The 57,671-nt window shown below is 69.1% G+C and carries 48 protein-coding genes and 3 tRNA genes (2 of these 51 cut by a window edge); 25 read left to right on the forward strand and 26 right to left on the reverse strand.

What is annotated here, in order from left to right; translation table 11 throughout:
* The 4 genes in view from B7K26_RS12095 to B7K26_RS12110 are tightly spaced (at most 48 nt apart) and all read left to right on the forward strand, a layout consistent with a single transcriptional unit that may run on beyond the window.
* Nucleotides 1–965, forward strand: partial view of a low specificity L-threonine aldolase gene (locus B7K26_RS12095; protein WP_084079457.1) — the 3' portion only. The gene continues 115 nt to the left of window position 1, outside the view; 965 of the gene's 1,080 nt are visible here — the last part of the coding sequence; its start codon lies off the left edge, out of view; its stop codon occupies nt 963–965.
* Nucleotides 965–1,360 carry a YchJ family protein gene (locus tag B7K26_RS12100; protein WP_084079458.1) on the forward strand — a complete coding sequence of 132 codons (396 nt, stop codon included), beginning with the start codon at nt 965–967 and terminating at the stop codon, nt 1,358–1,360. Before B7K26_RS12095 ends, B7K26_RS12100 begins: the two co-directional genes overlap by 1 nt.
* A 48-nt stretch (nt 1,361–1,408) precedes the next feature.
* Complete coding sequence (locus B7K26_RS12105) at nt 1,409–2,734, forward strand: inorganic phosphate transporter (RefSeq protein WP_234998807.1); 1,326 nt, start codon at nt 1,409–1,411, stop codon at nt 2,732–2,734.
* A complete protein-coding gene (locus B7K26_RS12110) occupies nt 2,734–2,970 on the forward strand; it encodes a hypothetical protein (RefSeq protein WP_084079460.1) in 237 nt (78 codons plus the stop codon). Before B7K26_RS12105 ends, B7K26_RS12110 begins: the two co-directional genes overlap by 1 nt.
* A gap of 134 nt (nt 2,971–3,104) precedes the next feature.
* On the opposite strand, the gene B7K26_RS12115 is transcribed toward B7K26_RS12110, so the two are convergent.
* From B7K26_RS12115 to B7K26_RS12125, 3 genes are all read right to left on the reverse strand, one after another.
* Nucleotides 3,105–4,472, reverse strand: a complete 1,368-nt coding sequence (locus tag B7K26_RS12115; RefSeq protein WP_084079461.1) for an ABC transporter substrate-binding protein — start codon at nt 4,470–4,472, stop codon at nt 3,105–3,107.
* Between the two features lie 70 nt (nt 4,473–4,542).
* A complete protein-coding gene (locus B7K26_RS12120; RefSeq protein WP_084079462.1) occupies nt 4,543–5,469 on the reverse strand; it encodes a carbohydrate ABC transporter permease in 927 nt (308 codons plus the stop codon).
* The gene (locus tag B7K26_RS12125) at nt 5,462–6,400 is read right to left on the reverse strand and encodes a carbohydrate ABC transporter permease (protein ID WP_200811106.1); all 939 of its coding nucleotides are present in this window, start codon (nt 6,398–6,400) and stop codon (nt 5,462–5,464) included. The genes B7K26_RS12120 and B7K26_RS12125 overlap by 8 nt, the downstream gene beginning before the upstream one ends.
* A 254-nt stretch (nt 6,401–6,654) precedes the next feature.
* On the opposite strand from B7K26_RS12125, the gene B7K26_RS12130 reads away from it, so the two are divergent.
* From B7K26_RS12130 to B7K26_RS12140, 3 genes are read left to right on the forward strand one after another with little or no spacing between them, the layout of a single operon-like run.
* Nucleotides 6,655–8,655, forward strand: coding sequence for a DUF6807 family protein (locus B7K26_RS12130; RefSeq protein WP_084079463.1), 2,001 nt, complete (start codon nt 6,655–6,657; stop codon nt 8,653–8,655).
* Nucleotides 8,652–9,848 carry a Gfo/Idh/MocA family protein gene (locus tag B7K26_RS12135; protein ID WP_084079464.1) on the forward strand — a complete coding sequence of 399 codons (1,197 nt, stop codon included), beginning with the start codon at nt 8,652–8,654 and terminating at the stop codon, nt 9,846–9,848. The genes B7K26_RS12130 and B7K26_RS12135 overlap by 4 nt, the downstream gene beginning before the upstream one ends.
* Nucleotides 9,845–10,819 (forward strand): AEC family transporter, encoded by a 975-nt coding sequence (locus tag B7K26_RS12140; protein ID WP_084079465.1) that lies wholly within the window; start codon nt 9,845–9,847, stop codon nt 10,817–10,819. Before B7K26_RS12135 ends, B7K26_RS12140 begins: the two co-directional genes overlap by 4 nt.
* Nucleotides 10,820–10,872: 53 nt before the next feature.
* Here B7K26_RS12140 and B7K26_RS12145 read toward each other — a convergent pair.
* Nucleotides 10,873–10,956, reverse strand: a tRNA-Leu gene (locus tag B7K26_RS12145).
* A 48-nt stretch (nt 10,957–11,004) separates the two neighbouring features.
* On the opposite strand from B7K26_RS12145, the gene B7K26_RS12150 reads away from it, so the two are divergent.
* The 13 genes from B7K26_RS12150 to B7K26_RS12210 all read left to right on the forward strand — a co-directional run bounded on the left by B7K26_RS12150 (nt 11,005) and on the right by B7K26_RS12210 (nt 24,769).
* Entirely contained in the window at nt 11,005–11,712 is a 708-nt protein-coding gene (locus B7K26_RS12150) for a DUF3662 and FHA domain-containing protein (protein WP_084079466.1), read from the forward strand.
* Between the two features lie 4 nt (nt 11,713–11,716).
* A complete protein-coding gene (locus B7K26_RS12155; RefSeq protein WP_084079467.1) occupies nt 11,717–12,238 on the forward strand; it encodes an FHA domain-containing protein in 522 nt (173 codons plus the stop codon).
* Nucleotides 12,239–12,240: 2 nt separating this feature from the next.
* Nucleotides 12,241–13,572: a PP2C family serine/threonine-protein phosphatase gene (locus B7K26_RS12160; protein ID WP_084079468.1), complete on the forward strand. Its 1,332-nt coding sequence runs from the start codon at nt 12,241–12,243 to the stop codon at nt 13,570–13,572.
* On the forward strand, nt 13,573–14,904 hold the full coding sequence (locus tag B7K26_RS12165; RefSeq protein WP_084079469.1) for an FtsW/RodA/SpoVE family cell cycle protein: 1,332 nt from the start codon (nt 13,573–13,575) through the stop codon (nt 14,902–14,904).
* Nucleotides 14,901–16,370, forward strand: a complete 1,470-nt coding sequence (locus B7K26_RS12170) for a penicillin-binding protein 2 (protein ID WP_084079470.1) — start codon at nt 14,901–14,903, stop codon at nt 16,368–16,370. Before B7K26_RS12165 ends, B7K26_RS12170 begins: the two co-directional genes overlap by 4 nt.
* Nucleotides 16,367–17,338, forward strand: a complete 972-nt coding sequence (locus B7K26_RS12175) for a serine/threonine-protein kinase (protein ID WP_084079471.1) — start codon at nt 16,367–16,369, stop codon at nt 17,336–17,338. The genes B7K26_RS12170 and B7K26_RS12175 overlap by 4 nt, the downstream gene beginning before the upstream one ends.
* 78 nt (nt 17,339–17,416) lie before the next feature.
* A complete protein-coding gene (gene pknB, locus B7K26_RS12180) occupies nt 17,417–19,618 on the forward strand; it encodes a Stk1 family PASTA domain-containing Ser/Thr kinase (protein ID WP_084079472.1) in 2,202 nt (733 codons plus the stop codon).
* A 65-nt stretch (nt 19,619–19,683) separates the two neighbouring features.
* Nucleotides 19,684–20,766 (forward strand): polyprenyl synthetase family protein, encoded by a 1,083-nt coding sequence (locus B7K26_RS12185; protein WP_084079473.1) that lies wholly within the window; start codon nt 19,684–19,686, stop codon nt 20,764–20,766.
* Nucleotides 20,763–21,656, forward strand: coding sequence for a squalene/phytoene synthase family protein (locus tag B7K26_RS12190; protein WP_084079474.1), 894 nt, complete (start codon nt 20,763–20,765; stop codon nt 21,654–21,656). The genes B7K26_RS12185 and B7K26_RS12190 overlap by 4 nt, the downstream gene beginning before the upstream one ends.
* Nucleotides 21,653–23,272 carry a phytoene desaturase family protein gene (gene crtI / locus B7K26_RS12195; protein WP_084079475.1) on the forward strand — a complete coding sequence of 540 codons (1,620 nt, stop codon included), beginning with the start codon at nt 21,653–21,655 and terminating at the stop codon, nt 23,270–23,272. The genes B7K26_RS12190 and crtI overlap by 4 nt, the downstream gene beginning before the upstream one ends.
* On the forward strand, nt 23,269–23,586 hold the full coding sequence (locus B7K26_RS12200; protein WP_084079476.1) for a lycopene cyclase domain-containing protein: 318 nt from the start codon (nt 23,269–23,271) through the stop codon (nt 23,584–23,586). Before crtI ends, B7K26_RS12200 begins: the two co-directional genes overlap by 4 nt.
* Nucleotides 23,583–23,894, forward strand: coding sequence for a lycopene cyclase domain-containing protein (locus B7K26_RS12205; RefSeq protein ID WP_159449691.1), 312 nt, complete (start codon nt 23,583–23,585; stop codon nt 23,892–23,894). Before B7K26_RS12200 ends, B7K26_RS12205 begins: the two co-directional genes overlap by 4 nt.
* Nucleotides 23,891–24,769, forward strand: coding sequence for a prenyltransferase (locus tag B7K26_RS12210; protein WP_375537584.1), 879 nt, complete (start codon nt 23,891–23,893; stop codon nt 24,767–24,769). Before B7K26_RS12205 ends, B7K26_RS12210 begins: the two co-directional genes overlap by 4 nt.
* On the opposite strand, the gene B7K26_RS12215 is transcribed toward B7K26_RS12210, so the two are convergent.
* The 4 genes from B7K26_RS12215 to B7K26_RS12225 all read right to left on the reverse strand — a co-directional run bounded on the left by B7K26_RS12215 (nt 24,766) and on the right by B7K26_RS12225 (nt 26,659).
* Entirely contained in the window at nt 24,766–24,975 is a 210-nt protein-coding gene (locus tag B7K26_RS12215; protein ID WP_234998808.1) for an AsnC family protein, read from the reverse strand. The genes B7K26_RS12210 and B7K26_RS12215 overlap by 4 nt on opposite strands.
* Before the next feature lie 105 nt (nt 24,976–25,080).
* Entirely contained in the window at nt 25,081–25,707 is a 627-nt protein-coding gene (locus B7K26_RS12220; RefSeq protein WP_084079479.1) for an aminodeoxychorismate/anthranilate synthase component II, read from the reverse strand.
* Nucleotides 25,704–25,871, reverse strand: coding sequence for a hypothetical protein (locus B7K26_RS12985; protein WP_159449692.1), 168 nt, complete (start codon nt 25,869–25,871; stop codon nt 25,704–25,706). The genes B7K26_RS12220 and B7K26_RS12985 overlap by 4 nt, the downstream gene beginning before the upstream one ends.
* Complete coding sequence (locus tag B7K26_RS12225) at nt 25,868–26,659, reverse strand: class E sortase (protein ID WP_084079480.1); 792 nt, start codon at nt 26,657–26,659, stop codon at nt 25,868–25,870. Before B7K26_RS12225 ends, B7K26_RS12985 begins: the two co-directional genes overlap by 4 nt.
* A gap of 125 nt (nt 26,660–26,784) precedes the next feature.
* Between B7K26_RS12225 and B7K26_RS12230 the strand changes: the two genes are divergently transcribed.
* A complete protein-coding gene (locus B7K26_RS12230) occupies nt 26,785–27,030 on the forward strand; it encodes a cell division protein CrgA (protein ID WP_234998809.1) in 246 nt (81 codons plus the stop codon).
* Nucleotides 27,031–27,734: 704 nt separating this feature from the next.
* Here B7K26_RS12230 and B7K26_RS12235 read toward each other — a convergent pair.
* Nucleotides 27,735–28,322 carry a rhomboid family intramembrane serine protease gene (locus B7K26_RS12235; protein WP_084079482.1) on the reverse strand — a complete coding sequence of 196 codons (588 nt, stop codon included), beginning with the start codon at nt 28,320–28,322 and terminating at the stop codon, nt 27,735–27,737.
* A 178-nt stretch (nt 28,323–28,500) separates the two neighbouring features.
* Nucleotides 28,501–29,040, reverse strand: coding sequence for a peptidylprolyl isomerase (locus tag B7K26_RS12240; RefSeq protein ID WP_084079588.1), 540 nt, complete (start codon nt 29,038–29,040; stop codon nt 28,501–28,503).
* A gap of 91 nt (nt 29,041–29,131) precedes the next feature.
* Here B7K26_RS12240 and B7K26_RS12245 point away from each other — a divergent pair, with 91 nt between their 5' ends.
* On the forward strand, nt 29,132–30,028 hold the full coding sequence (locus tag B7K26_RS12245; protein WP_084079483.1) for a hypothetical protein: 897 nt from the start codon (nt 29,132–29,134) through the stop codon (nt 30,026–30,028).
* 13 nt (nt 30,029–30,041) lie between these two features.
* On the opposite strand, the gene B7K26_RS12250 is transcribed toward B7K26_RS12245, so the two are convergent.
* The 3 genes from B7K26_RS12250 to B7K26_RS12260 all read right to left on the reverse strand — a co-directional run bounded on the left by B7K26_RS12250 (nt 30,042) and on the right by B7K26_RS12260 (nt 38,294).
* Nucleotides 30,042–30,638: a DUF5317 domain-containing protein gene (locus B7K26_RS12250; RefSeq protein ID WP_084079484.1), complete on the reverse strand. Its 597-nt coding sequence runs from the start codon at nt 30,636–30,638 to the stop codon at nt 30,042–30,044.
* 4 nt (nt 30,639–30,642) lie between these two features.
* Complete coding sequence (locus tag B7K26_RS12255) at nt 30,643–32,592, reverse strand: bifunctional diguanylate cyclase/phosphodiesterase (RefSeq protein ID WP_084079485.1); 1,950 nt, start codon at nt 32,590–32,592, stop codon at nt 30,643–30,645.
* 458 nt (nt 32,593–33,050) lie between these two features.
* Nucleotides 33,051–38,294: a lamin tail domain-containing protein gene (locus B7K26_RS12260; protein ID WP_084079486.1), complete on the reverse strand. Its 5,244-nt coding sequence runs from the start codon at nt 38,292–38,294 to the stop codon at nt 33,051–33,053.
* Between the two features lie 271 nt (nt 38,295–38,565).
* On the opposite strand from B7K26_RS12260, the gene B7K26_RS12265 reads away from it, so the two are divergent.
* Nucleotides 38,566–39,225: a hypothetical protein gene (locus B7K26_RS12265; RefSeq protein ID WP_084079487.1), complete on the forward strand. Its 660-nt coding sequence runs from the start codon at nt 38,566–38,568 to the stop codon at nt 39,223–39,225.
* A 16-nt stretch (nt 39,226–39,241) separates the two neighbouring features.
* On the opposite strand, the gene B7K26_RS12270 is transcribed toward B7K26_RS12265, so the two are convergent.
* The 3 genes from B7K26_RS12270 to B7K26_RS12280 form a co-directional block, all read right to left on the reverse strand.
* Nucleotides 39,242–39,317, reverse strand: a tRNA-Ala gene (locus tag B7K26_RS12270).
* A 54-nt stretch (nt 39,318–39,371) separates the two neighbouring features.
* Nucleotides 39,372–39,445 (reverse strand) — tRNA-Ile (locus B7K26_RS12275).
* 88 nt (nt 39,446–39,533) lie between these two features.
* Nucleotides 39,534–40,355, reverse strand: coding sequence for a DUF3566 domain-containing protein (locus tag B7K26_RS12280; RefSeq protein WP_084079488.1), 822 nt, complete (start codon nt 40,353–40,355; stop codon nt 39,534–39,536).
* Nucleotides 40,356–40,539: 184 nt separating this feature from the next.
* Here B7K26_RS12280 and B7K26_RS12285 point away from each other — a divergent pair, with 184 nt between their 5' ends.
* The gene (locus tag B7K26_RS12285; RefSeq protein ID WP_200811108.1) at nt 40,540–42,828 is read left to right on the forward strand and encodes a phosphatidylglycerol lysyltransferase domain-containing protein; all 2,289 of its coding nucleotides are present in this window, start codon (nt 40,540–40,542) and stop codon (nt 42,826–42,828) included.
* 127 nt (nt 42,829–42,955) lie between these two features.
* Here B7K26_RS12285 and B7K26_RS12290 read toward each other — a convergent pair whose 3' ends face one another.
* The 4 genes from B7K26_RS12290 to B7K26_RS12305 all read right to left on the reverse strand — a co-directional run bounded on the left by B7K26_RS12290 (nt 42,956) and on the right by B7K26_RS12305 (nt 46,749).
* Nucleotides 42,956–44,500: a catalase gene (locus tag B7K26_RS12290; RefSeq protein ID WP_084079490.1), complete on the reverse strand. Its 1,545-nt coding sequence runs from the start codon at nt 44,498–44,500 to the stop codon at nt 42,956–42,958.
* A gap of 1 nt (nt 44,501) precedes the next feature.
* Nucleotides 44,502–44,957, reverse strand: a complete 456-nt coding sequence (locus B7K26_RS12295) for a Fur family transcriptional regulator (RefSeq protein WP_084079491.1) — start codon at nt 44,955–44,957, stop codon at nt 44,502–44,504.
* Between the two features lie 62 nt (nt 44,958–45,019).
* Nucleotides 45,020–45,784, reverse strand: coding sequence for a glycerophosphodiester phosphodiesterase family protein (locus B7K26_RS12300; protein ID WP_084079492.1), 765 nt, complete (start codon nt 45,782–45,784; stop codon nt 45,020–45,022).
* Nucleotides 45,781–46,749: an alpha/beta hydrolase gene (locus tag B7K26_RS12305; protein ID WP_084079493.1), complete on the reverse strand. Its 969-nt coding sequence runs from the start codon at nt 46,747–46,749 to the stop codon at nt 45,781–45,783. The genes B7K26_RS12300 and B7K26_RS12305 overlap by 4 nt, the downstream gene beginning before the upstream one ends.
* A 73-nt stretch (nt 46,750–46,822) precedes the next feature.
* Here B7K26_RS12305 and B7K26_RS12310 point away from each other — a divergent pair, with 73 nt between their 5' ends.
* Nucleotides 46,823–48,196 carry an MFS transporter gene (locus B7K26_RS12310; RefSeq protein WP_084079494.1) on the forward strand — a complete coding sequence of 458 codons (1,374 nt, stop codon included), beginning with the start codon at nt 46,823–46,825 and terminating at the stop codon, nt 48,194–48,196.
* Nucleotides 48,197–48,344: 148 nt separating this feature from the next.
* Here the strand turns inward: B7K26_RS12310 and gyrA are convergent, their stop codons facing one another.
* The 6 genes from gyrA to dnaA all read right to left on the reverse strand — a co-directional run.
* Nucleotides 48,345–50,933: a DNA gyrase subunit A gene (gyrA, locus tag B7K26_RS12315; RefSeq protein WP_084079589.1), complete on the reverse strand. Its 2,589-nt coding sequence runs from the start codon at nt 50,931–50,933 to the stop codon at nt 48,345–48,347.
* A 46-nt stretch (nt 50,934–50,979) separates the two neighbouring features.
* Nucleotides 50,980–52,992 carry a DNA topoisomerase (ATP-hydrolyzing) subunit B gene (gene gyrB / locus B7K26_RS12320; RefSeq protein WP_143340705.1) on the reverse strand — a complete coding sequence of 671 codons (2,013 nt, stop codon included), beginning with the start codon at nt 52,990–52,992 and terminating at the stop codon, nt 50,980–50,982.
* Between the two features lie 203 nt (nt 52,993–53,195).
* Nucleotides 53,196–53,762, reverse strand: a complete 567-nt coding sequence (locus B7K26_RS12325) for a DUF721 domain-containing protein (protein WP_084079496.1) — start codon at nt 53,760–53,762, stop codon at nt 53,196–53,198.
* On the reverse strand, nt 53,755–54,894 hold the full coding sequence (gene recF, locus B7K26_RS12330) for a DNA replication/repair protein RecF (RefSeq protein ID WP_084079497.1): 1,140 nt from the start codon (nt 54,892–54,894) through the stop codon (nt 53,755–53,757). Before recF ends, B7K26_RS12325 begins: the two co-directional genes overlap by 8 nt.
* 7 nt (nt 54,895–54,901) lie before the next feature.
* Nucleotides 54,902–56,029, reverse strand: a complete 1,128-nt coding sequence (dnaN, locus tag B7K26_RS12335) for a DNA polymerase III subunit beta (protein WP_084079498.1) — start codon at nt 56,027–56,029, stop codon at nt 54,902–54,904.
* 578 nt (nt 56,030–56,607) lie between these two features.
* Nucleotides 56,608–57,671: the 3' portion of a chromosomal replication initiator protein DnaA gene (gene dnaA, locus B7K26_RS12340; protein ID WP_084079499.1), read on the reverse strand. The gene runs 346 nt beyond the window's last position; the window shows 1,064 of its 1,410 coding nt (coding positions 347–1,410); its start codon lies beyond the right edge, outside the window; the stop codon is at nt 56,608–56,610.

Consider the following 57,671-nt stretch of genomic DNA (forward strand, 5'->3'; position numbering starts at 1 on the left):
CCACCGCGGCCCTCGACGAGGCGATCGCCGCGACGTTCGGTGAGCACGCGCTGGGCTTCCCCGTCTTCAACGGCACGGGCGCGAACGTGGTCTCCCTCATGGCACTCAGCCCGCGCTGGGGCGGGGTCGTCGCCTCCGAGCACGCCCACATCCACAACGACGAGAACGGCGCCCCGGAGCGCGTGGGCGGCCTCAAGATCCTCGAGCTTCCCGCCGCGGACGGCCGCATCGACGTCGCCACGCTCGACCGTTACGCGGGCGACCTCGGCGACGAGCACCGCGCGCAGCCGCTGGTGCTGTCGCTCACGCAGTCGACCGAGGTGGGCACCGTGTACAGCCCCGAGGACCTGCGCGTGCTCGTCGAGCGCGCGCACGAGCTCGGCATGCGCGTCCACGTGGATGGCGCCCGTCTCGCCAACGCGGCCGCGGCCCTGGGCGTGAGCCTCGCGGAGGCCACCGGGGGAGCGGACGTGCTGTCCTTCGGCGGCACCAAGAACGGCGCGATGCTGGGGGAGGCGGTGGTGGTGCTCGCCCCCGACCTGCGCGAGTCGCTGGGCCACGACCTTCCGTACCTGCGCAAGCAGACCATGCAGTTGGGTTCCAAGATGCGGTACGTCTCCGCGCAGCTGAGCGCGCTGCTCACGTCCACCGACGCTCACGGCGACCCGCTGTGGAAGCGCAACGCTGCCCACGCCAACGGCATGGCGACGTACCTTCGCGAGGAGCTCGAGACCCTCGCCGCCGGCACCGGTCTCGCGTTCACCCAGCCCACCGAGGCGAACGCCGTCTTCGTCGAGATGCCGCGCACCCTGGCGGCGCGCCTGCGAGAGACGTATCGCTTCTACGACTGGAAGCCGGGCTCGACCCCCGAGACCACCGAGGTCCGCCTCATGTGCTCGTGGGACACCCCCGTCGAGGCAGTCGACGGCCTGGTCGCCCTGATCGACGAGTCCACGGGCTCCTGATGGCGGCCGCCTGCCCCTGCGGCTCGGGCGACGCGTTCGCGGCATGCTGCCGCCCCCTCCTGCGCGGGGAGCGGGACGCCGCCACGGCGGGGGAGTTGATGCGTTCGCGCTACACGGCGTTCGTGCGCCGCGACGAGGCCTACCTGCTGCACACATGGTCCGCCTCGACGCGGCCCGCCACGGTCGACACTGACGGGGTCACCTGGCTGGGGCTCGACGTCCTTGCCACCACCGGCGGGCAGGCGGCCGATGCGGTGGGCACCGTCACGTTCGCCGCACACTTCCGCGCGGAGGACCCCGGTAGGCCCGACGCCTCGCAGACGCTCAGGGAACACAGCTCCTTCGCCCGCGAGGAGGGGCGCTGGGTCTACGTCGACGGTGTTCACGATTCCTAGGACCCTCTCGGTTCACTTTCCGTTCACCGATCCGTCACAATGGTGGGCGTGACTGAGCCGCTTCTCCTGGCCGTCGTTGTCGCGACCGCTCTGGCCTTCGACTTCACCAATGGATTCCACGACACCGGTAATGCGATGGCTACCTCCATCGCCACCCGCGCCCTTAAGCCCAAGGCCGCGGTGATCCTGTCGGCGTCCCTCAACATGGTGGGCGCGTTCCTGTCGCTGACCGTGGCCGCCACGATCGCCACCGGAATCGTCGATTCCGGTGTGGTAACGCTGGCGGTGGTGCTTGCGGGCCTCGCGGGCGGCATCGTGTGGAACCTCATTACCTGGCTGTTCGGGTTGCCGTCATCGTCCTCGCACGCCCTCATCGGCGGCGTGGTCGGCGCGGTGCTCGCGGCCGCCGGCACCGAGGGGGTGCTCTGGTCCGGCCTCACCGCCAAGGTCCTCATCCCCGCGCTCGTTGCCCCCATCGTCGCCATCCTTGTCGGCACCATCGCCACCTGGCTGGTCGCACGCATCACGCGTGACGTCGAGCAGGAGACCAACGACAAGATGTTCCGCTGGGGCCAGATCGGCTCCGCATCCCTCGTCTCCCTCGCGCACGGCACCAACGACGCCCAGAAGTCGATGGGCATCATCCTGCTCGCGCTCATCGCGGGCGGCGCCGTCCCCGCCGACTCCGGCGTCCCGTTCTGGGTCATCGTGTCCTGTGCGCTCGCCATGGCACTCGGCACCTACATGGGCGGATGGCGCGTCATCCGCACCCTCGGCAAGGGCCTTGTGGAGCTCGAGTCGCGCCAGGGCATGGCGGCCGAGACCTCGTCCGCCGCGGTCATCCTGCTGTCCAGCCACTTCGGCTACTCGCTGTCGACGACACACGTTGCCACCGGCTCGATCCTCGGCTCCGGCGTCGGCATGAAGGGCGCCTCGGTGCGCTGGTCGGTCGCGGGCCGCATGTTCGCGGCCTGGCTCATCACGGTGCCCTCGGCCGCGATCGTCGGCGCGGTGTTCTACTGGATCGACACGGCGATCGGCGGCGTGGCCGGCTCGTACACGGTGTTCGGCCTGCTGATCGTCATCGCTTTCGTCATCTACCTGTGGTCGCGCCGCAAGCCCATCAACTCGAAGAACGTCAACGATAGCTGGGACCCCGCGCAGGACTCGGAGGCGTACATCGCCGAGTCAGTGTCCGTGCACCGTCCCGAGGTCATGAAGGTCAAGCGCAAGCGACTGCGCAAGGCTCAAAAGCGCCTGCGCAAGCAGCAACAGGCCGAGGAGGACCGCCTCGCGAGCGAGGCGCTAGCCGCCGAGGACCCGGCGCAGGTGAGCGTCCGTGACCTCAGCCGCGATCAGCAGGAGGAGCGCTGATGAACCAGTTCGTCGAGTGGGATGCACTCGCCAACATCCTGATCTTCGGCATCCTCGTGGGTGCCGGCCTCCCCACCCTCTTCGCCTTCGGCGTGCGCCTGCTCGCCGGCCCCGGTGCGGCCGATGCCCAGGGCCATGTCTCGCGCGGGCGCACCGTGGGCGCCTTCGTGTGCTTCGGACTCGTCGTCCTCGCCATTGCGGGCGCGGTCGCCTACATCGCGGCGGGCGGGCACTGAGTTTCGCCGCCTCCAAGCGGCAAAGGTTCGACCCCGCAGCCACCACCGGTCTGCGGGGTCGAACCGTATCTCAAGGAGGGGGCCGGTGAGCCACCCCCGGGGGAATCCACAAGACCCGGGGGCGACCCTCCGTCCTACTGTCCGATGGCCGCGTTCGCCTCGGACGTGAACTGAGCCGCGGCATCGGCCGCGCTCAGGGTGTCGAAGAGCACCTGCTCGTTGATACGACCGGTGATCTCCGGCACATCTGCGGCACCGTTCGGCGGCGCCGGCGGGCCGTCGACGATCTCGTCAGCGACGTCGGCGAGGAACTCCGCCGCCTGCTGCTCGAGCGGGTCGAGCTGCGCCGATACCGACTCGCGGACCTCGGTGTTGGCGTTGAGGCCACGATCCGACAGGATGAGCGCTCCCGCCTCGGGGTCGTTGATGAGGAAGTCAACGAACTTCGCCGACTCCTCCGGGTGTTCCGTCGTCGCGGAGACGGAGTAGAACATGGCCGGCTTGTAATAGAGACCGGTGCGGTCGAACTCGCTCTCACCCGGGGGACGCAGCAGCACCAGGTCGCGGCCGGCGGCCGACGAGATGGCGCTCAGCTGGTTGGTCCACCAGAAGCCCATGGCGCCGGAGTTGGTGCCCAGGAGGGACTGCTCGGGCCCACCCTCGGCGATCTCGACCGAACGCGAGCCGTCGGGCATAGCCCCCGACTCACGCAGGTCGACCAGGTCCTGCCACCACGACTCAAGGGTCGCGTCGCTGTAGCCGAGCGTGCCGTCCTCCGCGTAGAGGGACTCCCCGTGCTGACGCGCGTAGATGTTGAAGCCTGCCTCATTGCCGCCGTAGTCCTGGACGCCGTACATGCCGTCACCCAGGGCATCGGAGATCTCCTGGCTGATCTGCTTGAAGTCGTCCCAGGTCCAGGTCTCGTCATCGGGCATCTCGACGCCCGCATCCTCGAACATCTGGGGGTCCGCGACGATGGTGTAGGCGTTGATGCCCGTGGCGACGCCGGCGAGCTTGCCGTCGATGGTGCCGGAGGTCAGCACACTCTCGTCGACCATCGAGGTGTCGAGGCCAAGCTCGGCGAGGTCTGCGACCACCCCACGGTTGGCGTAGTCGGTGAGGTAGCGCTCCTCCTGCGTCATGACGTCGGGGGTGTCGCCACCGGCCACCGTGGTGGCGAGCTTGTCCCAGTAGCCGCCCCAATCGGTGTAGTCGGGCACCACGGTGATGCCGGGGTTCTTCTCCTCGAAGAGGTCGATGACCTCCTGGGTGAGGGTGTGACGGTCGTCAGAGCCCCACCACGAGAAGCGGATCTCGACGTTGCCCGTGTCGCCGTTGTCGGCCGCCGCCGAGGAGGACCCTTCGGAGGTGGGCTCGTCGTCTGCCGGCGCCGCCCCGCTGTCGCCGTTGCACGCGGCAAGCGCGAGCACTCCTGCGCCGAGCACCGCGCTCGTGCGCCACGCGAGGCCAGCACGGCCCGCAAACCTGATGGAACTGGTCATCGTTCTTTCTCCTTCGCTTCGAACGTCGTTGTTCTGAGGTCGGGCAGCCCCGGCCGGTGGGAGTCCTGTGCTACTTGATTCCCGTCGTGGCGATGCCCTTGACGAGGTACTTCTGGCCGAACAGGAAGACCAGGAAGATGGGGATGAGCGACACGATCGACATCGCGAACAGGGAGCCCCACGAGCTCTCCGAGGTGGCGTCGATGAAGGTGCGCAGCGCGACCGGCACGGTGTACATGTCGGGCCGGGTGAGGAAGATGAGCTGGCTAAAGAAGTCGTTCCACGTCCAGATGAACGTGAAGATCGCGGTCGTCGCGAGGGCCGGCAGCGACAGCGGCAGCATGATCCTGAAGTAGATGCGGAAGTGGCCGCAGCCGTCCAGCCGCGCCGCCTCGTCCAGCTCGCGGGGGATGCCGCGGAAGAACTGCACCATCAGGAAGATGAAGAACGCGTCGGTCGCGAGCAGCTTGGGGACGATCAGCGGCAGGAACGTGTTGATCCAGTTCAGCTCGGAGAACAGGATGTACTGCGGGACGATGATGACGTGGATCGGCAGCATGATCGACATCAGCATGATCGCGAACCACAGGTTGCGGCCTCTGAACTCGAGCCGCGCGAACGCGTAGGCGGCCATCGAGCAAGACACCAGGTTTCCCACCAGCGACCCGAACACGATGATCGACGAGTTGATGAGGTAGTGGCTGAAGGGATGCAGCAGCGCGTTCCAGCCGTCCGAGTAGTTGGACCACGTGAACTCGGTGGGAATGAGGCCCGTGTCGCGGAAGATCAGCGCGTCGGGCTTGAACGAGCTGGCCACCATCCACAGCAGCGGATAGAGCATCACGAGGCCAAAGGCGATCAGCGCGACGTGCTTCAGGATCGACCGCGTCCGCGACCGCCAGTACGAGGGCTTCGCCTCGGGCTCCGGATACCGCTCGGAGAGCTCCACGACGGTGGGGGTGGGGGAGGGCGCGTGGTCGCGCACGGTGTCAGTCATTGTAGAAGACCCAATACTTCGAGACGAGGAAGTTGACGGCCGTCATGCCCGCCACGATCGCGAGCAGCAGCCAGGCCATGGCGGAGGCGTAACCCATGTCGAGCGACGCGAAGCCCTTTTGATAGAGGTAGAGCGTGTAAAACATCGTCGAGTCGGCGGGCCCGCCAGTGCCGCCGCTGACCACGTAGGCCTGCGTGAAGGTCTGGAACGCGTTGATGAGCTGCAGCACCAGGTTGAAGAAGATAATGGGCGTCAGCAGCGGGATGGTGACCGAGCGGAACTGGCGCCACTTGCTGGCGCCGTCGATCGAGGCCGCCTCGTAATACATCTGCGGGATCTGACGCAGGCCGGCGAGGAAGATGATCATCGGGGCGCCAAACGTCCAGATGTTGAGGATCATCAGCGTGCCGAGCGCGTAGTCGGGGTGCGACACCCAGCCCTGGCCCTCGACGCCGAACCAGGCGAGCACGGCGTTCACGAGGCCGTCGGCTCCGAACACCTGGCGCCACAGCAGCGCGATCGCGACCGAGCCGCCCAGGAGCGACGGCAGGTAGTACACGGAGCGGTAGATCGCGAGGCCCCTCAGCCCCCGGTCCAGCACGAGCGCCAGGGCGAGCGCCGCGGCAAGCTGCAGCGGCACCGAGATCAGCACGTACATGAACGTCACCTTGAGCGCGTTGATGAGGCGCGGGTCCTCGAACATGCGGGTGTAGTTCTCGAGGCCGATCCAGTTCGGTGCCTCCAGCAGGCTGTAGTCCGTAAAGGACAGGTAGGCCGAAGCCACCATGGGGCCGGCGGTGATGAGCACGAGCCCGATGAACCACGGCCCCAGGAAGAAGATGGCGGCCTTGCCGTCGCCCTTGTGCAGGGCCGAGGGCTTGCGCTTGCCGCCCTTCTTGCGGACCTGGCTTAGTTCGGAGACGACGGACACGCGTCACCTCCAGCTGCTGAGACGCCCCCCTGGCGTCGGCTCTGGTGCATCACCATGGAACCCTCCGGATCATCGTTGATCTCGCCGGACTCACTACGACTCACGTCATCGTGAAACCGCTTTCCGATTGCGAACCTACCACATGAGAAACCGGTTGCACATGGTGTACGGTCACGATAGTGAAACGAAGGCTCCCGCCGCGGGGGACGCTCAACGAGGAGCGTGCCGACAGCCGGGAGGACGATGGAGGGGCGATGCCCAAGGTCACCAGCCGGCCCGCGGCCGCGACGATTGCCGACGTCGCGGAGGCCGCCGGCGTGTCGCGCGCCACCGTGTCGCGCGTGATGAATGGCCGTGCCAGCGTCCGCGAGGACATCTCGGCGCGGGTCAAGGCCGTCGCGGAGGAACTCCACTACCGCCCGTCCAACGTGGCGCGCTCGCTGTCGCTGGGACGCACGGAGACCGTCGCGCTCGTGGTGCCCGACCTCACCAACCCGATGTTCCAGCACGTCCTCAGCGGCATCACCGACTCCGCGGCGGCCCACGGCTACCGCGTGCTTGTCGCCGATACCGCGGAGAAGCCGGCTGACGAGGCACAGATCGCGCTTGAGGCCCGTCTGCGCTGCGACGCCCTCGTGATGGTGTCGCCTCGCATGCCCGAGGACGCACTCGCGTCGCTCGTGGCCCAGGCGAGCCCGATGGTGCTCGTCAACCGCGAGAGCCCCGACCCCACCGTGCCGAGCGTGACCGTCAATTACCGGGCGGGAACGTCCGCCGTCCTCACGCACCTCGTTGAGCTCGGCCACCACCGCATCGCGTACCTCTCCGGACCGCCCGCCAGCTACTCGGACGCGCGTCGCCGCGAGGGCCTGGCCGATGTGCTCGAGGCCCACACCGGCCTCGACCTGGTGTGCGTGCCGGCGGGCGCGACCGTCGCCGCCGGCTACGGCGCCCTCGACGCCGTCCTCGCCGCCCGCGTCACGGCCGTGGTGGCGTTCAACGACCTTGTCGCGTTCGGCCTGCTCGCCGCGCTCAACCAGGCGGGGGTCGCCGTGCCCAAGGACATCTCCGTCACCGGCTTCGACGACATCGAACTCGCCCAATACTCGACCCCTTCCCTCACCACCGCCGCCGTGCCCCAGCACGAGCTCGGCAGGCACGCATGGCAGGAGCTTCACGCAGTGATCGAGAACCAGTCCGGCCGCACCTCCCCCCACACCCGCTTCGAGCCACGGCTCGAGGTGCGTGCCAGCTCCGGCCCCGTGCCCCGCACCGTCGCCGAGGGCGGGCTCGCCCCCGCACCCGCCGTCACCGCCGCCCGCGAGGAGGGCACGGCCGATGCCGCCGCCCCGGCATCGGCCGTCGTCACCGAGGCGCCCACCGCCCCGCCCACCTGGCGCCGCGACGGCGACGCAGTGGTCCTCGAGTACGCGGGCGAACGCCTAGCGAGGTACGAGGACGGCTCGCGGCTGCCCGAGGTGCACGCCCCGCGCGCCTACCTCCACCCCGTGCACACGCTCGCGGGGACGGTCCTCACGGACGCCGCCCCCGTGGATCACCGCCACCACTACGGCGTCTCGCTCGCGGTCCCCGACGTCAACGGCACCAGCCACTGGGGAGGGCGCACCTATGTGCGCGACGTGGGCCCCACGCTGCTGAAGAACCACGGCCGCCAGGCGTCGACCGGCCTGCTGGTCGGCGACGCCGACCCGCACGTGCTCCACGACGCAGTGCGCTGGTTCGACCACCACGACGCCCCCCAGCTCGAGGAGTCGCGGCGCCTCGCCGCGCACGTGCTGCCGGGCGCAGACTCGTGGGCCCTCGCGTGGCGCAGCGTCCTGCGTGCCGACCACGGCCCCGCCACCATCGGCTCGCCCGCCACCAACGGGCGCGCGGGGGCCGGTTACGGGGGTTGGTTCTGGAGGCTGCCGCTGACGGCATCGGCCCTGGTCCTCAGCGCCGCGGGCGAGGGCGAGGAGGCGGCTCACGGGTCGCGGTCGCCGTGGCTCGCGTTCGTGCAGGAGCACGAGGGAGCCGCCACCACGTGGCTTGCCGTCCAGCACGGACAGCCGCGTCCCTGGTTTGTGCGCGCCGCCGAGTATCCGGGCGCGGGCCCGGCGCTCGCGTGGGACGCGCCGCTGGAGATTCCTGCTGGCGGGACCATCGAGATCGGCCTCACCACTGTGCTGCTGGACCGCGCCCTCGACGCGGGGGAGGCCGCGGCCGTCGCCGCCGAGACGGCGGACCTCCGATGACTGCCGATGCCCCCGTCGCCGTGGCGCTCGTGGGCATCCACGGTCACGGCGGCTCGCACCTGAGGCGGATCCGCGACCTGGAGGCGGCGGGCGGGGTGCGGCTGTGCGCTCTCGTGGACCCGCGTCCGCTCGAGGACGCCGGCGCCCCCGCGACGGGAGGCCCCGGCGGGCCGCGCCACGGCTCCGATGCCGCGGGGACGGGCGTCCCCTGGTTCCCGACCCTCGGCGACCTCCTCTCGGCCCCCGAGCCCGAGGTGCGCCCCGACATCGTGGTGCTGTCCACCCCCATCCCGACCCACCTGCCACTCGCGTCGACCGCGATGCGCGCCGGGGTCGACGTGCTGCTGGAAAAGCCGACGGCGGCGTCTCTCGCCGAGCACACCGCCCTCGTGGCCGTCGCCGAGGAGACAGGAAGGCGCTGCCAGGTGGGCTTCCAGACGTTCGGCTCGCACGCGCTCGAGGCGGTGGCCCGCATGATCGCCGCAGGGGACATCGGCGAGGTCACGGGGGTGGGCGCCGTGGGCACCTGGGTGCGCACGGCTGGCTACTGGGCGCGCGCACCGTGGGCGGGACGGCGCACCCTCGACGGCCGCGACGTGGTCGACGGAGTGGTAACGAATCCCCTGGCACATGCCGTCGCGACGGGCCTGAGGATCGCGGGTGCGACGCGCAGCGCGGACGTCGCCGACGTCACCGTCGACCTCTACCGCGCCAACGCGATCGAGGCCGACGACACGTCCGCGGTGGCGGTCGTCACGGCCGAGGGCACGCGCTGCGGCTTCGGCCTGACCCTGTGCGCCCCCGAACGCACCCCCGCCACCATCACCGTGTACGGCTCCCGCGGCCGCATCGAACTCGCCTACGAGCACGACCGCGTCCGCCTCATCGCCGGCGGCGTCGACGTCGAGAAGCAGTACGGGCGCGACGACCTCCTCGCCGACCTCATCGCGGCTCGCCACGACCCGGGCCGCGCACTGGCCTGCGACGTGCGCGACACCGGCGCCTTCATGCGCGTGATGGAGGCCGTTCGCACCGCCGACGACCCGCGACCCATCGCCGAGGCCCACCTGACCTGGGAGGGCGAGGGCGACGACCGCCGGCCCGTGGTCGACGACATTGCCGCCTGGTGCGGGCGCGTCTCGGCGCACCAGCGCACCTTCGCCGAGCTCGGGGCTCCCTGGACTCACGCGTGAGCGACGTCCTGCTCGCCATCGCCACGATGGCGGTGGTGGTGGCGGGCGGCTGGTTCATCCAGGCCCGCGGCATCCTCCCGGCAGGCAGCCGCGAGATGCTCGCGACCGTCTCCTTCTCCATTGCCGGACCCTGCCTGCTGCTCGCGACGGTCGCCAAGGCGGACATCGGAACTCTCGCCTCCGCGGGGGCCGCCGTCACCTGGGGCACCACCCTCGCCCTGGCCGCCGTCCTCGCCATCGTCGCGCGCTGGGAACTGCGCCTGCCCGCCGGCCGCGCCACCATCACGACGCTGTCCGGCTCCTATATCAATGCGGGAAACCTGGGACTGCCGCTCGCGGTGTACCTGTTCGGCGACGCGCTCGCCGTCGTCCCGACCATGCTTCTCCAGCTGCTTGTGATGGCGCCGATCGCATTCGGCGTGCTCGGCCGCGCCGCCGACGCGAACCCCGTGGCCGCCGCCCGCGCCGTCCCCCAGGACGGCGACGCGCCGGTACGGCGCAGCGCCCTCGCATCGGCCGTCCTCAATCCCCTCACGCTCGCCACCCTCGCCGGGCTGGTGCTCGCGCTGCTGCCGTGGAGCGTGCCGGAGGCCGCCCTTGCGCCCTTCGACCTGGTGGGCGCCGCGGCGCCACCCCTCGCGCTCATCACCCTCGGAATGTCGCTGTCCTCCGACGTGCGGATGGCTGATGCGCAGGCCGGCACCCGTACGTCGCTCGCCGGGCCGATGCTCGTGACGGTCGCGGCGCGGGCCGTCCTTCACCCGCTGCTGACGTGGGGGGTCGGGCTGGCGGTGGGCCTGGACGACACGGCGCTTGCCGTGGTGGTGTCGATGGCCGCGCTTCCCACGGCGCAGAACGTGGTGGTCTACGCGAATCGCTACCGCTGCGCGGTCGACGTCGCCTCGCGGGCCTGCGTCCTGACGACCGCGCTGAGTGGTCCGGTGCTCATTGCGGTCGCCGCGCTCGTATGACACGCCCGGACAAAGCGAAAGGCCCCCGGGGATCCCGGGGGCCTTTCTTCACGTGCGCGAGGGGGGAGTTGAACCCCCACGCCCTTTCGGGCACACGGACCTGAACCGTGCGCGTCTGCCTATTCCGCCACTCGCGCGTGCCGGGCAACTTTAGCACGACTCTGACGCACTATACGATTCCCCATATGGGAGTCCTGGATCGCTTCGAAAAGCGCGTCGAGAACGCCGTGCAGGGAGCCTTCGCGCGGACCTTCAAGTCCGGCGTCAAGCCCGTCGAGATTGCCTCGGCTGTGCGGCGCGAATGCGATGCGCGTGCCGCCGCCGTCGACCGTAACCGCACTGTCGCGCCCAATGAGTACGCGATCGCGCTGAGCGCGACCGATCACGAGGCCATCGCCCAGTGGGGCGACGAGGCCCTCGCGCACGAGATCGAGGAGGCGCTGCGCGACCACGCTCGCCACCAGCGCTACTCATTCGTGGGTGCGGTGAAGGTCGAGTTTGAGGAGGACGAGTCGCTTGCGACCGGCCGCCTCGCCGTGACGAGCCGCTCGACGCGCGGGCCCGTGGCGCCCGCCACCGAGCGCGACGACCGCTCGCGCTATCCGCTCATCGACATCGACGGTCAGCGTTACCACCTGACGGGGGAGATGACGGTCATCGGCCGCGGCTCCGAGTCAGACATCGTGCTGGACGACACGGGTGTGTCCCGCCAGCACTGCCGGTTCGAGATCACGGAGCACGGCACGATCCTCACGGATCTGGGCTCGACCAATGGCACGATGGTCGAGGACCAGCGCGTCAGCGAGGTCACGTTGCTCGACGGCAACGCGATCACCGTGGGCCGCACCACGATCATGTACTGGGACGCCGTCCCGGCCGAAGAGGACCGTTGATTCGATGAGCGAAATCTCGATCACCCTCCTGCGCTTCGGGTTCCTCATCCTGTTGTGGGCCCTGGTGTTGGCGGCGATCGGAGTGCTGCGCGCCGACCTCTACGGCACCCGCGTCACCTCGAGGGGCCGTGGCCGCAACGCCCGGCCCAAGCCCGATGCCAGGGCCAATAAGGTCCCCGCCCCCTCGCGCTCGGGCACGGGAGTGCGCGCGGGAACGGTGTCGACCGGCAAGAGCGCGGCGGCGCACCTCGCGGTGACCTCCGGCCCCCTCAAGGGCACTGTCATCCCGCTGGGCTCGGCCCCGATCCTCATCGGCCGCTCGCCCACCTGCACGCTCGTGATCGACGACGATTACTGCTCGGCTAAGCACTGCCGCGTGTTCCCCGAGGGCGACCAGTGGCGCGTCGAGGACCTCGGCTCCACCAACGGCACCTACCTGGACAACCAGCGCGTGGGTGACCCGATGCCGTTCAAGCGAGGCGACCACCTGCGCCTGGGCGCCACGACTCTCGAACTGAGGAGCTAACCGTGTTCCTCTCTCTCCACTTTGCCGCGCGCTCCGACGTGGGCCTCGTCCGCGCCAACAACCAGGACTCCGCGTTCGCCGGCCCCCACCTGCTGGTGGTCGCGGACGGCATGGGAGGCGCCGCCGGCGGCGACATCGCCTCCTCGATCGCGGTGGGCCGCCTCGCGGCGCTCGACGGCGAGTCCCACGGCCCCGACGAGGCGCTCGACGAACTCAAGGGCGCGATCGCCGAGGCGCACGCCGAGATCGTCCAGCGCGCCGCCAACGATCCCGAGCTCTCGGGGCTCGGCACCACGGTGACCGCCCTGCTGCGCGCCGGCTCCACGCTGTCGATGGCACACATCGGCGACTCGCGCGCGTACCTGCTGCGCGACGGAGCCCTGGACCAGGTCACGACCGACCACAGCTTTGTCCAGCACCTCGTGGACACGGGCCGCCTCAGCGCGGCCGATGCGGAGAATCACCCCAAGCGCTCGATGTTGCTGCGCGTCCTGGGCGATGTGGACGCCGACGTCCCCGTTGACATTTCTGTGCGCGAGACGCGCCCCGGCGACCGATGGATGCTGTGCTCCGACGGGCTGTCCGGAGTCGTCAGCCGCGACACCATCGCCCAGACGCTGTCCGATGTCGAGGACCCGGGTGACTGCGCGGACGCCCTGGTGGGCCTCGCGCTCTCGGCGGGCGCGCCGGACAACGTCACGTGCATCGTGGCCGACGTCGTAGACATCGACGCGCAACCCGATGGCGTGGGCCCGTCGTCGTCGACTCAAATCGTCGGCGCCGCGGCGACCGACCGTCACCGCCCCACCGCCGGCGGCACCTCCGCCGCGGGCCGCGCGGCGCGCCTGCGCCAATCAGCCGCCCCCGTCGACGAGGACGACGAGCCGCAGCGCGGCTCGCGCACCTGGGCCAAGGTACGTCCGTGGGTGCTGCCCCTCATCGCGCTGCTGGTGGTCGCCGGTGGCGCCTGGGGCGCCTACGCCTGGACGCAGTCGCAGTACTACGTCGGTTCCGACGGCCTCAACGTGGCGATTTACCAGGGAATCCCCCAGGACTTGCCCATCGTCAACCTCGAGACGCTCGTCGAGGACACGGGTATCCCCGTCGCGACCCTCGAGCCGTACCAGCAGCAGCGCATCGAAGACACGATCCGCGCGGGAAGCCTCGACGAGGCTCGCGAGATCGTCGATTCGCTCGCCCTCGAGGCGACCGAAGAGCCCGAAACGGAGCCGTCACCGACCGCGTCGGCCACCCCGTCGGAGCCCGCCACGACGGCGACAGCGTCGCCATCGCCCTCCGCCGCATCGGCCGCCTCCACTGGAGAGGACGGCTAGGTGGCGACCGTCGCCGAGGTCACGGTTCGCGCTGGTCGGAGGGGCGAACTGGCCCTGCTGGGCGTCGCGTGGGTCGTCATCGTGCTCGCGATCGCGCTGGTCGACTACCACGCCGCCTTCCTCGACATCCCGACGATCGCCGCCTACGGCGCGGGGATCGCGGCACTCATGCTGGCCGCGCACGTCACGCTGCGCCGGGTGGCACCCAACGCCGATCCGGTACTGCTGCCGGCGGTGTTCGCGCTCAACGGCGTCGGAATCGCGGAGATTCGCCGCATCGACTACGCCGAGGGCACCTCATTCGGCATCCAGCAGATGATCTGGGCCGTCCTCGGCGTCGCCGTGATGATCGGCGTTCTGCTGATCCTGCGCGACCACCGCAAGCTGCGGCGCTACACCTACACGGCCGGCATCGTGGGCCTCATCCTGTACCTGCTGCCGCTCGTGCCGGGCCTCGGAGTACAGATCAACGGAGCCCGCATCTGGATCTCCGTGGGCGGCAACTCGCTGCAGCCCGGCGAGTTCGCCAAGATCGCGCTGGTCATTTTCTTCGCGGGCTACCTCGTTACTAACCGCGACACCCTCGCCCTCGCGGGACCCAAGGTGCTCGGCATGCGTTTCCCGCGCGTGAGGGACATGGGACCACTCCTCATCGTGTGGGCCGCGGCGATGCTGATCATGGTCTACGAGCGTGACCTCGGCGCCTCGCTGTTGTTCTTCTCGATCTTCCTCGGGATGCTCTACGTCGCGACTCAACGCTTCAGTTGGGTTGCCATCGGCATGAGCCTGTTCTTCGTCGGCGGTGCCTTCGCGGCCCTGACCGTCCCTCACGTCACCAGCCGCTTCGAGGCTTGGCTGCACGCCCTCGATGCCGACGTCTACTCATCGGGCACGTCGGAGCAGCTGGTCCGCGGACTGTTCGGAATGGCCTCCGGCGGGCTCTTCGGCACGGGCCTCGGCCAGGGCCGCCCCGACCTCGTGCCCTACGCCGAGTCGGACTTCATCATCGCGTCGCTGGGCGAGGAACTGGGCCTCACCGGCCTCATGGCAATCCTGACGCTCTACATCATCGTGGTGCAGCGTGCCTTCCGCATGTCGATCGGCGTGCGCGACGGCTTCGGCAAGCTCCTGTCCGCCGGGCTCGGTGTGACCATCGCCGTGCAGGTGTTTATCGTGGTCGGCGGCGTCACGCGCGTCATCCCGCTCACGGGACTCACCGCCCCCTTCCTCGCCTACGGAGGCTCCTCCCTGCTCGCCAACTGGCTCGTCATTGCCCTGCTGCTGCGCGTCTCTGATCAGGCGCGTCGACCGTCTGAGGCGGTGGCCGCATGAACGAGCCCGCGCGTCGCGTCTCCGTGGTGGTCCTCATCCTCTTCCTCGCGCTCATGGCTGCGGCGTCGTGGATCCAGGTGGTGAACGAGGAGACCCTGAGTCAGGACCCGCGCAACGTGCGCACGCTGTACCGCGAGTACGGCAACTTCCGCGGGCCCCTCGTCGTGGACGGCGAGTCCGTCGTGTGGTCCGCCCCGTCCGACGACTCCTTCAACTACCAGCGCACCTACTCCGACGGCGCCCTGTACGCCGCCGCCACCGGCTTCTACTCGATCGTCTATGGGCGCTCGGGGCTCGAGCAGACCGAGAACGAGCTGCTGGGTGGCTCGGCGGACGAGCTTTTCTGGACGCGCCTCGGGAACCTCTTCTCGGGCGAGCAGCAGCAGGGAGCGTCAGTGGAGCTGACCCTCAACGCCAGCCTCCAGCGGGTCGCGGCCGATGCCCTCGGCGACCAGGTGGGTGCCGTCGTGGCGCTCGATCCATCCACCGGCGCCATCCTCGCGATGGTGACAAGCCCCACCTACGACCCCGCCGACCTCGCCGGACACGACTCCACCGTCGTCAACGCGAACTACCAGTCACTCCTGGCCCAGGACAACGGCCCCCTCATTAACCGCGCGATCGCCGGAGACACCTACCCCCCCGGCTCCACCTTCAAGCTGATCGACGCCGCGGCAGCGCTCGAGGCCGGGTACACCCCTGAAACCGAGTTGTACTCGCCCGACGAGCTGGCGCTTCCCGACACCTCCACCACCATCGGTAACTACGGCGGCGAGTCCTGCGGCGACGGCCAGTCCACCACGCTCGCCGACGCCCTGCGCACCAGCTGCAACACCGCCTTCGCGGACCTCGGCATGGACCTCCAGTGGTCGGTCATCGAGCGTAAGGCGGAGGAGTTCGGCTTTACCGACAAGATCGAGATTCCCCTGTCCGTCACGGCGTCCCGTCTGCCGGAGGACCCGGACGACGCGCAGACCGCCATGAGCGCCATCGGCCAGTACGACGTGCGCGCCACCCCGCTCCAGATGGCGATGGTGGCCGCGGCCATCGCCAACGACGGCACCCTCATGTCGCCGTACCTTGTCGACACCGTGCGCGCGCCCGACCTCAAGGTCATCGACGTGACCGAACCCGAGGTCTACAAGGAGCCGATGACGACCGAGGACGCCAACACGCTGACCGACATGATGGTGGACGTCGTCGACAACGGCACCGGCTCCGCCGCGCAGATCAGCGGCGTCGAGGTCGCCGGCAAGACCGGCACCGCGGAGACGGGCCAAAACACCCCGCCGCACGCATGGTTCGTGTCCTTCGCGCCTGCCGACGACCCTGCTGTCGCCGTCGCGGTCGTCGTGGAGAACGGCGGTTCCGTGGGCTCCGAGGCCACGGGCGGCAAGGTCGCGGCCCCCATCGCGAAGGCGATCATGCAGGAGGCCATCCGCCTCGACCAGGAGGGCGACCTATGAGCCTTCACGCGGGAACCACCCTGGGCGGACGCTATGTGCTGCGGTCGCTCCTCGCCGTCGGAGGTATGGGCGAGGTGTGGCGTGGCACCGACACCGAGCTGGACCGCCCGGTGGCCGTCAAGGTGCTCAAGGAGCACGCCGCCGCCAACGAGACCTTCCTCAAGCGCTTTCGCAACGAGGCACGCAACGCCGCGGGGCTACTGCACGACAACATCGCGCAGGTCTACGACTACGGCGACCACGACGACACGGCGTACCTGGTGATGGAGCTCGTCGAGGGGGAGTCGCTCGCGACCATCCTTGAGCGAGAGCGCACCCTTCCAGAGGCGCGGCTGACGCGCATCATGGTGGAGACCTGCCGTGGCCTCGCGGTGGCACACGCCGCCGGCGTCATGCACCGCGACATCAAGCCGGGCAACCTGCTGGTGCGCGAGGGCGACAGGGTGAAGATCACCGACTTCGGGGTGTCGAGGTCCATGGACCAGACTACCCTCACGCAGACCGGCATGGTCATGGGCACCGCCCAGTACCTGGCGCCCGAGATGGCGCTCGGCAAGCCCGCGACCGCGCAGTCCGACCTCTACGCGCTGGGGATCATCGCCTACGAGGCGGTCAACGGGAAGCGCCCGTTTACGGCGCCCGCCGCCGTCGACATCGCGATCGCCCACGTCAACGAGGCAGTGCCACCACTCCCTGACTCGGTCTCGCCCAGCCTCAAGGCCCTGATCATGGACCTGCTCGAGAAGAACCCCCGCAAGCGGCCGAAGGACGCGAAGGCACTCATCGAGCGCATCGGCCGCCTGGAGCTGGCCAACACGCCGGGTGCGTCACCGGCGGCCGCCACCCCGGCCACGGCCGACGCGGACGAGTCGACGCGCAGCCGCTCGGGGGCGACCCGGCGCACCATGCCGCCGTCGATCGCCCCGCGCTCGTACCGCCCCCGACCCGATTCCCCCAGGCGGAGGTAGCGCCGTGAGCCCGCGTACCGACCGACCTGGAACAATGACCCACGACACGACGCACGACGTGGAAGACTGAAGGACACCATGAACGACGACGCGAAGATCCTCGGCGGACGCTATGAGATCGGCGACCTCATTGGTCGCGGAGGCATGGCCGAGGTCCACATCGGCTACGACACCCGCCTGGGCCGTACCGTCGCCATCAAGATCCTGCGCGCGGACCTCGCGCGCGATCCCTCCTTCCAGACGCGCTTCCGTCGCGAGGCGCAGGCCGCCGCGGGCCTCAACCACCCGTCGATCGTCGCCGTGTACGACACTGGCGAGGATCACACCACCGGCATGGACGGCAACCCTCAGGCGGTGCCGTACATCGTCATGGAGTACGTCGAGGGCCACACCGTGCGCGACATCCTCAAGGGAGACGTCGCCGCCCCCATCGACGAGGCCGTGGAAATCGCGACAGGCGTGCTCACCGCGCTGGACTACGCGCACCACGCGGGCCTGGTGCACCGCGACATCAAGCCGGCCAACGTCATGCTGACCCCCACCGGCGCCGTCAAGGTCATGGACTTCGGCATCGCGAGGGCGCTGGCCGATGCGGGCAACACCATGACGCAGACGCAGGCAGTGGTCGGCACTGCCCAGTACCTGTCTCCCGAGCAGGCGCGTGGCGAGACCGTCGACGCGCGCTCAGACCTCTACTCCGTCGGCTGCCTCCTCTTCGAGCTGCTCACCGGACGACCGCCGTTCATCGGCGACTCGCCAGTATCCGTCGCGTACCAGCACGTGCGCGAGGAGGCCCCCGCGCCGTCGGCCTTCGCCTCCGACGTCCCCGCCGCGCTCGACCAGGTCGTCTTGCGCGCGCTTACCAAGAACCGTGACCAGCGCTACGCGACCGCCCAGGAGTTCCTGGGCGACCTGCGCGCCGTCATGGGTGGCGGCACCGTCAGCCCTGCCACGGGCGCCGTCGCGCTTGGCTCTGCCGCCTTCGGCGCCGGCGCGGCCGGCGTCGCTGCCGCCGCCATGAACGCGGGCTCGGCCGAGGACATCTCGGACCAGCCCACGCAGGCCATGCCCGCGACCCCTGCAGGGCCCGAGACGGGCGCCACCGAGGTCATGACTCAGCCCTCCAACCAGTGGGACGCCGTGATGGCGGATTCCGCCGCGCCGGGTTCGGTTCCGCCGCCGCAGTCCGGCGGGGTCGCCACCGTCACCGGCGAGACCGATGTCGTGGACGAGGACGAGGCACGCCGCAAGAAGATCCTGTGGTGGTCTCTCGGCGGCGCCGCGCTGCTCGCCGTCATCCTGGTGCTGTGGATGGTCCTCAGCGGTGGCAACGACGACGAACCGACCACCACGATGGTCGAGATCCCCGACGTCTCCGGGATGGAGGCCGCGGCTGCACAGTCCCAGTTGGAGGAACTTGGCTTCGAGGTCACCGTCCAGCAGGAGGCGAGCACCGACGTCGATGAGGGCCTCGTCACCCGCACCGATCCCGAGGCGGGCACAGAACTCGCTGTTCCCATCGAGGGCGAGGCGCTCGCCCTGTCCGCCGGAGCCGCCACCGAGGCCACGACCTCGCCCGAGCCCGCCGTGGTGACGCTCTACGTCTCCTCCGGGCCCGATGCTGTCGAGGTCCCCTCCGTGCGCGCCAAGTCGCAGGAGGACGCCCGCCTCGCGATCGAGGCTGCCGGCCTGAAGGTGGGCTCCGTCGAGACCGAGGACAACGCAGAACTCGCCAAGGACCGCGTCATCGGCACGGATCCCGGCGAGGGCGAGCAGGTGCCCGCAGGCACCGAGATCACGCTCATCGTGTCCTCCGGCCAGGTGGAACTCGTGGACCTCACCGGCATGACCGAGGACGAGGCGCGTGCCGCGCTCCAGGAGGTGGGCCTGATCCCGTCCATCACCGAGGTCGAGGACGAGGACGCCGAGGAGGGTACGGTCGTCGGCCAGAGCCCGACCGCCGGCACCGTGGAGCAGGGATCGACCGTGACCGTCGAGATCGCGACCGCGCCGTCGACGGTGGCAGTACCCGACGTCACCGGCAAGTCGCAGTCTGACGCCGAGCGCGAGCTGGGAACGGCGGGGCTCGGGTTCACCTACGACGCCCCGCAGTACTCGGATGACATCCCGAACGGGGCCGTCATCTCGCAGAACCCGAACCCCGGCACCGAGGTCGCTCCCGACACGACGGTGACGCTGGTCCTGTCGCAGGGCCCGGAGCCGGAGCCGGAGCCGACCGACACCTCCGAGCCCGAGGTCTCCGCGAGCCCGGGCACGTAATCCCCATGAATGCGGCGGCATCGAGCAGGAATAACCGTTCCTTGACCGAGGTTTGACCTCGCATCATGCCCGATGTCGCCGCCCCAAGGACGCTGCAGTCGTCCATCGACGCCCTGTTGCCTCGCGTCCACGACCACCTCGACGCCTATGTGGAACAGGCGCGTGACGCCATGCCAGTGGCCGCCCCGGATTACGCGCGGCTCTGGGACCACCTCGGCGCGCAGTTCGCCGGCGGCAAGGACCTGCGCCCGGCCCTCACCCTCGCCGGGTACCTCGGGCTCGGGGGCGACGATCCCGACGCCGTGATCCCCGTCGCCGCGGCCATGGAGATGCTTCACACCGCGATGCTGGTGCACGACGACATCCTCGACCAGGACGAGGTGCGCCGCGGCCGGCCCAACATCGCCGGACTGAGGCGCGCCGAGCTCAGCGGGCTCGACCTGCCGCCGGCCACCGTTGACTCGCAGGTGCGCGCGGCGGCGCTGTTGGGCGGCGACCTTGCCCTCTCGAGCGCCTACGACCTCATCGCCCGCTCCACGCTTCCCGCCCACCACAGGATCGCGTGCCTGGACCTGGTGACGAGGGCCATCCGCTCCACCATCGCTGGCGAGCTGCTCGACGTCTACGGCGACATCGACCCGATGGAGCAGGCAGACCCTCTTCTCGTGTCCGCGCTGAAGACCGCCTGGTACTCGTGTGTGGTGCCGCTGCTCGCTGGCGCCCGTCTGGCCGGCGGAGACCCGACGATGCTGGCGCATCTCGAGCGCCTAGGCCTCGCCCTGGGTGTCTCGTTCCAGCTCATCGACGACGACCTCGGGGTGTTCGGCGACACCGCCGTCACCGGCAAGTCCCGCCTGAGCGACCTCAGGGCGGGCAAGCGCACCGAGATGATGCGCCTGGCCTGGGAGAGGGCCGATGCCTCCCAGCGGGCCACGCTCGAGGCTCACCTGGGCGACCCCGACCTCGACGAGGATGGCGCCGCCGCGGTGCGCGAGGTGCTGATCGCGACCGGGGCGCGCGAGGCCGCCCTGCGCACGGCGCGCATGCGCACCCGGGAGGCGTCGCGCATCGCCGCTGAGCGCATCCCCGCACCCCTGAGTGGCCACCTGGTGGCGCTGATCGACGGCCTGCAGAGCAGGGCATCGTGAGGGCGCGCGGGCCCGCGGGCCACCACGACGACGACACGTCCCTCGCGCTGTTCGACCGTGCCGCGGCTGCGGCCTCGGCGCAGGTCATCGCCCACTACTCGACGAGCTTCGGGCTGGGGGCGCGGCTGCTGCCGCGCGACATGCGCGGTCCCATCGCGAGCATCTACGCGATGGTGAGGGTCGCCGACGAGATCGTCGACACCTACCGGGGAGAGGACGCCGGGGATGTCCTCGACCGCTTCGAGGCCGAGGTTCACCGCGCCATGTCGGGTCGGTTCTCGGCCGATGTCGTGGCCCACGCGTTCGGCGCGACGGCCACCGCCGTGGGCATCGGGCGCGAGCTGGTGGACCCGTTCTTTGCGTCCATGAGGATGGACCTCACGCTCTCGGAGCACGACGAAGCGTCGTTTGCCGCGTACGTGCACGGCTCCGCCGAGGTCATCGGCGAGATGTGCCTCGCCGTGTTCATGAACGCGGGCAAGGGCCCCGCGCCCGTCGACCCCGGCCTGCGCGCGGGGGCGCGACGGCTGGGCGCCGCGTATCAAAAGGTCAACTTCCTGCGCGACCTCGGGGCTGACGCCGCCACGCGTGGCCGCACCTACTTCCCCGGCATCGACCCCGACCGCCTGACCGATGCGCAGGTCGCGGCGCTGGTCAACGACTGCCGTGAGGACATCGCGGCCGCGCGGTCCACGCTTGACGGCCTGCCGCGGCGCGCGCGCACGTCGGTGGCCACCACCGCCGACATCTACGAGGACCTGCTCGACCGCATCGCGTCCACCCCGGCATCGGCCCTCGCCGGCACGCGCGTGCGGGTGCCGGGGCTGACCAAGGCACGGCACGCGCTGCGCAACCTTGCCGGGCGGACCGCGACCCCGGTGGCTCCGTGAGCGACCGCGTCGTCGTCATCGGCGGCGGCGTCGCCGGCCTCGCTACCTCGGCGCTCCTCGCGCGCGGCGGCGCCCGCGTGACCCTCCTTGAGCGTCACGACACCGTGGGCGGCCGTGCGGGGCGCCTCGAGGTCGACGGCTTCACCTTCGATACTGGTCCCTCCTGGTATCTCATGGAGGAGGCGTTCGCCCACTACTTCGCGCTGCTCGGGCGCGACGTCGACGCCGAGCTGGACCTCATCGACCTCGACCCGCGCTACCGCGTGTACTTCGAGGACGGACCGGGCGCCGCATCCAGGCTCGACGTCACCGCCGATCCTGCCGCCAACTGGGCGGCCTTCGAGGCGCTCAGCGCCGGCGACGGGGCGGCGATCCGCCTCTACGCGGAGGCCGCCGGTGACCGCTATCGCCTGGCGCTCGAGAGGTTCCTCTACACCACCTTCGAGAGGCCCGACCGCTCGCTCGACGCCGCCACCGTGCGCCGCCTTCCCGAGCTCGCGGGCCTGCTCACACGCTCGCTCGGGTCGTCGATCTCTTCTCAGGTGCGCGACCCGCGGCTGCGCCAACTGCTGGGCTTCCACGCCGTCTTCCTGGGCTCCGCGCCCGACCGGCTGCCGAGCCTGTTCTCCCTCATGAGCCACCTCGACCTTGTCGAGGGGGTGCGGTACCCCCGCGGCGGGCTCTACGCGGTGGTCGACGCGCTGCGCAGTGCCGCCGAGGCCGAGGGGGTCGAGATCCGCACCGGTGCCCGCGTGGCCCGCATCGAGGTGGAACGCGGCAGGGCCACGGGAGTGGCACTCGAGACCGGAGAGGTGGTGCCGGCCGATGCCGTGGTGTCGGGAGCCGACATGCACCACACGGAGACCGCGCTCCTGGATCCGGAGCACCAGTCGCGGCCCGAGCGCTCGTGGCGACGCAAGCGCCCGGGCGTGAGCGCCCTTATGGTGCTCGCGGGCGTGGAGGGCAACCTTCCCGAGCTCGCGCACCATACCCTCGCCTTCACCCGCGACTGGGACGCGAACTTCCGCGCCATCATGGACGACCTCACGGTCCCTCACCCCGCCTCGATCTACCTCTCACGCACCTCCGCCACGGACCCGAGCACCGCTCCCGCGGGGCACGAAAACCTGGCCATGCTGGTGCCGTTCCCCGCCGACCCGGCCCTCGGGGCCACCGCCGCCTCGCGCACGGCGCTCGACCAGCACATCGGCCGCTACCTCGACCAGGTGGGCCGCTGGGCCGGCATCGACCGCCTGCGCGAGCGCACCTCCGTCAAGAAGGTCCTGACCCCGCACCACTTCGCGACGCAGCTCGGCGCGTGGCGGGGCGGGGCGCTGGGGCTCGAGCACTCGCTCGCGCAATCGGCGATGTTCCGGCCGTCGAACGTCTCCGCGAAGGTCCCCAACCTGCTGTTCGCCGGCTCGTCCACCGCGCCCGGCATCGGCGTGCCCATTTGCCTCATCTCCGCCGAACTCGTCGCTAAGCGACTCCTGGGCGACACCGGCGCGGCGCCGCTTCCCGCGCCGTTGCCGGACGGCTTCCTGGGGCGCTCTCGCAGGTCCGATGCGCTCGGCAGCCTCGCACGCTCCCTCGCCTCGGGTGGGGAGGCGCCGTGACGCAGTGGCTCTACCTGGCCGCTCTCCTGATCAGCATCGCCGGCCTCGCCACGCTCGACTGGCGCTACCGCGTGGCGCTGTTCGCAGAGCCCCGGCGCACACTCGCCACCGTGGGGATCGCCGTCGCGTTCTTCCTGCTGTGGGACCTGGTCGGCACCGGGCTGGGGATCTTCTTCATCGGCGACGGGCCGTACCAGTCGGGAATCGTCATCGCGCCCGAGGTGCCGCTTGAGGAGGTCTTCTTCCTGATCCTCCTCACGTACCAGACGCTGCTGCTGTGGCGGGCTTTCGCCCGGCGACGGGAGGCGGCGTGACCTACGTGCTCCTGTCCGTCGTCGTCCTCGCCGTCCTCGCGGTGGCCTGCCTGCCGGTGCTCAGGCGACTGCCGCATCGGCCCCTCGCGCTCACGGCGCTCGTGCTCCTCACCCTGACCGTCGTCTTCGACAACGTCATCGTCGGACTCGACATCGTCGCGTACGACCAGGACCTCATCTCCGGGCTCAGGATGCCCATCGCCCCCGTCGAGGACCTCGCCTACGCGGTGGGCGCCGTCCTGCTGGTGCCCACCCTGTGGGAGTTGCTGGGGCCACGGCGGGGCACGCGTGCGGGGGAGGCCCAGTGATCGGCGCCCTCGTGCGCGCCTCGCGCCCCATCAGCTGGATCAACACCGCCTACCCCTTCGCCGCCGGCTACCTCATGGCCACCCACGAGGTCGACGCCGTATTGGTGGTCGGCACCCTGTTCTTCCTCGTGCCCTACAACCTGCTGATGTACGGCATCAACGACGTCTTCGACTACGAGTCGGACCTCGCCAACCCCCGCAAGGGCGGCGTCGAGGGGGACGTGGTGCGGGATCGCGCGCAGGCCGGGCGCATCCACCGCGCCATCCTCATCGCCTGCGCCGTCACGGTGATGCCGTTCATGGCGTGGCTCCTCGCGGCGGGCGACGGGTGGGCGGCGGTGACGCTGCTGCTCGTCGTCTTCGGCGTGGTCGCATACTCCGCTCCCGTCCTGCGCTTCAAGGAGCGGCCGTTCCTCGACTCGCTCACCTCGGCGCTGCACTTCGCGGGGCCGCTCTTGTATGCGCTGGTGCTGGCGGACGTCCCCCTCACCGCCGACGGCGTGTGGCCGGTGTGGACGGCCTTCGTGCTGTGGGGAATGGCCAGCCACGCCTTCGGGGCCGTCCAGGACGTGCGTGCCGACCGCGCGGGCGGCATCGGCTCCGTAGCGACGGTCATCGGCGCGCGTGCGACCGTGAGGGTCGCCGTCGGCCTCTACGTGGCGGCATCGGCCCTGCTCCTGGTGCTGTCGTGGCCCGGCATCCTCGCCGCGGCGCTGCCGCTCGCGTACGCGGCGTCCACCGCGCGCTTCTGGTCGATCACGGATGCCACGTGCGAGGAGGCCAACCGGGGATGGCGCACCTTCCTGTGGCTCAACCAGCCGGTGGGGTTCCTCGTGACGGTGCTGCTGATCGTCGAGTGGAACGGCTGGGCCTAGGCGCTGCGCCCCGGCCCGCGCCCGCGGTGCTTCTTGTGCACCGCCTGGCGGGTCACCCCAAGGTCCACGGCGATCTGCTCCCACGTGAGCCCGTCGTTGCGCGCGCGGCGCACCGCGGCCGCCTCGTCGCGCTCGATCTGGGCCCGCTGCCGCCGCACCTCCTGGAGGGCGGAGCGCACGCCATCGGGGTCCCGTGCATCGGCCATCGTCACCATCGCGTCCGTCCTCTCGCCGTGTCAACTCACGTTGACACTGTCAACCATAGTTGACACTGCCGGTGCCGGCTTAGGCTTTCGCCGAGGGCGGAGTGCCTAGCGGCGCACCAGGGGCGACAGGCCGGCGGAGCGGCCCTCGGCATCGGGCAGGCCGCAGACCTCGAGCCAGTTGGCGAGCAGGCGGTGGCCGCCCTCCGTGAGCACCGACTCCGGGTGAAACTGCACCCCATGCAAGGGCAGGTCGCGGTGCTTGAGGCCCATGATGATGCCGTTGTCGGTGCGCGCGGTGACTTCGAGCTCCCGGGGGACCGTGTCCTCCTCAACCGCGAGCGAGTGATACCTCGTGGCAGTGAAGGGGGAGGGCAGGCCCACGAGCACCGACTGCCCGCCGTGGGAGACCTGCGACGTCTTGCCGTGCATGAGCTCGGGGGCGTGACTCACGACGCCGCCGTAGACCTCGGCGAGGGCCTGGTGGCCCAGGCAGATGCCGAGCATGGGCGTGCCGGTGCGCGCACAGTCACGGATCACGTCATTGGAGGCGCCGGCCTCCGCGGGGGTGCCGGGGCCGGGGGAGACCAGGACCCCGTCGTACTCCTCGAGAGGGCCGGCATCCGCGACGGCGTCGTTGCGCACCACCACGGTCTCGGCACCCATCTGACGCAGGTAGCCCACGATGGTGTAGACGAACGAGTCATAGTTGTCGATGACCAGAATGCGGGTCATGGTGCCTCCTCGATGGTGGGGTCCTGGATGGGGATCACTGTGGAGATCCACGGGAACACCCATTCGAACAGGACCATCACGACGGCCGCGATCACCACGATCAGCAGCAAGATCTTGAGTGCGGTGGGCCCGGGGATGCGGCTCCAGAGCCAGGTCGAGATCACTGGGGCACCTCCAGGAGCTCCGCGGGGACACCGTGGCCGGTGGGAGCCCAGTAGTCGAGTTCGCCGTAGACCACCCACCGCTCGGCAGCGGAGTACTCGGGATGGCACGTGGTCAGCGTGATGAACCGGCCGGTCTCGCCGGCGGCCGGATCGTTCGGGGTGGGGGCGATGACCTCGATCGCCGAGGGGTCCACGATCTCCCAGTCGGTCACGTGATACACGGCCCAGATGTCCTCCGTCTGGACCACCAGGTAGTCGCCCTGCTCAAGCTCGTCGACGCGATTGAACGGCTTTCCGTACGTCGTGCGGTGACCCGAGACGGCGAAGTTTCCGGTCTCACCCGGCAGTGCGGTGTCGGGGTAGTGGCCGATGCCGAGCGGGTCCAGCACGTCACGCCGCGTATCCCCCTCGGAGATGGGACGCACGTAGTCGTCTCCCCAGCGCGGCACCATCATGGTCGCGAAGGTCTCCGTGAATTCCGGATAGTCCATCGCCGGCGGGTCCTCGTCCGTGACCTTGAGGTCATCGGGGATGGTCTCGGTCGACGACGTGGCGACGTCACCCTCGACCACCTCGGGGTCGGCCCAGGCCAGCTCCTCGACGATCTCGCGCTGGGCGCGGTCACCCTGGACGTCGGTGTAGAAGAGCTCCCACACCACGTAGAGGCCGAGCAGCACGCCCGCCAGGATGAGAAGCTCACCGATGACGCCGAGGGCCGAGATGCCGGAGCGGGGCTTCGCGTGCGCGCGCGGGCGCTCGGCGTGTTCCGTCTCGGCAGGGGCGCTCATGGTGGCTCCAGCGTACGGGAACGGGCGCCATGCCTGAAGGCCCGCGTACGCGCGCGCGTGCCCTGGGTACGCTAGGGGCAGCACCGCTCGGCTGTGCCGGGCCCGAACGACAACGGAGAACAAGCGTGGCCGTCTCGAAGAAGCGCGACAAGAACGTTTATAAGGCCCCGAGGAACCTCGGCAAGGCCGAAACCGAGAACCCCAAGTGGCTCGTCCCCACCGCGGTGACGCTGCTCGTGTTCGGTCCCGCCTGGATCGTCGTGTACTACATCACGCGCGCCAACTACCCGCTCCCCATCGGCGACTGGAACCTCGTGGTGGGCTTCGCGTTCATGGCGGCGTCCATGGCGCTCTTCACTCGCTGGAAGTAGGAGTTACACCCGTGTAGTTCTCCCCAGTTGGGGACAACGGTGGGGATAACTACACGGGTGTTATTCACATATCCCCAGTGTTATCCCCAGTTTTCCCCCGTTCCTCTCCACTGCGATGAGAGTTATCCACAACGTTGTGGGGCGAATGTGACACATGTGACTGGTGTGACAACTTTGAAGGCCATCGCTGGGGATAACTTTGCGGCGCGGCTACTCCTCCCCAGGGTGTGAGGATCGCGCGACGCACCGTCTCAGCCTGTGGACAACCGTCCGGCGGGGCACCTGGACGGCCGCTACACCTGGCCTCACCGTGACAAAGTGACGGTCATCCACGCGACTCGCCGCCGCATCGGCCGTATCGCTCGGCATGTCGCCGGCGCCAACCGTCGCTTTGTCACGCGACCACGCTCGCCCGCACTGGCACTCCGGCGCCAGTGCCGGTCCCCGCGCCCGGGAAGCTGACCACCGAACCATCGGGCAGCACGCTTCAGAGCCGGATACGCCGCGGGACGCGTCGCGCGCCCCACGCGACCGGCACCGTGACAAAGTGACGGTCATCCACGCGACTCGCCGCCGCATCGGCCGGATCCCCGGCATGTCGCCGGCGCCAACCGTCGCTTTGAAGCGGACAGAGATGGGAAGGCGGCGCTACAACGTCCGATGCGGCACCGCGACGGGCATGGAGGCGCGCCTGCGAGCAACGCTCAGCGAGCGGAGCGGGCGGCGGCCTCGCGGCGGTCGACGCCGCGGAACATGACGAGCATGGTCGCCGCGCCCACCACGGCGCCGCCAAGGTGCCCCTGCCATGAGATACCCGGCAGAAGTCCAAGGAACGGTGCCCCAATAAAGATGACCGCGATCACGAGTACCTGGGTATACGGCAGTCGCAGGCGCTTCAAGACGATGCCGTAGGCGGCAATGAGACCAAAAATGGCGCCCGAGGCACCGATCGCTGCCGAGCCAAGAAGGACGACGGAGAGGGAACCGCCCAACAGGGAGAGCCCATACAACGTGAGGAATCGGTAGCGACCGAGCGCGGGCTCAAGGACGCTTCCAAGTTGGAACAGGGCGAGCATATTGAAGCCGATGTGCCAGATGCTGCCGTGTGCGAAGCCCGACAGAATCCAGTCGGACCAGTCGCTCTGAGGCCATATCGCCCAGGCGTTCTCCCAGGCAACTCGTGAGCCGTAGATCGACGGGCCGACGATATAGGCGATCACGTTCAGCCCAATGATCGCGTAGGTCGCGAGCGGCGGGCCGGCCGTCATCGTGAACCCCAGGCGCGACCTCACCGGTCGCGCCTTGGACTTTGCCTCGTTGAGGCAGTCGACGCAGAGAACCCCCACGGGCGCGGGGCGCTGACACTCGGGACAGGCCGGCCGCTCGCACCGCTGACACCTCACATAGGAGATGCGATCGGGGTGACGAGGGCAGGTCGGCGCACCGGCGCCCGCGGGGGTGGTCACTCAGTTACTCGGAGATGGTCACCGAGGTGATCATCACGTCCTCGAGAGGACGGTCGCGGCCGTCCGTCGCGGTGGTGGCGATCTTGTCGACAACGGCCTTCGACTCGTCGTCGGCGACCTCGCCGAAGATGGTGTGGCCCTGGTTCAGGTGCGGCGTGGCGCCCACCGTGATGAAGAACTGCGAGCCGTTGGTGCCGCCGGGCTGACCGGTGATGGGGTTGAGGCGCTTGCCAGCGTTCGCCATCGCGAGCAGGTAGGGGCGGTCGAACTGGTTGTTCGGGTGGATCTCGTCGTCGAAGGTGAAGCCGGGGCCGCCGGTGCCGGTGCCGAGGGGGCAGCCACCCTGGATCATGAAGCCGTTGATGACACGGTGGAAGACGATGCCGTTGTAGAACGGCTCGTTGCTCTTCTCGCCCGTGGTGGGGTTGGTCCACTCCTTCTCGCCGGTGGCGAGGCCCACGAAGTTCTTGACGGTCGCCGGGGCGTCGTTCGGCATCAGGTTGATGCGGATATCGCCGGCGCTGGTCTCGATGGTTGCGATCATGCGGAACATTCTTCCACGGCTCTCGCGTTGACACCCGGTAGATGCCAAGATGAGAGACCAGGAAACCCTGAGAACGTACGGAGGCAGACCAGTGGGACGCAAGAAGCACCAGGCCAAGGACGTCGACAAGTACCGGGCTCAGGCCGAGGAGGCCGCCGCCAAGGCGAAGGTCGCCGCCGACCAGGCCACCGCATCGGCCAAGGCTGCCGCTAAGCGTGCTCAGGAGTGGGCCGGTCCGCAGGTCGAGAAGGCCAAGAAGTGGGCGGGGCCCCAGGTCGACAAGGCCGTCGCATGGGGAGCTCCGCGCGCCGAGCACGTCTATCACGCGGGCGCCAAGAAGGCGTCGCCGTACGTGCGTCGCGCCGGAGGCAAGGCCTCCGAGTGGACCGACATTGCGCACGCCGCGATCGTAGGCGCGGCCATCCCCGCGGTGATCAGCGCGGTGGAGCAGGCCGCCATCGAGCCCAAGAAGAAGTCGGGCGGGGTCGGCAAGGTGCTGGTCGCGGGTGCCCTCGTGGCCGCCGGTACCGCCGCGCTCGTGGTCTGGGCGCGTCGCGACCCGGGCCGCGACGAGTGGGCCGGCGAGGACGACGAGTGGCAGTTCGACACGGACGGCGACCTCAAGCAGCAGCTTCGCGACAACGTCAACAAGGCCGTCGACCAGGTGACCGCCGCCGCCAAGAAGGGCGCCGATGCGGCCACCGCGGCTGGCAAGGACGCCTACGACAAGGCCGGGCCCACCATCGACAAGGTCAAGTCGCAGGCCGAGGGCACCATCGACAAGGTTGCCGGGCAGGCGCAGGACACCCTCGAGAAGGTGAAGTCCACCGCCACCACCGAGGCCGAGAAGGTCAAGAGCGGGGTGGAGGACGCGCGCAACCGCGCCACCCACGCTGCCGTGGACGCGATCGATGACGCCGAGGACGTCTGGGAGGACGAGGGTCTGACGGACGAGACCCCCACCACGGACGATACGAAGAAGAGCTAAGCCGCCGCGTGGCTCAGGGGGTCCGGCTTCGCGCCGGGCCCCCTTCTTCATGCCCCGACGCCGCGCCCGTCGCGTCCTCGTCCTGGGCCGTCGCCGCGCCGATGCGCCGCGAGCCGCTCCACGCGGCGATCACCACGCCGACGATGATGAGCACGTCACCCACCGAGAAGGTGTTGGAAAGCGGGAGGGGCTCGGGCCACGCGAACACGTCGCCGAGCCACGGCAGGACGGGGTCGCTCACGACGGCGGAGTTAGCGAAGTCCGCGCCGCGGTCAATGCCCGCCGCCTCCACCGCTGCCTCCCGGGCGGGCAGCACCCCGCCATTCAGCGCAATGGTCAGGCCGTTGGAGAACGCGCCGGCACCGACCACCAGCGCCCCCGCGACGTCGCGGTTCAGCCACAGGAAAGCGATCGCGGCGACGTAGGTGAGCACGTGGACCACCGGGGCGAGGTTCTCCAGCGCGTCGAACTCGATGATGACGATCTGTGCGGCCAGGGCGCCCCAGATCAGCAGCGGCCACCGCCAGCGACGCAGCAGCAGACCCGCTGGCCAACGGCCCGCGAACAGAGGCGAGGCCACGGCGAGCAGGCCGAGCGCAAGAATCAGCATGGGGTCATCCTCGCCTGTCGTCCGACTCCTGTGCGAGCCGCGCGTCGATCTGATCCGCGGGCACCGGGCGGCCCAGGTGGTGCCCCTGGCCGATGACGTCGCCGAACGTCATGAGTTCGCGCGCGGTCTCCTCATCTTCGATGCCCTCGGCGATCACGCGCAGGCCCAGCGCGAGCGCGAGCTCGATGGTGGAGCGAACGATGATGCGGTCGTGGTCCACCGACCTGATGTGCGTGACGAAAGACCGGTCGACCTTCAGCTCGTCGATCTCGAGGCGCCGTAGGTAGCCCAGCGAGGCGTTGCCCGTTCCATAGTCATCGATGGCGATCTCGACGCCCAGTGCACGCAGTCCGCGGATGACCACGTCTGCCCGCACGGCATCGGCCATGATGCCCGTTTCCGTGACCTCCAGCACCAGCGTATTCGCGGGAACCCGGTGGCGGCCGAGCGCATCGGCCACCTGAGCGGTCAGGGCGAGGTCGGACAGGTGGCGCGCCGAGAGGTTGACGGAGATGCGCAGGTCGTAGCCCGCGTCGCGCCAGCGAGCGAGGTCCCTCAGGGCCTGGTCAAGCACGAACGCCGTAATGGAAAACACCAGGCCGGAGTTCTCCGCGAGCGGAATGAAGTCGTCCGGCTGCACGACGCCACGCTCGGGGTGATGCCACCGCACCAGCGCCTCGACGGCGACGGTGCGCCGGTTCGCAAGCGTCACCTGTGGTTGGTACACGACGTGCAACTGCTTCTCGGAGATGGCGGCGCGAAGGTCGGCGAGGAGTTGAAGTCGCTCAAGCGTGTTGACGTCGAACTCCTGCGAGAACAGGGAGATGCGGTCGCGCTCAAGCTTGGCGTGATAGAGCGCGATGTCCGAGTGCTTCATGAGGGTCTCGGCGTCGGCGCCGTGCATGGGGGCCACGGCGACGCCGGCGCTCGCCCGTACCAGTAGCTCCAGCGCGTCGACCTGGATGGGCGCCTCGAGCGACGACAGGGCGTCGTAGGCGGCGTGACGCGCGGCAGCGAGCCCGCCGGGGACCACGATCGCGAACTCGTCGCCGCCCAGCCGATGCACGGACGCGCCGGGAGGCACCGCGCCCACCAGCCGGCCCGCCACCTGGCGCAGGATGGTGTCTCCCACGGGGTGCCCGAGAGTGTCGTTGAAGTCCTTGAAGTGGTCGAGGTCGATGAGGACCAGGCCGGGTCCGGAAGAACCCGATGCGCGCGAGCCGGCGAGCGCCTGCGCCAATTCGTGATCGGCCTGGCTGCGATTGCCCAGGCCGGTGAGGGAATCGTGCGTCGCATCAAAGGCGTGACGGGCAGCGGAGGCGGCGAACAGGTGGGCGGCCACCACGGGGCCGGCCAGGAGGATCAACACCCACGCTCCGTCGGCGGCGATGTAGGCGGCGATGCCGCCAACGCTCAGCAGCACGATGTGCGTCATGACGAGGTGCTGAGCATCGGAGCTGACGACCACGGAGAAGCGCTGGCCCACGGCGATGGCGACGACGCCCGCCACGAGCATCCAGTTGACCGCCACCATGGCGATGCCGGCAATGAGGAGTGCCGCCAGGTGCGTGTCGTTCGAGTACAGCGGCTCGGGGAAGCGCACCGCGCCGGCCAGCGAGGCGTAGACCATGCCGCCCACGAGGACGCTCACCGCGTACTGGGCTGTGTTGAACAGCGACTTGGTGGGGGCGCGACGCTGCAGAAGATCGTCGGTGAGGCTCGCAATCACCTGGACCACGACGGCGACGCCGATGCCGGCGACGGCGATGAGTGCGAGGATAAACGGCGCCGAGGTGGAGACGGTCCGCGGTTCCGCATTGCCGAGCACCAGCCGGATCGGCTTCACCTCACCCGCGATGGCGGCCACGGCGAGGAACACGGTGGGCCACAGCAGCCCCGTGTCTCCCACGTGGGACCACGGCGTGAGGACAAGCGTGGCAAGGACGCCCAGCACGCCGACCGTGCTGACGGCGCCGACATAGACAGCAAGACGCGAGGGCGATGGGCGCCTCAGGGGCCGCCCATCGCCCTCGCGAGTGGTGGTGCTTAGTTCCACTTGAAGCCGGCGCCCGCAATGACGGCGACGGCAACGAGGGTGCTCGCGGAGGCCGTCGCGCGGACGACCTTGCTGTTGTTGAGAAGGTTCCACTTCTTCATCGGTGACTCCCGTCCGCTCGGGACGACGTGCGCGGCTATGAGCCACCCGTGACGATCCGCCTGCCTCGGCGTAGGCCGGGTTGCGGTCGTGCCATCGTCCACGAAGGTGACGACCGCCGGTCGACGGCCGCAGTCCCCATCATCCCCGATGCAACGGCCGTTGGGAAGACACGATTTGGCAACCGCGGGGCCGGAACCAGGGATTTCGCGCGAGGGCCCGCCCACCGGCGGTGGACGGGCCCTGGCGCTCGTGGGCTACAGCGCGCGCCGGCGCGACCTCCACCCCAGCCCCGCGCCGAGCGCGACCAGGAGCGCGGCCGCGACGGCCGCCGTGATCCAGGCATCGGAGGGGCCCGTCGTCGGCAACGAACCGTCCGCGGCCGTGACGACGAGCGTCGCGGATCCCGAGATCCCCGAGGTGGCGCCTTCCGCGACGAGCGTGTGCTCGCCCAGGGGGGCATCCGTCGGGATGGCCAGGGTGACCGCCACCGCACCGTCGGCATCGGCCGTCACCGCGCCGAGCACGATCGGGTCCGAGTGAAGCGTGAACACGACGCGCTCACCGGGGGCAAAGCCCCCGCCTTCCACGCGCAGGGTGCCACCGACCCCGACCCGGTCGACGTCGAGGCTGAGCGTCGCGGAATCCGCCGGCTCGTCGTCGCCGGACGAGTCTGCACCCGAGGAACCATCGCCGGTTCCACCCCCGGACGCGTTGCCGGAGCCGCCGCTGCCGCCGGTCCCGCTGCCGTCACTGGAACCAGAACCGGAACCATTGCCGGAGCCATCACCCGAGCCATCGCCGTCATCGGCCGTGACCGTGACCTCGCGGACCTCGGACACCGTCGAGCCGCCGTGCTCATCGGAGGCCACCATAAACCACGAGTGGGTCCCCTCACCGGGCTCCCAACCCGTCGACACGGTGGCGCCGCTCGCGACGCCCTCAAAGCTCGCGATGGACTCATCGCTCAGCGCGTCCGCGCGGAAGGAGTCCGTGGCGAGGACCTTGGTGCGCACGTCGATCCCGAGGGTGTCGTAGCTCACCGTGAAGTCCTGGTGCTCGTCCTCCAGCGTGGAGTCCTCCGCGTTGTAGTCCTCGAGGTAGTCCGAGTAGGTACGGACGTGCAGCGTCTCGGACTCGTTGTCGAAGTGCAGCAGGCGCATGTAGCCCTCGCCGCCGTTGGGCAGGCCCTGGTAGTCGAACAGCATCGACGTCACCGTGCGGTCGTCCACACCGTCGCCATCGTCGTCAAACGAGTCATAGCGCGTGTAGGCGTCGTGATAGTGGCCGCTGGTCACCGCGCGCACGTTGGCGTTGGTGGCGACTACCTCGTCCATGATGCGCTGGGGCACCGGGCCCAGGCCACCCGTCGTGAGCATGAACTCGTGGAGCTGTACGAAGGCGACACGCTCGGGGTACTGGGCCAACACCTCGTTCATCCAGTCGATCTGCTCGTCTTCGGGTCCCCATCCCATGTAGAGGAACAGGAAGTCGATGCCTCCGGCGGTGATGAGGTCGTAGTGCCCGCGGTTGTCGAGGTGGTCTCCTCCCCACCACGGGTTGTCCTCGTAGCGCGACGCGCCAAACCACGTGCTGTAGTCGGTGTAGTCGTTGGTGGCCTGGTAGACGTCATGGTTTCCCGCGAGGACGCCGTATGGAAGCCCGGCGTCATCCAGCATCGCGTACGCCTCATCGGCACGCTCCCACTGGTCCTGCGCCGACGAGACGTTGACGATGTCGCCGTTGTGCGCCAGGTACTGCAGGTTGATGTCCTCGCGCACCTCGAGGAGGTACTCGTGGATCGACAGCTGGCGGTCGTAGATGTTCTCGTATCCGCTCACGTTGTCCTGGTTGTAATACTGCGTGTCCGACTCCCACGCCAGGGTGAAGTCGTACTCGTCACGGGGGGTGTCCTCCGGGTGGTTCGGCTCAATGATCGACTCGCGCGTCGACTGGTCGTCGCCCGCGTAGCCCTCCGAGTGCTGAACCAGGGCGGTCACGATGCCGTCCTGCGAGTAGTCGGAGGTCGCGACGACACCCTCCAGGACCACGTCGGCGAGTTCACCCTCGTCCGGATCGGTCACCACGCGGTCGATCTCCACCCACTCCTGCAGGGCAGGGTCGAGGACATACAGCAGGACCTTGGCGTCGGCGTTGGCCTGCCCGTCCCAGCGCAGCCGCACGTCGCCGTCCTGGTCGCCCACCTCGGCCTCGAGCAGGACGTAGGGGAGCTTCGCGTCAGAAGCGGTGGTCATCGCGTCGCCGTCGAGCGTCGCGATGGCCTCGGCGTCCGCGGCGCTGATCTCCGTGGCCTCGGTGCGCGCTACATCAAGCGCGACCGTGGCCTCGCCGGTCGACACGGTGGACTCATCCCCCACCTCGAGCTCGTTGCCCTGGAAGAACTCCACGGCGAGGCTGTCGTCCGTGGGGTCGGTCACCGTCGCCGTCAGCGGCACGCTTCCCGTCGCGGTCTCGCCATCACCGGGCGCCAGCGCAGTGATCTCGGGGTTCTCCACCGGAATGGTGAAGGGCAACGTGACCTCGGTGGTGTTTCCCACCTCATCGGTCGCGGTGATAGCCAGCGTGTGGTCACCCGCCTGGTCCTCGTCGAGCGACGAGACCGTCTCGGGGAAGTAGATCCGACGCCCATCCAGGCGCGCCTCCGTCGAGGCGAGACCAGAGCCCGCGTCAACGATGTCCGCGTCGAGCTCGCGCTCGCCGTGCACCACCTCGCCTGACGTCACGGTCGACGTCACCGTCGGGGCGGTGTTGTCGACGGTGACCGTGGCCTCGGCGCTGTCGTCGCCATCGACCGCGGCAACGGTGTGGTCGCCGTCGTCGACGGTCGTGGTGTCCCACGCGTACGCGTGGCCCGTGAAGGCGTCATCCGGCGCCACGAAGGTGGCCTCGAGGTAGTCGACGGCCGTACCGGAATCACCGAGGTAGATCCAGGCGTCGGGGTCATAAGCCTCCTGCGGACGTAGCGTGCGCCCGTCGGGCAGGATGAGGCGCAGGTTGGAGACGTTGAAGTTGTCGTTGTTCTCGTTGAGGTCGATCTCGGGCGCGGCCTTCGTGCCGGCATAGATGCGCACCGAGAACGATTCGCCGGGGTTGACCTTGTCGAGCGGAAGCTCCGTCGCGACGGTCACCTCGCGTGCGTAGTAGCCCTCCGAGAAGATCAGCAACTCTTCGCCGTCCATGACGACGCCGTTGCGGAAGAACGCATCGGTGGCGGTCGCCTCGAAAGCGAACACCGGGGCATCCTCGAGTTCCGCGAAGGTCTCGACCTCGGCACCGTCCACGCTCAGGGCGAGCGTGTCCGAGACGTCATCCCCCGATGCGGAGACGACGGTGGTGCCGCTCACGTAGTCACCATCCGCGACGTTCAGGCGCAGGGGGTTCACCTCGGTGTTCGTGTCGATGGTCGCCTCGGCGGTGGTGACGGCATGGAAGCCGTCCGACGCCGTGAAGCGGTAGGTGAACTCCCTTTTGCCGATCGTGTCAGCGGCGGGGATCTCCACGGAGTAGGTGCCGTCCTCGCCCGGGGTGAGGTTGTACTCGACGTCGACGCCGTCGGCGGCCGAGCGGAGCGTCAGGGTCGCAGTGCGCACCGAGACGTCGTCCGTGATGGCGGCCTGCACGGTCAGAGCCTCGCCGGGGGTGAAGGTGGGACCCGTGAGGTCGGCGATGACGGGCGCGTTGCCCGCGGCCGGGGCGGCCGCGAGGCCGTCGTGAACCTGATCGGAGGTCACCACGCCGGGTGAGGCGGCAGCGGTGCCGAGCTTCACCTGGAGCGCGTCCACTCCATCGGCGGCCACGCCGTACTGGATGCCCTGGTCGGGCAGCGTGTCGTCGCCGCTGTCGTTGTACTCGGCGGCGTTGATCGACACGCCCGTGTTGGTGAGGAGCTCGATCGAGCGGCGTCCGCCGTTTGCCATTCCGCCGACCGTGATCTCGAACAGGCTCTCGTTCTCGATGAGCTCGGTCCCAAAGTAGGCGTTGAAGTCGGCGGCGGTCAGCGCGGTATTGCCACCGTTCTTAATCCACAGGACCACGGTGCCTCCGGCGGGCACCGAGCCCGCACGCACGTCGGTGGGCCACAGGGTCGAGCTCGTGATGGCGCCATTCACGTCCAGGTAGTTGTAGCGCGCGGAGATGTCCTCCCACGCCACGGGCGCGTCGGTCGGGTTGTAGACCTCGATGAACTCGTAGCCGTCCGCACTGTTCACGTTGCCGCTGTCGGGCAGCAGTTCAGTCACCTGGAGCAGCGACGTCGTGAGGTCGGGGTCAGTGGCTCGGCTGAGCGTCACGTCATACGCCGATGCGTCGAGGACTCCCGGGGTCGGCGCGCCCGCGGAGGTGGTGACGGGCTGCGCGGTCTCGCCGATGATGCTGGGGACCCCGAAGTGGGCCGACAGGTCGTTGCCGACGTCCGCGGCGCCGTAGTAGGCGTCCGCCACCACCGTGCCGGCCGCGTCGAGGAGACGGATCCCGCGCTCGCCACCGTTGGCGAAGGCCCCCTGGCCGTACACCTGGGCGACGAGCACCTCGTCGGACAGGCCGTAGTAGCTGCGGAACTGCTCCTCCGTCAGGTCGGTCGCGGCATCGTCGCCGATGTTCCACAGCACCACCGCGCGGCCTGCGGGGACGATGGTGTCTCCCACCATGGTGAGCCCGACCGCGCTTCCGGCCCCGTAGTACTCGAGCGAGTACCCGGCGTCCGCAAGGTCGATGTCCTCATCGGTGAGGTTCGCGACCTCCACGTATTCGTACGTGTCCGCGCCGGAGTGGTTCGCCATGATCTCGGACACGACCACGGGCCACTCCGCGGCGACATCGTCGGCCACCGTGATCGCGGGGATGGAGGGTGCAGGGACCGGCTCCAGGAGGGAGGCATCGGCCACACCCGGCGACGGCACGGCGCGAGACTGACGGATCTCCAGGGTCGGAGAGGCGACGTCGTCCGCCACACCGAAGACTGCCGAGGTATCGGTGGAGACGTCGTCGGCCGAGTAAGTGGCCTCGGAAATCGTGGCGCCGGTGCCGTCGAGGACGCGGATGCCGCGGCCGCCGCCATTGGCCATGCCCGCCTGTCCGGTGGCGCGAATAACCTGGTAGTCGCCCGTACTCGCACCGAGTGCCGCAAAGGTCGCACGGAAGTCGGCCTCGTCGTAGGCGAAGCTGTCAAGCGTGCCGTCGGCGGTCGTGTAACTCACCCAGAACGCCACCGACTCACCCGCGGCGAGCGAGATCCCCTCGGGAATGTCGAGGTCGACGGGGCTGGAGGCTCCGAAGTACTGCAGTGATACTCCGGCCGCATCGAGGTCGATCGGGACATCGGCGGTGTTCGTCACCTCGAAGAACTCGAACTCGTCCGCGCCGGCCGTGTTGGGGACGATCTCGGTCACCATGAGGCTTGGCGGCACTGCGTCGTCGGCGGCGGCGGCGGGGACCACGGCGAGCGAGGTCACGGCGACCAAGGCCGTCGCGGCCGCGGTCATCCGGGGCGCTTTTCTGGGAGGGGTCACGTGAGGCTCCAGGTCGGGTGACGCAGGTGGGCGCCACTGGCTGCGGGGGCGTCGGCACCGGCAAAAACCCACCGGGTAGGGCGGTGCCGTCACGAGTCAAGCGCAGCCCCGGCGCGGTCTAGACCAGATATGAGAACGTTCAGCGCCCAGCAAGCGAGACGTCACCCAACGTTCACCCCGTCGGGCGAAGTGCCGGTTCGCCGAGCGCGGCGCTAGGGTCGAGGCCGAAGGAAGGATCCCTCCCATGCGCCTCACATTCGCCGCCGCCTCGCTCGGCTGTGCCCTCGTCGCCCTCACCGGCTGTGGCTCTCTACAGGACGAAACGGCGCCCACCCCGGCGATCACGGTGACGCACACCGCGACGCCGTCGCCTTCGACCACCACCGAGGCCGTGGCGAAGGCGTTCACGGAGCCCGGCGCGAGCGTCGCCGCGGATGGCACGCTCGTGCTTCCCGCCCTCGCGGCATCGGCCGATGGCACGCAGACCGAGGTCGCGATCGAGTACTCCCTGGGGGACGTGGTCGAGGCGGAGCTCGAGGACCTCGCGGGGGTGCTGAGCGACGACGCGATCGCGACCATCCGCTTCCAATACCCCGTGTTCGTCCACTACACCGCCACCGTGAGCGGCCCCGCCGTGCCGTCGGGTTACACCGTCACGGAGCCGGCCGCGATGACGGGGATCACGACCACGGGCGACGAGGCCTCGGCACCGGTCGGGGACGGCAGCCCTGCGCTGTGCGAGCCGCTCGACGTAGAGGAGCTGACCGCGCAGTCGACCGCGGAGGGATGTTGGCCGCTGCTGGTCTCGACGGACGGGGACCTGGCGGCCCTGCAGTATGCGGGAACCTTCAAGGGGAGCGCTGCCGACTACATGACGGCGCCGGTGACCTGGAAGGTGGGCTGAGCATCGGCCAGCCTGGTGGTGGAGCCTAGGGGACTCGAACCCCTAACCCCCTGCTTGCAAAGCAGGTGCGCTACCAATTGCGCCAAGGCCCCTGGGGGATTTCCGGGGAAATCCCGAGGGTGTTCGTTGCGGTGTGTCCACCTCGGTGGGCCCAGGAGGACTTGAACCTCCGACCTCTTCGTTATCAGCGAAGCGCTCTAACCGCCTGAGCTATGGGCCCTTTCGCGGCGACTGCCGCGGCGACCAACCATACCCCACGCCCGCCCGCTTCTCCAAAACGGGGTGCCGGGGACGGCCGATGCGCGCGTTTAGTCGTCCGTCAGGGTGACGTAGACGCCGCCCACGACAGACGACACCGCGTTGTACAGGAACGCCCCAATCGCCGTCAGCGCGGTCAGCAGCACCACGTTCACGACCGAGACCAGCACCGCGGCGCTCATCCACTTGTCGAGCTGGAAGAACTGCATGAGGTTCAGGTCCTGCGGCTCCGTGAACAGCTGGCCGATCCAGTCGTTGGCGAGGATGAACAGCCCCTGGCCGTTCAGGACGTGCCACACCACGTAGGTCGCGACCACGGTCATGATGCCGATCGCCACGGACAGGAGGAAGCCGATCTTCAGCACGGACCACGGGTCGACGCGCGACACGAGCACGCGCGCGCGCCGCGGCGCACCCTTGCCTGCCACGGCCGCCATGTCGTCGCCCTCGGTGAGCGAGCGCTTGGCGCGGTCGCCGTACTGCTTGAGGCGCTCGACGCCGCCGCCGAGCACCGCCGTGAATCCGCCCTCGGTGGGGGCGGACGGCTGCTCGCCGGTGGGCGTCTCGTCCGCGGACGTGCGCGGGCGGGTCGTGGGCACGGGCTGCGTGGCAGTGCTCGCGGCCGATGCCGGGACGGCCTCCGTCGGCGCGGTGGCCTGAGTGGTGCTCACCGGCGCGAAGGCGCGAGTGGAAGCCTGAGGCTGCTGCCCGGTGGTCGGCTGCTGGCCCGTGGTGGGGCGCAGAGAGGACCGGGTGGGGGTCTGGCCCGTGGTCGGGGCTCCACCGGTGGCGGGCACGTCACCGGTCGTGGGCTCGTAGGCCCGCGGGGTGAAGGTCTGTCCGGATCGGGTGGCGCGGTCGTCCGCGGTCATGAAAACTCCTCGTCGAGCCACGCCAGGCGCGCGGCATCAAGGCTCCAGGGTACTTCAGGCCGCTCTCAGGCTGAAGTGGCGCTCCGCGCGCGCCATCGCGCGTCCGTCACTAGCCTGAAGACGCATGAGCTTCGATGCGCCACCAGACCGCGCGACGACGCTGGTGCGTCGGACCACTCGCTTGATGCGTGAGGCCCCGATCACCCTCCTCATCGCGGCCATGGTGCTCATCGCGGGGATCGCCACTGGCGCGCTCTGGACCCCGGCGGAGGACGCGGGACTCGTGGAGCAGTGGGGATGGGGTCTGACGGCCTTCGAGGAAGGCCACTGGTGGACCCTCATCACCGGAACCCTCATCGCGCCCACACCGTGGATGTATGTGCTCATCCTCGCGCTCTTCGTCGCCGGCGCCGGATACCTTGAACACCGCTTCGGGTGGGCGCGAATGCTGATCGTCACGTTCGGCACGCACGTCGCGTCCGTCCTCATCGTCGCGGCAATGTTCTGGGTTCTCGGTGACGCCGGCCTGCCCTGGGTCGATGCGCTCTCCGGGGTGCCCGACGTCGGTCTTTCCAACGCCGCCTTCGGCGCGGTGGGAGCCGTTTCGGCAGCGCTCCCGCTCCTGTGGAGGCGGAGAATCCGGCTCATCGGTGTGGCGTACACCCTCGCCCTCGTCTTATGGTCCGCGGAGATCTGGGATTTCACGCACTGCGCTGCCTTCCTCGCAGGGCTCGCCGTCGGACCCTGGGTCGTCGGCAGGAGATTCGAACGCCCCACTCTGGTGTGGGGCGCCCAAGAGGTCCGCGACGCCGCCGCCGTCATCCTCACCGTCTCGGCATTACAAACGATTCTGGTCCACGTGTGGCCGGGGGAGGGCGGCATCCTCGCCTTCGGTCACCCCGAGGTGCCGACCACCACCATGGTGGGCGACCTCGGGATCGCGGTCATCAACCTCACCTTCGCGTACGCCATCCACCTCGGGTCGCGCCTGGCGTGGCGCTGGATCACCACCGTCAGCATCATCACCGCCGTCGGCGGTGTCGTCGTGGTGTTCATTGACCCCACCCCCACACTGATCCTGTCGGTGGCGCTGGACCTCATCCTGGTCGCGCTCCTGGTGGGCGGACGCCGCTTCTTCACGGTGCGGAGGGCCGAGCGGACCATGGCACGGGCATGGCGCCGGGTGGCGGTCGCGGGCGTCGCGACGCTGGTGTTTACCACGAGCGCGATCCTCGCCATGTCGGGATCGTTCTCCCACGAGCCCACGGTCGCCGAGGCCATCGGCACCTCCGTGGTCCGTCTCTTCGGTGGCACTGTGCAGGACTTGGAGCCGACCACGACCGGCGCACGCGTCCTCCTCTCGGCCATCGGCATGCTGTGGTGGGCAGTGATCGCCGTCTCGATCATCTCCGTGCTGGTGACGACCCGCAGGTTCACGACCCACCCCGAGGCGCGCTCAGCATTCGAGGCGTTGCAGAGCGACGGCACCGGGATGACCTCCATCGGATACATGGCGCGATGGGCTGGCATCGACCAATGGATCAGCTCCGACGGTGGTGCGGGTTGGGCTTTTCGCCTCGTGGGCAATACCGTCATCGTTCTCTCGGACCCGGTCGGCGCAGACAGCGCCGTCAAAGCGAGCATCCGAGAGTTCGAGGACTACTGCCGGGCGCGTGGGTGGCGAGTCGCGTGCTTCGCCATCACTCCCCGCATGCGTGACCTGCTCGAGGGCGCGGGCTGGCGCAGCATCCAGGTCGCGGAAGACACGGTCATCGACCTCCCGGAACTGGAGTTCAAGGGGAAGGCGTGGCAGGACGTGCGCTCGGCGCTCAACCGTGCCAAGCGCGACGGCATCTCGATGCGCAGCATCCATCTACACGAGGCCCCGCGCGGCCTGCGCGATCAGCTCGAGCACATCGAGGCTCAGTGGGCGGGAGACAAGTCACTGCCCGAGATGGGATTCACCCTCGGCACCCTTCGCGAGGCCGACGACCCCCATGTGCGCATGCACGTCGCCGTCGACGAAGACGGCACCGTGCATGGCATGACCAGTTGGCTTCCCGTGTACCGCGAGGGCGACGTGGTGGGCTGGACCATCGACATCATGAAGCGCCGGCTCGATGACGGCGTCATGAGCGGCGTGATGGAGTTCCTCATCGCGCAGACTGCCCTCGAGTTCAAGGAGGCCGGCTACGCGTTCATTTCTCTGTCGTGCGCGCCGCTCGCCAACTCAGGAGAGCCTGAGGGTCCGCTCGAGGTCCTTCTGGACCGGCTCGCCCAGGCGGCCGAGCCGTTCTATGGATTCAGCAGCCTGGAGCGGTTCAAGGCGAAGTTCAAGCCGCGCCACGTACCGATGCATCTGGCGTATCGCGACGAAGGACAGCTTCCCACCATCGCCCTTGCTCTCGGCCGCGCATACCTTCCCGATGCCACCACGACCGACCTCATCAAGGCCGCCGTCGCCCGGGAGTAGCCCAGGCAGCGTCGCCACTCACGACAATGGCCGGGCCCCGCGAGGGACCCGGCCATCGGGGATGCGACGCGCGCATCGGAGCCGATGAGCGGGAGGCCACCATCACGGCCTCCCGATCAGGGGTGATTTAGGCGTCGACGGGCTCCCAGCCGGTGCCGGGCTCGCCGGCCTCGACGGGCGCCTCGCCCGACAGGTTGGCGCGCAGCTTGGCGCCCAGGTCGGCGTCCACGTTGGTCCAGTACTGGATGGCCCGCTCGCGGATGTCGTCCGACTTCACGGCGCCCACGTGGCCAGTGATCTGCTCGAGGATGTGAGCCTTCTGCTGGTCGTTGAAGACGTCGCGGTAGAGCGATCCGGCCTGGCCGAAGTCGTCGTCCTCGGCGTGCAGGGTCGCCGCCGCACGCACCATGGCGCCGTCGGACTCCCAGTTGCCGGCGTCGCCAGCGCGCTCGGGGTCGGCGTGCGCGCCGCCCTTGCTGTTGGGGGCGTAGACGGGGGTCGAGGCCGAGGAGAAGGAGTAGCGCATGGCGCCGTCCTTGGCGTACGAGTGGCCGTTGGCGTCCGCGGCGTGCGGGGAGTTCACGGGCAAGTCGGCGTGATTGGTGCCCACGCGGTAGCGGTGAGCGTCGGCGTAGGAGAAGATGCGGGCCATCAGCATCTTGTCGGGGCTGGCACCGATGCCGGGGACGAAGTTGCTCGGCGCGAACGTGGCCTGCTCGATCTGCGCGAAGTAGTTCTCGGGGTTCTTGTTCAGCTCCATCACACCGACGGGGATCAGCGGGTAGTCACCGTGCGGCCACACCTTGGTGAGGTCGAACGGGTTGAAGCGGTAGTCCTTGGCGTCCTCGTAGGGCATGACCTGGACGAACAGGTCCCACTTGGGGAAGTCGCCGGCCTCGATGTGCTCGTAGAGGTCGCGGATGTGGTGGTCGCCGTCCGAGCCGGCGAGCTGCGCCGCCTCGTCGATCGACAGGCCGTGCACGCCCTGCTGGCTCTTGAAGTGGTACTTCACCCAGAAGCGCTCGCCCTCGGCGTTGATCCACTGGTACGTGTGCGAGCCGTAGCCCTGCATCTCGCGCCACGAGCGGGGAAGGCCGCGCTCACCCATGAGCCAGGTGACCTGGTGGGCGGACTCCGGCTGGAGCGTCCAGAAGTCCCACTGCATGTCGTTGTCGCGCAGGTGCGAGCCGGGAAGGCGCTTCTGCGAGCGGATGAAGTCGGGGAACTTGATGCCGTCGCGGATGAAGAAGACGGGGGTGTTGTTGCCGACGAGGTCGTAGTTGCCCTCGGTCGTGTAGAACTTCAGCGCGAAGCCGCGGGGGTCGCGCCACGTGTCGGGCGAGCCGTTCTCGCCGGCGACCGAGGAGAAGCGCGCAAGCATCTCGGTCTGGACGCCATCCTGGAACAGCGCGGCACGGGTGTACTTCGCGATGTCCGGGTTCGTCGTGGTGAAGGTACCGAACGCGCCGCCGCCCTTGGCGTGCACCACGCGCTCCGGCACGCGCTCACGGTTGAACTGCGCGAGCTTCTCGACCAGGTAGTGGTCGGTCAGCGCAGTGACGCCGTCGTTGCCGACGGTCTGCGAGTGCTGGTCCGACGCGACGGGCGCTCCGGAGTTGGTGGTGGTGAACTTGTCGCTCACGGCGACCTCCTTGTATGACAGGTGGGACATGTCAGGGCGTCGTCTCGCCGGCATCGGCCTGGCTGGCCTTGCAGGCGGAGCAGACGCCCCAGAAGGTGACTTCGGCCTCCGAGAGGTCGAAGCCGCTGGTCGTGCTCGGCGTCAGGCAGGGCGCGTGCCCCGTGACGCAGTCGACGTCGGCGACGGCACCGCACCGCTGGCACACGATGTGGTGGTGATTGTCGCCCACGCGAAGCTCGTAGAGTCCGGGCTGGCCCGCGGGCTCGATGCGGCGCGCGATCCCGGCTTCGGTCAGGTCGTTCAGCACGTTGTGCACGGCCTGTCGCGAGGTGGAGGGGAGAACGGTGGCGACGGCGGTCAGGACCGTGTCCACCCCCGAGTGGGGCCGCTCGTCGAGCGCCGCGATGACCGCGACGCGGCTGTCCGTCACCCGCAGGCCGGCGCCGCGCAACAGCGCGATCGGCTCGGTGGTGGCGGTCGTCTCCATGGCCACCATGATGCCATCTTGTTTTTACTGTGTCAAAAGTAGGACGAACGTCCCCGATGTGATCAGGCCCACTGCCCGCGTGCCATGAGGACCTCCTTGAGGAGGTCGGCGCGGTCGCTCACGATGCCGTCCACACCCATGTCCAGCAGGCGCTCCATGTGATCCCGACGGTTCACCGTCCACACGTGGACCTGCTTGCCGGCGGCGTGCGCCTTGGCGATGTGGCCCGGGAAGAGGATGGGCACGTTCTTCTGGCGCCACGGGATCTGCAGCGCGTCGACGTCGCCGAGCGTCTTGGCGGTGTCCGCGCCAAAGAACGTCCCCGCCCACCAGGCCAGCGCCTCGCGCTGGGCCGCCGGGCGCGCGACGGGACGGCTGAGCAGCGCCAGCGTCCGGCGGCGGCGCTGCACCGAAAATGAACCCAGGCAGACGCGGTCGTGAGCCTTGGTGCGCTCGATCGCCTTGGCGACGGGCTCGATGCCGGAGTCGCCCTTCACGTCGATGTTGAGCCTCACCTCAGGCCAGGTGCCGAGGACATCCTCGAGGGCCGGCACCGGCTCCACGCCGCCGATGCGCGCCGCCTTCACCGAGGACCATTGCCGCTCGTCCACACGTCCGGTCGCGTCGGTGGTGCGGTCGAGGGTCTCGTCGTGCAGGGCCACGGCCACGCCGTCGGCAGTGCCGTGGGCGTCGGTCTCGAGGTAGCGGTAGCCCAGATCGATGGCCGCCTGAAACGCCTTCATCGAGTTCTCGAGCCCCTCAAGGGAGAAACCACGGTGCGCGAGGGCGACCGGACGGCCGCCGTTGTCGAAGTACGGGTGGCTCATTCCAGCACCTTAACCGTGAAGGCCCGCACGGCGTCGAGGTAACGCTGACGAGGGGCATCGGCGCTGAGCGCCAGGTCGTGGATGGCACCCTCGACCACCAGCCTCTCGACGTCACCGCCGAGCCCGGCCGCCACCCTGTCGATGGCGGCGACGTCCACCACCGTGTCCTGGCTGCCGTGGCGAGGATTGTCGAGGCGATCGGGACCCGTCGAGTCCGCCGACGCGAGCAGGATGGGGACCTCGATAGCCAACCCCGCGGCCACCCGCGTGCGGGCCGCGAGGGTCGCGGCGAGCCACCCGGCGGTGGCGCCCACGCCCTCGGGCCGCTTCCACGACGTGTCGAACACCCACCCGCGCTGGCTCAGCCCCGTCGTGTAGGGCGACGGCGCCGGCACCACCACGCGGCGCGGCTGGTAGCGGGCGAGGGTGGGGACGATGCGCATGGCGGCCGCCTGCCACGCGGACAGCGGCAACCCGAACAGCGGCCCGTCAAGGATGAGGCCGGCGAGGCCGGGGTCGGGGCGGTCGTGCGCCCAGATCGTGGCCGCCAGGCCACCCGTCGAATGGGCGTGCACCACGAGGGGGAGCTCACCGAACCCCCTGACCCCCGCATCGACCCTCACCGCGGCCGCGGCATCGGCGATGTCCTCACCCAGCTCATCGATGTGACCGATGTGGTGTGCCTGGTTACCCTCGCGCAGCGACCTGCCCGCCCGGCGCATGTCGACGGCGTAGACGGCGCAGCCGGACTCGGCGAGAGCATCGGCCAGGTGCGTGGCGAAGAAGTAGTCGTTGTAGCCGTGGACGATGAGCGCGACACCGCGCGGCGCCTCGGGCACCGCCTCCCGGCGGATGAGGGTCCTGGTGAGCGGGCCGTCCTCCTGGCCGCCCGCGGCGGCGGGCGCGCCGAGGTCCGCCGCCTCGTACCCGTCGAGGATGTCGTGGTGCCACTCCAGCGTGCTCATGACACGAGCCTATCCACGGGACCCGCCGCGTGGCCGTCACCCGCGATTCACCTGGCAGCGGCACACTTGGCGCATGAGCGACCACGACGATGTGCTGCCCGCGACCGCGGACGCCCCCGGCCATCCCGACGCCGACAGCGTTCCCCGCCAGCAGGTGTGGGCGTGGGCGCTGTGGGACTGGGCCACGCAGCCGTTCAACTCGGTCATCATCACGTTCGTCTTTACCGCGCTGTACCTCACCAAGGACAGCTTCATGGACCCCGCCGTGGTCGAGCTCGGCGAGAACGATCCCGCGTACAAGGCGGCCAGCGCCGCCCTCGACGCGAACCTCGGCTGGGGCATCACCGTGGCCGGCATCCTGGTCGCGGTCTTGGCCCCCGTGCTGGGGCAGCGGGCCGATGCCACCGGCCGGCGCAAGTCGTGGCTCGGATGGATGACACTGCTGCTCGTCGCCTGCGTGGGCGGGCTGTACTTCGTGGAGGCGACGCCCGACGCGTTCTGGCTCGGCGTGGGGCTCATCGCGGTCGGCTCGATCGTGGCCGAGATCGCGAATGTCAACTACTACGCGATGATGACGCAGGTCTCGACGCCCTCGACCATGGGCCGGGTCTCCGGGCTGGGGTGGGGACTGGGGTACATGGGTGGCATCGTGGCGCTCGTCATCGTGGTGTTGCTCGACACCTTCGACTGGTTCGGCATGGACACATCGAACGGCATGGCATACCGGCTCATCGCTGTGGGCTGCGCGGTGTGGACCCTCGCGTTTGCCTGGCCGCTGTTCGTCTACGTGCCGGAGACCAAGGTGCGCCGGCGCCCCACGGTGGGGCTGCTGCGCGGCTACGCGGTGCTCGTCGCCGACCTGCGCAGGCTGTGGAACGAGGCACGGTCCACCCTGTGGTTCCTGCTCGCCTCCGCCGTGTACCGCGACGGCCTCGCCGGCGTGTTCACCTTTGGCGCGATCATCGCGGCCAAGGCGTTTGGGTTCTCCGATCAGCAGGTCATCATCTTCGGCATCGCCGCGAACCTGGTGGCGGGAGTCTCGACCATCATCTTCGGCCGGTTCGACGACCGCTGGGGACCGCGCCGCGTGATCGTGCTGTCGCTCGCAACGATCGTGGGCGCCGGCCTGGTGATTGTCGTGCTGCACTCGGTGGGCGCGATCGTGTTCTGGATCTGCGGCCTGCTGTTGTCGGGCATGGTGGGTCCGGCGCAGGCGGCGTCCCGGTCACTGCTCTCCCGCGTCTCGCCCGAGGGACGCGAGGCGGAGATGTTCGGCCTCTACGCCACCACCGGTCGGGCGGCATCGTTCATGGCTCCCGCGATGTGGTCGCTGTCGATCACCATCTTCGGTGCGACCATCTGGGGAACGCTCGGGGTCATCGCCGTCGTCGCGCTCGGCCTCGCGCTGCTGGTCCTCATGAAGACCCCGCAGCCCGGCCGCGCCTGACTCTCAGTCTGCGGTCACCGGTTCGCGCGCCAGTGGACGGTGAGGGCGCGCCCGTACACCTGGGTGCCTCCTGGTGGGCAGTGAGGGTACCCAGACATGCGTCGAGGCCCCAGAGCACGGTTGCTCCGGGGCCTCGATAGATGTCGCGTTAGGACTCGTCAGTCGCGGGTGCCTCCGCCGCTGCGGCGGGGGTCTCGGCGGACTCGGGGGCTTCGGCGTCCTCGGCCTCGACCTCCTCCTCGACCTTGCGCTCGACGTTGCGGGCGATGCCGATGACCTTGTCACCCTTGCCGGGCTTGGCGAAGATGACGCCCATCGTGTTGCGGCCCTTCGCGGGGACCTCCACCACGTTGGACCGGACCACCTTGCCGGACTCCATGATGACGAGCACCTCGTCGGTCTCGTCCACGAGCAGCGCACCCACCAGGTCGCCGCGCTCATCGGTGAGCTTGCCCACCTTCACTCCCAGGCCGCCGCGGTGCTTGGCATCCCAGGCCGATGCGGCGGTGCGCTTGGCGTAGCCGAGCTCGGTCACGACGAACGAGTACGGGCCGTCGGAGACCTCGACCTCGGCGCCTTCCGCATCGGTCACGGTGCCGTCGGCGTCGGTGCCCTCGGGGACCTCGGCACCGATGACGTCGAGAGCGAGCAGCTCGTCGTCGTCACGGAAGCTCATGCCCTTGACGCCCGAGGTGGCACGGCCGGTGGCACGGATCTCATCGTCGGTCGCGTGGAAGCGGACCGACTGACCCTTGCGGGACACCAGCATGAGGTCGTCCTCGGGGCCGGCCAGGCGGGCCGAGACCAGCTCGTCGGGACGCAGTTCGCCGTCCTCGCCTTCGACGTCTCGCAGGTTGATCGCGATGAGGCCGCCGGAGCGGTTCGAGTCGTACGCCGAGAGGTCGGTCTTCTTCACCAGGCCGCGCTTGGTGGCGAGCACCAGGTACGGCTTGTCCTCGTAGGAGGCGATGTCGAGAACCTGGGCGATCTCCTCGCCGGGCTGGAACGCGAGCAGGTTGGCGACGTGCTGACCCTTCGAGTCACGGCCGCCCTCGGGAAGCTCGTAGCCCTTGGCGCGGTAGACGCGGCCAAAGTTGGTGAAGAACAGCAGCCAGCGGTGGGTGGTGGTCACGAAGAAGTGCTCCACCATGTCGTCGCTGCGCAGAGTCGCGCCGCGCACTCCCTTGCCGCCACGCTTCTGCGCCCGGTACTGGTCCGACCGCGTGCGCTTGGCGTAGCCGCCGCGGGTGATCGTGACGACGACCTCCTCCTCGGCGATGAGGTCCTCGATGTCGACCGAGCCGTCGAACGGGGAGATCTCCGTGCGGCGCTCGTCGCCGAACTTGCGGACAATCTCCGCGAGTTCCTCGGACACGATGGTGCGCTGACGGTCCTCGGAGGCGAGGATCGCCTTGAGGTCGTCGATCTCCGCCATGAGCTTGGCGTAGTCCTCTTCGATCTTCTGGCGCTCCAGGGCCGCGAGGCGACGCAGCTGGAGGTTGAGGATCGCGTTGGCCTGGACCTCGTCGACGTCCAGCAGCTCCATGAGGCCCTGGCGGGCCTCGTCGGCCGACGGCGAGCGACGGATGAGGGCGATCACCTCGTCGAGCTGGTCAAGAGCCTTCACGTAGCCACGCAGGATGTGGGCCTCGCGCTCGGCCTCCCGCAGGCGGTAGGCGGTGCGGCGCTGGATGACCTCGATCTGGTGGGTGATCCAGTGACGCACGAACGAGTCGAGCGGCAGCGTACGCGGCACGCCGTCGACCAGGGCGACCATGTTGGCGCCGAAGGTCTCCTGCAGCTGCGTGTGCTTGTACAGGTTGTTGAGGACCACCTTCGCGACGGCGTCGCGCTTCAGCACGATCACCAGGCGCTGGCCGGTGCGGCCCGAGGTCTCGTCGCGGATGTCCGCGATGCCGGCGATCTTGCCGTCCTTGACGAGCTCGGCGATCTTGAGAGCGAGGTTGTCGGGGTTGACCTGGTACGGCAGCGCCGTCACCACGAGGCACTGGCGGCCCTGGAGCTCCTCGACGTTCACCACGGAGCGCATCGTGATCGAGCCGCGGCCCGTGCGGTACGCCTCGTCGATGCCCTTGCGGCCAAGGATCATGGCGCCGGTGGGGAAGTCGGGGCCCTTGATGCGCTGGATCAGCGCCTCGAGCAGCTCCTCGCGGGACGCGCCCGGGTGGTCGAGCGCCCACTGGACGCCGTCGGCGACCTCGCGCAGGTTGTGCGGCGGGATGTTGGTCGCCATACCGACCGCGATACCGGCGGAGCCGTTGACCAGGAGGTTCGGGAAGCGCGCGGGAAGAACCTTGGGCTCCTGCGTGCGACCGTCGTAGTTGTCCTGGAAATCGACGGTGTCCTTGTCGATGTCCTTGACCATCTCCATGGCGATGGACGCCATGCGGGCCTCGGTGTAACGGTGCGCGGCGGCGGGGTCGTTACCGGGGGAGCCGAAGTTGCCCTGGCCGTCGGCCAGCGGGTAGCGCAGGGACCAGTCCTGCACCATGCGCACGAGGGTGTCGTAGACGGCGGAGTCACCGTGCGGGTGGTAGTTACCCATCACCTCGCCGATGATGCGCGTGCACTTCGAGAACGCGCGGTCGGGACGGTAGCCGCCGTCGTACATCGCGTAGATGACGCGACGGTGGACGGGCTTCAGGCCGTCACGGACGTCGGGCAGGGCACGCCCGACGATGACCGACATGGCGTAGTCGAGGTACGACTGCTGCATCTCGACATTGAGATCGACCTGGTCGATCCGGCCGTGGTTGTGAACCTCAGATGTCAAGGAACCTCACGTCCTTCGCGTTGCGCTGGATGAAGTTGCGGCGCGACTCGACGTCGTCGCCCATCAGGATGGAGAACGTCTCGTCGGCGAGCGCCGCGTCGTCCATGGTGACCTGGAGAAGGGTGCGGGTCTCGGGGTCCATCGTGGTCTCCCACAGCTCCGAGTAGTCCATCTCACCCAGGCCCTTGTAGCGCTGGATGCCGTTCTCCTTGGGGATCTTCTTGCCGTTGGCGAGCCCGTCCTTCAGGACGGCGTCGCGCTCACGGTCGGTGAAGACGTAGTCGTGGTCGGCGTTGGACCACTTGATCTTGTACAGCGGCGGCTGAGCCAGGTACACGTAGCCTGCCTCGATGAGCGGACGCATGTAGCGGAACAGCACCGTCAGCAGCAGGGTGCGGATGTGCTGGCCGTCCACATCGGCATCGGCCATCAGCACGATCTTGTGATAGCGCGACTTTTCCAGGTCGAACTCGTCGCCGATGCCGGAGCCGAAGGCGGTGAACAGCGCCTGGATCTCGGCGTTGCCGAGGGCGCGGTCGAGGCGGGCGCGCTCGACGTTCAGCACCTTGCCTCGCAGCGGCAGGATCGCCTGGGTCGCGGGGTTGCGGCCGCGCACTGCCGAGCCGCCTGCGGAGTCACCCTCGACGAGGAAGATCTCGGAAATCGAGGGGTCCTTCGACGAGCAGTCGCGCAGCTTGCCGGGCATGCCGCCGGACTCAAGCAGGCCCTTGCGGCGCGTGGCCTCGCGCGCCTTGCGGGCGGCGAGTCGCGCCTGCGAGGCCTGGAGAGCCTTGCGGATGATCTCCTTTGCCTCGTTGGGGTGGGCGTCGAACCAGTCGCCCATGCGCTCGCCGACCATGCGCTGCACGAAGGTCTTCGCCTCGGTGTTGCCCAGCTTGGTCTTGGTCTGGCCCTCGAACTGCGGCTCGCCCAGCTTCACGGAGATGACGCAGGTGAGGCCCTCGCGGACATCGTCGCCCGTGAGGTTGTCGTCCTTGTCCTTGATGAGGCCCTTCTCGCGCGCGTAACGGTTGACCAGGCTGGTCAGCGCGGCGCGGAAGCCCTCCTCGTGGGTACCGCCCTCGGTGGTGGCGATGGTGTTCGCGTAGGTGAAGACCGACTCGGAGTAGGAGGTGGTCCACTGCATGGCCATCTCGAGCGAGATCGCCTTCTCGGTGTCCTCGGCCTCAATGTCGATCACGTCGGCGTGCACCAGCTCCGCCTTCTTGGCGTCATTGAGGTGCGCGACGTAGTCGATGAGGCCGCCGTCGTACTTGTAGACGACGGTGCGCGAGGTGGGGGCGTCGTCGTCGCCCTCCGACTCGACGTCGTCCGATGCGGTGACGTGCTCGGGGCGCTCGTCCGTCAGCTGGATGGACAGGCCCTTGTTCAGGAACGCCATCTGCTGGAAGCGCGCGCGCAGCGTCTCGAAGTCGTACTCGGTGGTCTCGAAGATCTCCGGGTCGGCCCAGAAGGTCTGCTGCGTACCGGTCGCGTCGGTGTCCTCGCCCTTGACGAGCGTGCCCTGCGGCTTGCCGCCGTCGGCAAAGGACTGGCGCCACACGCTTCCCTGGCGGCGCACCTCGGTCTCGACCTTGTAGCTCAGCGCGTTCACGACCGAGATACCCACGCCGTGGAGTCCACCGGAGACCGCGTAGCCGCCGCCGCCGAACTTTCCGCCCGCGTGGAGGATCGTCATGACAACCTCGACAGTGGGCTTGCCCTCGGTCGGGTGCAGGTCGACGGGGATGCCACGGCCGTTGTCGGTGACCTTGACTCCGCCATCTGCCAGGAGCGTCACCGTGATGGTGTCGCAATAGCCCGCGAGGGCCTCATCGACGGAGTTGTCGACCACCTCGTACACCAGGTGGTGCAGGCCACGCTCTCCTGTGGAGCCGATGTACATGCCCGGTCGCTTACGGACGGCCTCGAGGCCCTCCAGGACGGTGATGTTCTCGGCACCGTAGGCAGGCTGAGCGGGCGTCGCGTCATTCTCGGCCACAGATTTTCGCCTTTCACGGGACTGACGCGGGCTGAGACAGCACGCGATGTACTCCGTGGAATTCTAGCGCGTTCTAGGGCCCATCAGTGAGCGTACGTGGCCGTTTGGGGAGAACCCTGTGACTGCACTTTCAGGCTGCCGATGCCGAGGCTGCCGGCCTCACTTGACATAACGCACTGGCGGTCACGTTTCACGATGACGATTTACCCGTACGTGTCCCGTGGTCCACGGCCCGGGACCCTGCGCGACCCTCGCGACCACGACCGCGCCGTGGGGCCGAGCACCTTGAGCTCGCGCACGATGTCGCGGCCGAACTCCTCGTTGATCCGGTGGCGGATCTGGCCGTTCATGATCTGCAGCTGGGTGGCCCACGCCGTCGAGGTCGCCCGCACCGTGAGGACTCCCTCGTCGAAGGTCAGCGGCTCGCAGTGGTCGGCAATCTGGTCGCCGACGATCTGACGCCAGCGGCCCATGACGCCGGAGACCTCGATCTGGTCGGTCCAGCCCATGCGGCGCAGCAGCGCCTCGACCGCCTCCGACATCGGCTGCGGATCACGGCCGGGGGAGAACGGCTGCGAGTCTCGGCGCTTCTCCTTCTGTTCGCGCTTGGCCGCGGTGGGAGAGGTGCGGTACGCGCCGCGTTGACGGGCCGATGCCCTCGCGCGCTCCATCGCCTCGCGCGCCAGGTCGGCGCCGCTAGTGCGTGCGGGGGTGGGCTCGGGTGTGTCCGATGCTCCGGGGAGGTCCGATGCCTCGGTCTCGTCAGGCATCGGCCGTCACCTCGCCAGTGGTGACGCGCAGCACCTCGCCGCGAAGTTCTTCCGGCACGTCCTCGGCGACCGCCGCGGTGATCAGCACCTGGGAGGCCTCGGTCAGTCGGCCGGCGAGCGCGGCGCGTCGGCCCGAGTCGAGTTCGGCGAACACATCGTCGAGGATCAACACCGGCTCTCCGTCGTCGCCCGCGTCGGGTCCATCGTCGGCGGTGAGGAGGTCGTACGAGCCGAGCCTCAACGCCAGCGCGCACGACCAGCTCTCGCCGTGACTCGCGTAGCCCTTGGCTGGTAGGTCGCCGAGCGCGATGTCGAGGTCGTCGCGGTGGGGACCGGCGAGGGTGACGCCGCGTTCAATCTCCTTGGGACGCAGCTCGCGGAGGCGTTCGAGGAGTCGCTCGCCGATGGCGGCGGCATCGGCGTCGGCCTCCAGCGGTGCGGGGGTGTCGAGGGACGTCGCGTAGGCGACGTGGCAGTCGCCGCCATCCGGCGCCACCGCGGCGTAGGCCGACTTGACATAAGGCGCAAGCGCCCCGATTGCGGCACGGCGCGACGCGACGATCCTGCCGCCCAGTTCCGCCAACTTCTCGTCCCAGATGTCGAGCATCGTCAGGTCACCGCGCGCATTCTTCGCGCTCTTGAGCATGCTCGACCGCTGCCGCAGCACCCGGTCGTAGTCCGACAGCTCCCCGGCGAGGCGCGGGTGAAGCGCGACGATGAGCTCATCCATGAACTGCCGCCGCCCCGCGGGGTCGCCCTTCACGAGCGCGAGATCCTCCGGCGCGAACACCACCGTGCGCAGGGTGCCGAGCAGGTCGCGCGGCTTGGAGATCGCACGGCCGATGCGCGCGGTATTCGCCTTGCCCTGGTTAAGGGTGACCTCGAGAGACAGCGACCGGCCGGCCTTCTCGACCCTGGCGCGCACCACGGCGCGCGACGCGTCCTTGCGGATGAGCGGAGCATCGGCCGCGACGCGGTGAGACGAGAGTGTCGAGAGGTAGCGCACCGCCTCGACCACGTTGGTCTTGCCCTGGCCGTTGCGACCCACCAACGTCGTGACGCGCGGACCGAACTCGATGTCGACCTCCGCGTAGCTGCGGAAGTCGGTGAGGCTCAGATGCGTGACACGCATCGCCGGCTCACGACTGGATGCGGATGGGCACCAGCAGGTAGCGGAACTCGGTGGCGAGGTCGCCGCCGGGCTCGGACAGGCCCACGAACTCGACCGGCTTGGTCTCCTGCGTGAAGCCCAGCTGCACGTACTCGGTGCCGAGCGCGCCCAGGCCGTCGAGCAGGTAGGCCGGGTTGAACGCCACGGTGATGGCGTCGCCGTCGAGCGAGCACTCGAGAGCCTCGGAGGCCTGCGCGTCGTCGGTCTGGCCGGCGTCGAGCGTGACCTCACCCTCGGAGAAGGCGAGGCGCACTGCCGAGTTGCGCTCGGCCACGAGCGACACGCGACGGGTGGCCTCGATGAGGTCGGTGGTCTTGACGACCGCCTTGACCGGGGTGTCGTCCGGGAAAAGTCGACGCACCTGGGGGTAGTCGCCGTCCATGAGGAGCGAGGTGGTCACGAGGCCGCCGGCCTCGAAGCCGATGAGGTCGACGCCCTGGCCCGAGCTCAGCGCGACAGTGACGTCGCCGGCGCCCAGCGCCTTCGCGGTGTCGGACAGGGTCTTGGCGCGGACGAGCGCGACCGACGAGATGTCCGACTTCGACGGCTTCCAGTCGAGCTCGCGCAGCGCGAGTCGGTAGCGGTCGGTGGCAAGCAGCGAGATATGAGAACCCTCGATCTCCATGCGCACACCGGTGAGGATCGGCAGGGTCTCGTCGCGGGAGGCCGCGGACGACACCTGGCTCACCGCCTGCTGCAGCTGCGATCCGTCGATGGTTCCCGACTGCTCGGGAAGCTCGGGAAGCGACGGGTACTGGTCCACGGGCATCGTGGCGAGCGTGAAGCGCGATGCGCCACAGGTCACCGAGACCTTCGAGCCCTCGAGCGTGAACTCCACGGGCTTGTGCGGAAGGGCGTTCGCGATCTCGCGCAACAGGCGGCCCGAGACGAGCACCTCGCCCGCCTGCTCGACGTCGGCCGCGAACTCGCCACGCGCGGAAACCTCGTAGTCGAAGCTCGCCAGGCGCACGGTGCCGGTGTCGTCGGCATCGATACGCACGCCGGCAAGCACGGGAACCGGGGGACGCGCCGGCACGGCACGCGAGGTCCAGGCGACGGCGTCGGCCAAAACGTCGCGGTCGACGGTGAACTTCATGAGATCTCCTTCAAGTCTGGCGCACAGACTACGCCACAGCACTGACGTGACAAGTGTGGATGGCGCGCGGGCGGGCCGGGCGGGGTCGGGCCAGATGAAGGCCGGGATGTGGACAGGGGAATGACAAGAAGAGAGTCGTAGTCATAGGGGACGTGGAATCTGGGGAAAACCACAAAAATCCCTGGCACCTCCCAGATTCTTGGTGTGCATGGGCTGGGGACGAATCACAGGATCGTGTCATTCGCGTCGTGGATGACGTCCTCCAGCTCACAAGACTTGTCATTCCGTCCACATCTGCGTCCCAAGGGCCCTCCGTGTAGTTTCCACGACTACTCACAGGTTTTTCCACATGTGTGAAAGACGTGATTTTGTCGTGTCGGGGGTTGCGGATCGGCGTGTCGCGGCCCGGTTCGCCGCCGTGTCGAGCGATTCCCCAGGCATGGCGGGGCTCCTGCGACGAGTGTGACACGCATCGGCCAGCCGCGCGCCGCAGACGGTGCACGCGTGACGTCGCCCCTGGGGCGCCCCTGGGGCGACGCTGAAGCGACGGAGTGGCCGATGCAGGGGCCGGGTCGCGTTTAGCCGCGCGACTGCTGCTTGATGCGCGCGTGGATCTCGTTGACCTGGTTGTACATCTGGCGGCGCTGAGCGATCTGGTCCTCGACCTTCTTGACCGCGTACATGACCGTGGTGTGGTCCTTGCCGCCAAAGTGCTCGCCGATCTTGGGCAGCGACAGGTCGGTGAGCTGGCGACACAGATACATGGCGATCTGGCGTGCCGTCACATACACGCGCGAGCGCGAGGTACCGGTGAGCTCGTCCATCGAGATGCCGAAGTAGTCGGCGGTGGTGCCGATGATCGAGGACGCCGTGATCTCGGAATCGTCGTCGGAGATGAGGTCCTTGAGGACCACCTGCGCGAGCGACAGGTCGACCGGCTGCTTGTTGAGCGCCGCGAAGGCCGTTACACGAATGAGCGCACCCTCGAGCTCACGGATGTTGCTCGTGATGTTGGATCCGATGTACTCGAGCACGTCTCCCGGCGCAGCCACGTCATCGGCCGCTGCCTTCTTGCGCAGGATCGCGATGCGGGTCTCGAGGTCGGGAGGCTGGACGTCGGTCATGAGACCCCACTCGAAGCGGGTGCGCATGCGCTCTTCGATGCCGTCCAGGTGGCGGGGGCTGACGTCCGAGGTGATGACCACGTGCTTGCCCGCGTTGTGCAGCGCGTTAAAGGTGTGGAAGAACTCCTCGAGCGTCTGCTCCTTGCCCTGCAGGAACTGGATGTCGTCGATCAGGAGCACATCGACCTCGCGGTAGGTGCGCTTGAAGCTGAGCGACCGGTCGTCACGGATCGAGTTGATGAAGTCGTTGGTGAACTCCTCGGAGTTCACGTAGCGCACGCGCGTCTGCGGTTTGAGGTGCCGGGTGTAGTGGCCGATCGCGTGCAGCAGGTGAGTCTTGCCCAGCCCCGAGTCGCCATAGATGAAGAGCGGGTTGTACGTCTTTCCCGGGGACTCGGCCACGGCGAGGGCCGCGGCATGCGCGAACCTGTTCGAGGAACCAATGACGAAGGTGTCGAACGTATAGCGCGGGTTGAGGTGGGGGTCCTCGACGGTGGGAGCCGGCGCCGCTTCGCGGA

Source organism: Demequina sp. NBRC 110057 (assembly GCF_002090175.1).
Taxonomy (GTDB): Bacteria; Actinomycetota; Actinomycetes; order Actinomycetales; family Demequinaceae; genus Demequina.

Bases quoted from the DNA above. Each gene is read 5' to 3' on its own strand.
- B7K26_RS12100 (WP_084079458.1), top strand. From the start codon at position 965: ATGGCGGCCGCCTGCCCCTGCGGCTCGGGCGACGCGTTCGCGGCATGC.
- B7K26_RS12110 (WP_084079460.1), top strand. From the start codon at position 2,734: ATGAACCAGTTCGTCGAGTGGGATGCACTCGCCAACATCCTGATCTTC.
- B7K26_RS12115 (WP_084079461.1), bottom strand. From the start codon at position 4,472: ATGACCAGTTCCATCAGGTTTGCGGGCCGTGCTGGCCTCGCGTGGCGC.
- B7K26_RS12120 (WP_084079462.1), bottom strand. From the start codon at position 5,469: ATGACTGACACCGTGCGCGACCACGCGCCCTCCCCCACCCCCACCGTC.
- B7K26_RS12130 (WP_084079463.1), top strand. From the start codon at position 6,655: ATGCCCAAGGTCACCAGCCGGCCCGCGGCCGCGACGATTGCCGACGTC.
- B7K26_RS12135 (WP_084079464.1), top strand. From the start codon at position 8,652: ATGACTGCCGATGCCCCCGTCGCCGTGGCGCTCGTGGGCATCCACGGT.
- B7K26_RS12150 (WP_084079466.1), top strand. From the start codon at position 11,005: ATGGGAGTCCTGGATCGCTTCGAAAAGCGCGTCGAGAACGCCGTGCAG.
- B7K26_RS12155 (WP_084079467.1), top strand. From the start codon at position 11,717: ATGAGCGAAATCTCGATCACCCTCCTGCGCTTCGGGTTCCTCATCCTG.
- B7K26_RS12170 (WP_084079470.1), top strand. From the start codon at position 14,901: ATGAACGAGCCCGCGCGTCGCGTCTCCGTGGTGGTCCTCATCCTCTTC.
- B7K26_RS12175 (WP_084079471.1), top strand. From the start codon at position 16,367: ATGAGCCTTCACGCGGGAACCACCCTGGGCGGACGCTATGTGCTGCGG.
- pknB (WP_084079472.1), top strand. From the start codon at position 17,417: ATGAACGACGACGCGAAGATCCTCGGCGGACGCTATGAGATCGGCGAC.
- B7K26_RS12185 (WP_084079473.1), top strand. From the start codon at position 19,684: ATGCCCGATGTCGCCGCCCCAAGGACGCTGCAGTCGTCCATCGACGCC.
- B7K26_RS12215 (WP_234998808.1), bottom strand. From the start codon at position 24,975: ATGGCCGATGCACGGGACCCCGATGGCGTGCGCTCCGCCCTCCAGGAG.
- B7K26_RS12220 (WP_084079479.1), bottom strand. From the start codon at position 25,707: ATGACCCGCATTCTGGTCATCGACAACTATGACTCGTTCGTCTACACC.
- B7K26_RS12225 (WP_084079480.1), bottom strand. From the start codon at position 26,659: ATGAGCGCCCCTGCCGAGACGGAACACGCCGAGCGCCCGCGCGCGCAC.
- B7K26_RS12240 (WP_084079588.1), bottom strand. From the start codon at position 29,040: ATGATCGCAACCATCGAGACCAGCGCCGGCGATATCCGCATCAACCTG.
- B7K26_RS12250 (WP_084079484.1), bottom strand. From the start codon at position 30,638: ATGCTGATTCTTGCGCTCGGCCTGCTCGCCGTGGCCTCGCCTCTGTTC.
- B7K26_RS12260 (WP_084079486.1), bottom strand. From the start codon at position 38,294: ATGACCGCGGCCGCGACGGCCTTGGTCGCCGTGACCTCGCTCGCCGTG.
- B7K26_RS12265 (WP_084079487.1), top strand. From the start codon at position 38,566: ATGCGCCTCACATTCGCCGCCGCCTCGCTCGGCTGTGCCCTCGTCGCC.
- B7K26_RS12280 (WP_084079488.1), bottom strand. From the start codon at position 40,355: ATGACCGCGGACGACCGCGCCACCCGATCCGGACAGACCTTCACCCCG.
- B7K26_RS12285 (WP_200811108.1), top strand. From the start codon at position 40,540: ATGCGTGAGGCCCCGATCACCCTCCTCATCGCGGCCATGGTGCTCATC.
- B7K26_RS12290 (WP_084079490.1), bottom strand. From the start codon at position 44,500: ATGTCCCACCTGTCATACAAGGAGGTCGCCGTGAGCGACAAGTTCACC.
- B7K26_RS12295 (WP_084079491.1), bottom strand. From the start codon at position 44,957: ATGGAGACGACCGCCACCACCGAGCCGATCGCGCTGTTGCGCGGCGCC.
- B7K26_RS12300 (WP_084079492.1), bottom strand. From the start codon at position 45,784: ATGAGCCACCCGTACTTCGACAACGGCGGCCGTCCGGTCGCCCTCGCG.
- B7K26_RS12305 (WP_084079493.1), bottom strand. From the start codon at position 46,749: ATGAGCACGCTGGAGTGGCACCACGACATCCTCGACGGGTACGAGGCG.
- B7K26_RS12310 (WP_084079494.1), top strand. From the start codon at position 46,823: ATGAGCGACCACGACGATGTGCTGCCCGCGACCGCGGACGCCCCCGGC.
- gyrA (WP_084079589.1), bottom strand. From the start codon at position 50,933: ATGCAGCAGTCGTACCTCGACTACGCCATGTCGGTCATCGTCGGGCGT.
- B7K26_RS12325 (WP_084079496.1), bottom strand. From the start codon at position 53,762: ATGCCTGACGAGACCGAGGCATCGGACCTCCCCGGAGCATCGGACACA.
- recF (WP_084079497.1), bottom strand. From the start codon at position 54,894: ATGCGTGTCACGCATCTGAGCCTCACCGACTTCCGCAGCTACGCGGAG.
- dnaN (WP_084079498.1), bottom strand. From the start codon at position 56,029: ATGAAGTTCACCGTCGACCGCGACGTTTTGGCCGACGCCGTCGCCTGG.